At 59.6% G+C, this 54,035-nt stretch carries 64 protein-coding genes (2 of these 64 running past the window's edge); 38 read left to right on the top strand and 26 right to left on the bottom strand.

Annotated features, from left to right (window positions below; all coding sequences use genetic code 11):
• The 8 genes in view from ACR0J4_RS16510 to ACR0J4_RS16475 are tightly spaced (at most 58 nt apart) and all read left to right on the top strand, a layout consistent with a single transcriptional unit that may run on beyond the window.
• Positions 1-523 carry the 3' portion of a hypothetical protein gene (locus ACR0J4_RS16510; protein ID WP_170643512.1) on the top strand. It extends 596 nt beyond the left edge of the window, so only the last 523 of its 1,119 coding nucleotides appear in the window; its start codon lies off the left edge, out of view; its stop codon occupies positions 521-523.
• 58 nt (positions 524-581) lie between these two features.
• Positions 582-2,513, top strand: coding sequence for an ATP-binding protein (locus ACR0J4_RS16505; protein ID WP_170643513.1), 1,932 nt, complete (start codon positions 582-584; stop codon positions 2,511-2,513).
• Positions 2,513-2,803 carry a hypothetical protein gene (locus tag ACR0J4_RS16500; protein WP_170643514.1) on the top strand — a complete coding sequence of 97 codons (291 nt, stop codon included), beginning with the start codon at positions 2,513-2,515 and terminating at the stop codon, positions 2,801-2,803. The genes ACR0J4_RS16505 and ACR0J4_RS16500 overlap by 1 nt, the downstream gene beginning before the upstream one ends.
• 17 nt (positions 2,804-2,820) lie before the next feature.
• Positions 2,821-2,949, top strand: coding sequence for a hypothetical protein (locus tag ACR0J4_RS16495; protein ID WP_480668741.1), 129 nt, complete (start codon positions 2,821-2,823; stop codon positions 2,947-2,949).
• A complete protein-coding gene (locus ACR0J4_RS16490) occupies positions 2,949-3,701 on the top strand; it encodes a hypothetical protein (protein ID WP_170643515.1) in 753 nt (250 codons plus the stop codon). The genes ACR0J4_RS16495 and ACR0J4_RS16490 overlap by 1 nt, the downstream gene beginning before the upstream one ends.
• On the top strand, positions 3,698-5,035 hold the full coding sequence (locus ACR0J4_RS16485) for a DUF6638 family protein (RefSeq protein WP_170643516.1): 1,338 nt from the start codon (positions 3,698-3,700) through the stop codon (positions 5,033-5,035). The genes ACR0J4_RS16490 and ACR0J4_RS16485 overlap by 4 nt, the downstream gene beginning before the upstream one ends.
• Before the next feature lies 1 nt (position 5,036).
• Positions 5,037-5,303 (top strand): hypothetical protein, encoded by a 267-nt coding sequence (locus ACR0J4_RS16480; protein WP_170379920.1) that lies wholly within the window; start codon positions 5,037-5,039, stop codon positions 5,301-5,303.
• A 10-nt stretch (positions 5,304-5,313) separates the two neighbouring features.
• The gene (locus tag ACR0J4_RS16475; protein WP_170479828.1) at positions 5,314-5,958 is read left to right on the top strand and encodes a DUF1523 family protein; all 645 of its coding nucleotides are present in this window, start codon (positions 5,314-5,316) and stop codon (positions 5,956-5,958) included.
• 24 nt (positions 5,959-5,982) lie between these two features.
• On the opposite strand, the gene ACR0J4_RS16470 is transcribed toward ACR0J4_RS16475, so the two are convergent.
• The 6 genes from ACR0J4_RS16470 to ACR0J4_RS16445 all read right to left on the bottom strand — a co-directional run bounded on the left by ACR0J4_RS16470 (position 5,983) and on the right by ACR0J4_RS16445 (position 13,214).
• Positions 5,983-7,077, bottom strand: a complete 1,095-nt coding sequence (locus ACR0J4_RS16470) for a flagellar basal body P-ring protein FlgI (protein WP_170643517.1) — start codon at positions 7,075-7,077, stop codon at positions 5,983-5,985.
• On the bottom strand, positions 7,074-8,081 hold the full coding sequence (locus tag ACR0J4_RS16465) for a flagellin (RefSeq protein ID WP_170643518.1): 1,008 nt from the start codon (positions 8,079-8,081) through the stop codon (positions 7,074-7,076). Before ACR0J4_RS16465 ends, ACR0J4_RS16470 begins: the two co-directional genes overlap by 4 nt.
• Positions 8,082-8,083: 2 nt before the next feature.
• Complete coding sequence (gene flgK, locus ACR0J4_RS16460) at positions 8,084-9,535, bottom strand: flagellar hook-associated protein FlgK (RefSeq protein ID WP_170643519.1); 1,452 nt, start codon at positions 9,533-9,535, stop codon at positions 8,084-8,086.
• 27 nt (positions 9,536-9,562) lie between these two features.
• Positions 9,563-10,858 carry a flagellar hook-basal body complex protein gene (locus ACR0J4_RS16455; RefSeq protein ID WP_170643520.1) on the bottom strand — a complete coding sequence of 432 codons (1,296 nt, stop codon included), beginning with the start codon at positions 10,856-10,858 and terminating at the stop codon, positions 9,563-9,565.
• A 91-nt stretch (positions 10,859-10,949) separates the two neighbouring features.
• On the bottom strand, positions 10,950-11,789 hold the full coding sequence (locus tag ACR0J4_RS16450) for a flagellar motor protein MotB (RefSeq protein ID WP_170643521.1): 840 nt from the start codon (positions 11,787-11,789) through the stop codon (positions 10,950-10,952).
• Positions 11,790-11,876: 87 nt separating this feature from the next.
• Positions 11,877-13,214 (bottom strand): FliI/YscN family ATPase, encoded by a 1,338-nt coding sequence (locus tag ACR0J4_RS16445; RefSeq protein WP_170643522.1) that lies wholly within the window; start codon positions 13,212-13,214, stop codon positions 11,877-11,879.
• A gap of 87 nt (positions 13,215-13,301) precedes the next feature.
• Between ACR0J4_RS16445 and ACR0J4_RS16440 the strand changes: the two genes are divergently transcribed.
• From ACR0J4_RS16440 to ACR0J4_RS16400, 9 genes are read left to right on the top strand one after another with little or no spacing between them, the layout of a single operon-like run.
• On the top strand, positions 13,302-13,691 hold the full coding sequence (locus tag ACR0J4_RS16440) for a FlgB family protein (RefSeq protein WP_170643523.1): 390 nt from the start codon (positions 13,302-13,304) through the stop codon (positions 13,689-13,691).
• 12 nt (positions 13,692-13,703) lie between these two features.
• Entirely contained in the window at positions 13,704-14,090 is a 387-nt protein-coding gene (gene flgC / locus ACR0J4_RS16435) for a flagellar basal body rod protein FlgC (RefSeq protein ID WP_170479807.1), read from the top strand.
• Positions 14,091-14,102: 12 nt separating this feature from the next.
• Positions 14,103-14,393: a flagellar hook-basal body complex protein FliE gene (gene fliE / locus ACR0J4_RS16430; protein WP_170463000.1), complete on the top strand. Its 291-nt coding sequence runs from the start codon at positions 14,103-14,105 to the stop codon at positions 14,391-14,393.
• A 3-nt stretch (positions 14,394-14,396) separates the two neighbouring features.
• Positions 14,397-14,669 carry a flagellar biosynthetic protein FliQ gene (locus ACR0J4_RS16425; RefSeq protein WP_170550381.1) on the top strand — a complete coding sequence of 91 codons (273 nt, stop codon included), beginning with the start codon at positions 14,397-14,399 and terminating at the stop codon, positions 14,667-14,669.
• Positions 14,669-15,379, top strand: coding sequence for a flagellar hook-basal body complex protein (locus tag ACR0J4_RS16420; RefSeq protein WP_170550378.1), 711 nt, complete (start codon positions 14,669-14,671; stop codon positions 15,377-15,379). Before ACR0J4_RS16425 ends, ACR0J4_RS16420 begins: the two co-directional genes overlap by 1 nt.
• A gap of 15 nt (positions 15,380-15,394) precedes the next feature.
• Positions 15,395-16,180, top strand: a complete 786-nt coding sequence (gene flgG / locus ACR0J4_RS16415; RefSeq protein ID WP_170470935.1) for a flagellar basal-body rod protein FlgG — start codon at positions 15,395-15,397, stop codon at positions 16,178-16,180.
• Positions 16,180-16,596, top strand: coding sequence for a flagellar basal body P-ring formation chaperone FlgA (gene flgA / locus ACR0J4_RS16410; protein WP_170643524.1), 417 nt, complete (start codon positions 16,180-16,182; stop codon positions 16,594-16,596). Before flgG ends, flgA begins: the two co-directional genes overlap by 1 nt.
• A complete protein-coding gene (gene flgH / locus ACR0J4_RS16405) occupies positions 16,596-17,327 on the top strand; it encodes a flagellar basal body L-ring protein FlgH (RefSeq protein ID WP_170643525.1) in 732 nt (243 codons plus the stop codon). The genes flgA and flgH overlap by 1 nt, the downstream gene beginning before the upstream one ends.
• A gap of 9 nt (positions 17,328-17,336) precedes the next feature.
• Positions 17,337-17,855, top strand: coding sequence for a flagellar basal body-associated protein FliL (locus ACR0J4_RS16400; protein ID WP_170643526.1), 519 nt, complete (start codon positions 17,337-17,339; stop codon positions 17,853-17,855).
• Between the two features lie 5 nt (positions 17,856-17,860).
• Here the strand turns inward: ACR0J4_RS16400 and ACR0J4_RS16395 are convergent, their stop codons facing one another.
• From ACR0J4_RS16395 to ACR0J4_RS16360, 8 genes are all read right to left on the bottom strand, one after another.
• Positions 17,861-18,241, bottom strand: coding sequence for a hypothetical protein (locus ACR0J4_RS16395; protein WP_170379944.1), 381 nt, complete (start codon positions 18,239-18,241; stop codon positions 17,861-17,863).
• Positions 18,238-19,323 (bottom strand): flagellar type III secretion system protein FlhB, encoded by a 1,086-nt coding sequence (gene flhB / locus ACR0J4_RS16390; protein WP_170747399.1) that lies wholly within the window; start codon positions 19,321-19,323, stop codon positions 18,238-18,240. Before flhB ends, ACR0J4_RS16395 begins: the two co-directional genes overlap by 4 nt.
• Positions 19,320-20,093: a flagellar biosynthetic protein FliR gene (locus ACR0J4_RS16385; RefSeq protein ID WP_170643528.1), complete on the bottom strand. Its 774-nt coding sequence runs from the start codon at positions 20,091-20,093 to the stop codon at positions 19,320-19,322. Before ACR0J4_RS16385 ends, flhB begins: the two co-directional genes overlap by 4 nt.
• Positions 20,090-22,117 (bottom strand): flagellar biosynthesis protein FlhA, encoded by a 2,028-nt coding sequence (gene flhA, locus ACR0J4_RS16380; protein ID WP_480668743.1) that lies wholly within the window; start codon positions 22,115-22,117, stop codon positions 20,090-20,092. Before flhA ends, ACR0J4_RS16385 begins: the two co-directional genes overlap by 4 nt.
• Positions 22,118-22,186: 69 nt before the next feature.
• Positions 22,187-22,885, bottom strand: a complete 699-nt coding sequence (locus tag ACR0J4_RS16375) for a lytic transglycosylase domain-containing protein (RefSeq protein WP_480668740.1) — start codon at positions 22,883-22,885, stop codon at positions 22,187-22,189.
• 73 nt (positions 22,886-22,958) lie between these two features.
• Positions 22,959-23,387, bottom strand: a complete 429-nt coding sequence (locus ACR0J4_RS16370) for an Lrp/AsnC family transcriptional regulator (RefSeq protein ID WP_170463010.1) — start codon at positions 23,385-23,387, stop codon at positions 22,959-22,961.
• A gap of 49 nt (positions 23,388-23,436) precedes the next feature.
• The gene (locus ACR0J4_RS16365) at positions 23,437-24,651 is read right to left on the bottom strand and encodes an MFS transporter (RefSeq protein ID WP_170550351.1); all 1,215 of its coding nucleotides are present in this window, start codon (positions 24,649-24,651) and stop codon (positions 23,437-23,439) included.
• 3 nt (positions 24,652-24,654) lie between these two features.
• Positions 24,655-24,909, bottom strand: coding sequence for a metal-sensing transcriptional repressor (locus tag ACR0J4_RS16360; RefSeq protein WP_170470955.1), 255 nt, complete (start codon positions 24,907-24,909; stop codon positions 24,655-24,657).
• Positions 24,910-25,042: 133 nt separating this feature from the next.
• Between ACR0J4_RS16360 and ACR0J4_RS16355 the strand changes: the two genes are divergently transcribed.
• The 7 genes from ACR0J4_RS16355 (at position 25,043) to ACR0J4_RS16325 (ending at position 29,821) form a co-directional block, all read left to right on the top strand.
• Positions 25,043-25,657 (top strand): ribonuclease D, encoded by a 615-nt coding sequence (locus ACR0J4_RS16355; RefSeq protein WP_170643529.1) that lies wholly within the window; start codon positions 25,043-25,045, stop codon positions 25,655-25,657.
• Positions 25,654-26,616, top strand: a complete 963-nt coding sequence (locus ACR0J4_RS16350) for a KpsF/GutQ family sugar-phosphate isomerase (RefSeq protein WP_170747398.1) — start codon at positions 25,654-25,656, stop codon at positions 26,614-26,616. The genes ACR0J4_RS16355 and ACR0J4_RS16350 overlap by 4 nt, the downstream gene beginning before the upstream one ends.
• Before the next feature lie 11 nt (positions 26,617-26,627).
• Positions 26,628-27,227 (top strand): LPS export ABC transporter periplasmic protein LptC, encoded by a 600-nt coding sequence (gene lptC, locus ACR0J4_RS16345; protein WP_170470960.1) that lies wholly within the window; start codon positions 26,628-26,630, stop codon positions 27,225-27,227.
• Between the two features lie 33 nt (positions 27,228-27,260).
• A complete protein-coding gene (locus ACR0J4_RS16340) occupies positions 27,261-27,725 on the top strand; it encodes an LptA/OstA family protein (RefSeq protein WP_170643531.1) in 465 nt (154 codons plus the stop codon).
• The gene (gene lptB, locus ACR0J4_RS16335) at positions 27,725-28,483 is read left to right on the top strand and encodes an LPS export ABC transporter ATP-binding protein (RefSeq protein WP_170641871.1); all 759 of its coding nucleotides are present in this window, start codon (positions 27,725-27,727) and stop codon (positions 28,481-28,483) included. Before ACR0J4_RS16340 ends, lptB begins: the two co-directional genes overlap by 1 nt.
• Positions 28,484-28,735: 252 nt before the next feature.
• Entirely contained in the window at positions 28,736-29,299 is a 564-nt protein-coding gene (gene hpf / locus ACR0J4_RS16330) for a ribosome hibernation-promoting factor, HPF/YfiA family (protein WP_170379957.1), read from the top strand.
• A 57-nt stretch (positions 29,300-29,356) separates the two neighbouring features.
• Positions 29,357-29,821: a PTS sugar transporter subunit IIA gene (locus ACR0J4_RS16325; protein ID WP_170550318.1), complete on the top strand. Its 465-nt coding sequence runs from the start codon at positions 29,357-29,359 to the stop codon at positions 29,819-29,821.
• A 69-nt stretch (positions 29,822-29,890) separates the two neighbouring features.
• On the opposite strand, the gene dalA is transcribed toward ACR0J4_RS16325, so the two are convergent.
• Entirely contained in the window at positions 29,891-30,406 is a 516-nt protein-coding gene (gene dalA / locus ACR0J4_RS16320) for a divisome-associated lipoprotein DalA (protein ID WP_170550315.1), read from the bottom strand.
• Positions 30,407-30,575: 169 nt separating this feature from the next.
• On the opposite strand from dalA, the gene ACR0J4_RS16315 reads away from it, so the two are divergent.
• Complete coding sequence (locus tag ACR0J4_RS16315; protein ID WP_170470964.1) at positions 30,576-31,175, top strand: L,D-transpeptidase; 600 nt, start codon at positions 30,576-30,578, stop codon at positions 31,173-31,175.
• Positions 31,176-31,315: 140 nt separating this feature from the next.
• The gene (locus tag ACR0J4_RS16310; protein WP_170379961.1) at positions 31,316-31,498 is read left to right on the top strand and encodes a hypothetical protein; all 183 of its coding nucleotides are present in this window, start codon (positions 31,316-31,318) and stop codon (positions 31,496-31,498) included.
• Positions 31,499-31,573: 75 nt separating this feature from the next.
• Here the strand turns inward: ACR0J4_RS16310 and hemH are convergent, their stop codons facing one another.
• The gene (hemH, locus tag ACR0J4_RS16305; RefSeq protein ID WP_170379962.1) at positions 31,574-32,623 is read right to left on the bottom strand and encodes a ferrochelatase; all 1,050 of its coding nucleotides are present in this window, start codon (positions 32,621-32,623) and stop codon (positions 31,574-31,576) included.
• A 56-nt stretch (positions 32,624-32,679) separates the two neighbouring features.
• Entirely contained in the window at positions 32,680-33,510 is an 831-nt protein-coding gene (locus ACR0J4_RS16300) for a methyltransferase domain-containing protein (RefSeq protein WP_170643532.1), read from the bottom strand.
• On the opposite strand from ACR0J4_RS16300, the gene ACR0J4_RS16295 reads away from it, so the two are divergent.
• The 4 genes from ACR0J4_RS16295 to ACR0J4_RS16280 are packed head-to-tail and all read left to right on the top strand — an operon-like array spanning position 33,491 to position 35,836.
• Positions 33,491-34,255: a double zinc ribbon domain-containing protein gene (locus ACR0J4_RS16295; RefSeq protein WP_480668739.1), complete on the top strand. Its 765-nt coding sequence runs from the start codon at positions 33,491-33,493 to the stop codon at positions 34,253-34,255. The genes ACR0J4_RS16300 and ACR0J4_RS16295 overlap by 20 nt on opposite strands.
• 38 nt (positions 34,256-34,293) lie before the next feature.
• Positions 34,294-34,551, top strand: coding sequence for a glutaredoxin 3 (gene grxC / locus ACR0J4_RS16290; RefSeq protein ID WP_170379965.1), 258 nt, complete (start codon positions 34,294-34,296; stop codon positions 34,549-34,551).
• Positions 34,551-35,381 (top strand): carbon-nitrogen hydrolase family protein, encoded by an 831-nt coding sequence (locus ACR0J4_RS16285; RefSeq protein WP_170643534.1) that lies wholly within the window; start codon positions 34,551-34,553, stop codon positions 35,379-35,381. The genes grxC and ACR0J4_RS16285 overlap by 1 nt, the downstream gene beginning before the upstream one ends.
• Positions 35,382-35,395: 14 nt before the next feature.
• Entirely contained in the window at positions 35,396-35,836 is a 441-nt protein-coding gene (locus ACR0J4_RS16280) for a MarR family winged helix-turn-helix transcriptional regulator (protein WP_170379967.1), read from the top strand.
• Between the two features lie 396 nt (positions 35,837-36,232).
• Here the strand turns inward: ACR0J4_RS16280 and ubiG are convergent, their stop codons facing one another.
• The gene (ubiG, locus tag ACR0J4_RS16275) at positions 36,233-36,979 is read right to left on the bottom strand and encodes a bifunctional 2-polyprenyl-6-hydroxyphenol methylase/3-demethylubiquinol 3-O-methyltransferase UbiG (protein WP_170643535.1); all 747 of its coding nucleotides are present in this window, start codon (positions 36,977-36,979) and stop codon (positions 36,233-36,235) included.
• 49 nt (positions 36,980-37,028) lie between these two features.
• Here ubiG and pip point away from each other — a divergent pair, with 49 nt between their 5' ends.
• The 7 genes from pip (at position 37,029) to ACR0J4_RS16240 (ending at position 45,337) form a co-directional block, all read left to right on the top strand.
• Positions 37,029-38,006 (top strand): prolyl aminopeptidase, encoded by a 978-nt coding sequence (gene pip, locus ACR0J4_RS16270; RefSeq protein WP_170550297.1) that lies wholly within the window; start codon positions 37,029-37,031, stop codon positions 38,004-38,006.
• Complete coding sequence (locus ACR0J4_RS16265; protein WP_170643536.1) at positions 38,003-38,821, top strand: ABC transporter substrate-binding protein; 819 nt, start codon at positions 38,003-38,005, stop codon at positions 38,819-38,821. Before pip ends, ACR0J4_RS16265 begins: the two co-directional genes overlap by 4 nt.
• 160 nt (positions 38,822-38,981) lie before the next feature.
• Positions 38,982-39,572 (top strand): ribosome maturation factor RimP, encoded by a 591-nt coding sequence (rimP, locus tag ACR0J4_RS16260; protein ID WP_170379971.1) that lies wholly within the window; start codon positions 38,982-38,984, stop codon positions 39,570-39,572.
• On the top strand, positions 39,572-41,182 hold the full coding sequence (gene nusA, locus ACR0J4_RS16255) for a transcription termination factor NusA (RefSeq protein WP_170463030.1): 1,611 nt from the start codon (positions 39,572-39,574) through the stop codon (positions 41,180-41,182). Before rimP ends, nusA begins: the two co-directional genes overlap by 1 nt.
• A gap of 23 nt (positions 41,183-41,205) precedes the next feature.
• On the top strand, positions 41,206-41,829 hold the full coding sequence (locus ACR0J4_RS16250; protein ID WP_170643626.1) for an RNA-binding protein: 624 nt from the start codon (positions 41,206-41,208) through the stop codon (positions 41,827-41,829).
• A gap of 8 nt (positions 41,830-41,837) precedes the next feature.
• Positions 41,838-44,312, top strand: a complete 2,475-nt coding sequence (gene infB / locus ACR0J4_RS16245) for a translation initiation factor IF-2 (RefSeq protein ID WP_170643537.1) — start codon at positions 41,838-41,840, stop codon at positions 44,310-44,312.
• Positions 44,313-44,572: 260 nt separating this feature from the next.
• The gene (locus ACR0J4_RS16240; protein WP_170643538.1) at positions 44,573-45,337 is read left to right on the top strand and encodes a caspase family protein; all 765 of its coding nucleotides are present in this window, start codon (positions 44,573-44,575) and stop codon (positions 45,335-45,337) included.
• A 37-nt stretch (positions 45,338-45,374) separates the two neighbouring features.
• On the opposite strand, the gene ACR0J4_RS16235 is transcribed toward ACR0J4_RS16240, so the two are convergent.
• From ACR0J4_RS16235 to ACR0J4_RS16210, 6 genes are all read right to left on the bottom strand, one after another.
• Positions 45,375-46,205: an alpha/beta hydrolase gene (locus tag ACR0J4_RS16235; protein ID WP_170643539.1), complete on the bottom strand. Its 831-nt coding sequence runs from the start codon at positions 46,203-46,205 to the stop codon at positions 45,375-45,377.
• Positions 46,205-47,080 carry a tryptophan 2,3-dioxygenase gene (locus ACR0J4_RS16230; protein WP_170643540.1) on the bottom strand — a complete coding sequence of 292 codons (876 nt, stop codon included), beginning with the start codon at positions 47,078-47,080 and terminating at the stop codon, positions 46,205-46,207. Before ACR0J4_RS16230 ends, ACR0J4_RS16235 begins: the two co-directional genes overlap by 1 nt.
• Before the next feature lie 64 nt (positions 47,081-47,144).
• Positions 47,145-48,173, bottom strand: coding sequence for an L-threonine 3-dehydrogenase (tdh, locus tag ACR0J4_RS16225; RefSeq protein ID WP_170643627.1), 1,029 nt, complete (start codon positions 48,171-48,173; stop codon positions 47,145-47,147).
• Positions 48,174-48,192: 19 nt separating this feature from the next.
• Positions 48,193-49,143: a cysteine synthase family protein gene (locus ACR0J4_RS16220; RefSeq protein ID WP_170643541.1), complete on the bottom strand. Its 951-nt coding sequence runs from the start codon at positions 49,141-49,143 to the stop codon at positions 48,193-48,195.
• On the bottom strand, positions 49,140-50,327 hold the full coding sequence (locus tag ACR0J4_RS16215) for a glycine C-acetyltransferase (RefSeq protein WP_170643542.1): 1,188 nt from the start codon (positions 50,325-50,327) through the stop codon (positions 49,140-49,142). The genes ACR0J4_RS16220 and ACR0J4_RS16215 overlap by 4 nt, the downstream gene beginning before the upstream one ends.
• A gap of 100 nt (positions 50,328-50,427) precedes the next feature.
• Entirely contained in the window at positions 50,428-50,991 is a 564-nt protein-coding gene (locus tag ACR0J4_RS16210; RefSeq protein WP_170643543.1) for an XRE family transcriptional regulator, read from the bottom strand.
• Between the two features lie 118 nt (positions 50,992-51,109).
• Between ACR0J4_RS16210 and ACR0J4_RS16205 the strand changes: the two genes are divergently transcribed.
• On the top strand, positions 51,110-52,285 hold the full coding sequence (locus tag ACR0J4_RS16205; protein WP_170643544.1) for an acetyl-CoA C-acyltransferase family protein: 1,176 nt from the start codon (positions 51,110-51,112) through the stop codon (positions 52,283-52,285).
• Positions 52,286-52,382: 97 nt separating this feature from the next.
• Here ACR0J4_RS16205 and ubiB read toward each other — a convergent pair whose 3' ends face one another.
• Positions 52,383-53,912, bottom strand: coding sequence for a 2-polyprenylphenol 6-hydroxylase (gene ubiB, locus ACR0J4_RS16200; protein WP_170643545.1), 1,530 nt, complete (start codon positions 53,910-53,912; stop codon positions 52,383-52,385).
• Positions 53,913-54,035: the final stretch of a bifunctional demethylmenaquinone methyltransferase/2-methoxy-6-polyprenyl-1,4-benzoquinol methylase UbiE gene (gene ubiE, locus ACR0J4_RS16195; RefSeq protein ID WP_170643546.1), read on the bottom strand. 630 nt of this gene lie beyond the right edge of the window; the window shows 123 of its 753 coding nt (coding positions 631-753); the start codon falls outside the window, past its right edge; it ends in the stop codon at positions 53,913-53,915.

Below are 54,035 nucleotides of genomic sequence, written 5' to 3'. Positions count from 1 at the left end.
GTTGGAGGATAGCGGTAAGACAGCTCTGCCCAAAGACCAACGCCGCTGGCCCGAGGTGCAGGCACATCTGATGGCGCAATCCTTAGGCGGGTTGAAACTGGTGACGATTGCCAAGGGCTTCGATCAGGATTTCAACGATCTGCATCCCAAACACCTGCGCCGCATCCATGTTGGGCCGATGTATTCCTCGGCCTTTACCGAGCAGTCCGGCCCCTTGCGGCAGGTGCTTGAGGACGCGCAAGCTCCGCAAGGTCAGGACTGGGCGCTGGCCTGGACCACAGAGGAACTGGAAAGCGAAGAGGTGATAGAGGAGCGCGCCGGATGGTTCTCGACCGTCGAGCGCGAGGTCTTCGCGCTGGACCCCTTCGGCGGGCAGGGGGCCGAGACCGGGGCGACGCGCACCCAGCGTTCGATCATCCTGCCCCAGCGTCCGTTTCAGGTACTGGCCGAGCGCAACCCGCCGGGCTTTGCCGATGTGCGCAAATTCGTAGTCAGCAAATCGGGGCAGGTGCTGCGCTATTAGATTTTTTTGCCTCCGGCGGAGGTATTTTTGAACAGAAGAAGAATGGGCGGTTTTTGAGATGAGTTTGACATCAGATCAGATGGAATTGCGGGAAGACGATATTCGCAAGCATTACCCGGCGGCGACGGCCTTGTTGAACGGGTTCGAACACGCGCCGCGGATTGCGAAACCGGTTGACGTGGCGGTTGAGCGGTCATCGGGGGTGTCGACGGGGCGGCGGTTTCGATCCACGACGCCCGGGCTGGTAACACGCCGCACTACGCGGGCGGATGGGGTGCATCTGGTTGAGCGGATCGAGGCGTCGGATGATGGCGACACGCTGGTCTCGCCCCCTCAGGCCACCGCGCAGCAGGCCATTCGGCGCACGATTGCTATCGCTCTGGCCGTGGCCGAGGCATATGCGGAGCAGACGCCGTTGGCCGATTTGAAGCGGGCCAATCTGGCGGGGGATTTGCCCGTTGCGCGCAAGACCGAGTTTTCGGAGTTGCTGACGGCTGAGGCACTGATCACCTCTCATGTGCTGGGCAACGCGCTGGCGTATCTGATGTCGTCCCATCTGGGCGAAACCACCGTTGATCTGGGCGAGATCGAAGAGGTTTTGACCGACAACGGCCAGCTGGCCCTGCACGGTGCCTTGTGGGAGCTGGACCAGGTGCTGACCAAACACGCCCCTGACGACGCACATCTGATCGCCGCCATTAGCGCCTATGCCGAGCAGCTGATGGACAAGGTCGCCCTGCGCGTAGGGTCCGCTGGCCATCTGGCCCCGTTCCAGAACGCGGCCTGGCATATCGAGGCCGACGACCTGACGATCCGGGGGTTTGAGCCGGCCTCGAAGGCCAAATCAACCACCCTGACCATGACGTTCAAGAAACCGAACGAGGTGGTCGGCAACCATATCGCCAAGTATCAGGCGATGAAGTTGGCCAAGATGCTGATGGCCTACGACTTCGACCGCCGCCTGAACCCCTTCGCCGAACTCGGCGGGTTCATCTTTACCTTTATGGGCGACGGCAAACCGGGCACCGGCAAGACCACCCTGATCCAGATGATGGCCGGGCTGATCAACGACTACTGCCAGAACGCGGGCTATCCGTTCCGCTATCAGAACCTGAGCACAGACAATATCGACAGCTATCAGGGCAAATCCGGCCAGAACGCCAAGGCGTTCATCAACACGATCATCGACCCCTCGGTCATCGGATTTGGCACCATTGACGATATCGACCAGCTGGCGGGTAAACGCGGCGACCGGCAGTCGTCGGCCGGGCAGCTGGAAATCACCGCCGTGCTGATGGAGAGTTTTGCCGGCGCCAACACCGTTGTGCGCGGCAATTGTACGTTCGGTATGTTCTCCAATTACCCCGAGAATGTGGACGACGCCCTGCGCCAGCGGGCGGGCGCCCGGTTCCTGGTGGACGGGCCGCAGACGCGCGAAGACTACATCGACATCCTGCACCTGCTAATGGGCCGCAACCATGACATCCCGCTAGGCGAACACGAAGCCTATGCCGCGCAGGAGATCAAGAAGGCCGTTGCCGCCAGTTTCGAAAGCCACTCCCGCCCGCATGAGGACGCCTTGATGCAGGTCTATGACCGGGTCTCGGGCGAGATCGGCCAGATGGACACGATCGCCAAGCTCGGCACCTATCTCAAGGCGATCCAGCAAGCGGATGAGCGCTTCACCGGCCGCGCGATCAAGAACATCACCGACGCGGTTAAGGTCCGCGCGATGGACTTCGAACTGCCCGATGAGTGGATGGAAAACCCCGATCTGTTCCTGTTCCGTGACTACGACACCAAGAAGGCCATGATCGAGGACCTGCGCCAGCCGATCACGGTCGAGATGGTGATGCAGGAAATCAACCGCTACGCCGACAGCGAATTCCGCTATGCCGACAAGAGCGACGAGGTCGCCATCGAGAACGCGGTGCGTGAGATGGGCCGGATGGAAGAGGCCAAGCGACGGTTTCTGGAGGGGAAGGGATAATGCTCGTCTACGCGATTTCCGGTTTTGCGCTTGTATTGGGCCTGATCCTGCCTCTGCGTTGGGGCGTGGTTGGATTTCTGGCCGCTGTAGCGGTGCTGTTCTTGACCCAGTTCGGTGTCAACGCGAGCAGCGGGTTCGAGGGCACCTCATGGGAAGAGTCCCTGATCCTGTTTGAGGGCAGCGTGGTGTCGTACCTCGGGTTCAACTTGCAGATCACAGGGCGGGCGTTCGCATTGCCCTTGTTGGTGCTGGCGGTTGTGGTTGTTTGGCGTTTCAAGAGGGTGGGATGAAACAGGTGTCACGCAAGATGAAAACCCAACTCGACGATGAGTTCCGCCATCCCGACAAGAGCGACGAAGTCGCCATCGAGAACGCCGTGCGTGAGATGGGTCGGATGGAAGAGGCCGAGCAGTGGTGTTTCGAGGGGAAGGGCTAATGGTGGGAAAACCACTTTGGGCTGCAGGTCCTGCCGAATTGCTACAACACGGAATACTGTTGGTATCAGAGCAGTCTGACGCCAAACGCCGTATTGCGATGATTCTGATAGATAACGCCGCCGAACTGATTATGCAGACCTATCTAACTTTGCCGAGGCGGGTAACAGGATTAGATTTAACACGCAAAGAGCGTGACGAGTTTTGTAAGAATTTTCCAAGCCTTCTGGATGGCATTGAGCAGCATGCGCAAGACAGAATACTCGGCTTAAACCTTGGTGAATTCGAATGGTTCCATAGGCTTCGCAACGAACTCTACCATCAAGGGAATGGGTTAACAGTAGAGCGCCGCAATCTGGAGGTTTATGCAGAGCTTTGTGAAAAGCTTTTCGAGGCGCTATTCGGTGTAGGATTGGATTTAGATGTACCCAGCGATTCCAGTACAAGGCTTATAGGAGAATTTTTCGAAGCTTGGATGAATATTGAGCGAACTCTTGCACAATGGGCTCCGAATGGTGCGCGTCGCACTGCTATCGCCAACATTGAAGCTTTGGGACAAGAAGGCGAGTTGTCAGCCGATGTGCTACTGACCTTTCTTCAAGTTCAGCAAATCCGGAACCAACTTGTCCACGGCGAGGCTGAAGCTGAAGAAATGTTGCGTGATGCGAACATGTCGAAAATCCGTTTGGTGGAAGCAGCAGTCCAAGAAATGGGTGATCGACAACAGCGTAATTGGCGACGAGGCCAATCATGATCCGCCTCATCGAAAAAGGCCTGATGTTCGGCAACCTCGTCCACATCTCCAGCCCGGCTCTGGTCGAGCGGTATAACCGCGCGTTGCTGCATCTGGCAGGCAAGACCACAGCGCTTACGGATTTCCATGTTGATATCTCGGGCTATTCGCCGGAGGTGGGGATTGAACTGGACGACCCGCTCTACCTCAACCCCAATGGGGTCAACCGGCAGTTCATCCTGCTGACGACCGAGCAGAAACGCGCGCCTTTGCTGAACGTCAAATTCTCGACCTCGCGCGATATTCTGCGTGAGTTTATCGAGATGAACGAGGCGCAGCTGTTCGCTCTGACCGCCACAGATGCGGTGGCCGGAGAGCTGGTGAACTCGGTCTTCAAACTCACCACGCCCAATGATCTGCTGAACCTGCGCAAGATCGAGATTGAGGCCGACACAGCAGGCGGCACCCTGCGCAAGGCCGAGCAACTGGCGAGCATGGTCGAACAGTTCAAAACCGCCGAAGATGCCTGGTTCGATGATGTGCTGATCGCCAAGATGATCGAAACGGCGAAAGAAACCGGCGACGTCACCCGCAACCCGGTCCACCTCCGCCACACGGCATTTGAACAGCGTAATTTCTGGACGGCGCATTTCGGCGGGCTGTACCTGTTCCCAGACATGGATCACCCGGCGGCGATTTGCGTGGGCGAAAAGCCTGATGATCTGAAAATCAAATATACGTTTGACCCGTCTCAACGGAACCAGATTGCTAAATTCCTCGACTATAACGATCTGGTGGAACCCATCGTGAAGGCGCGCGGCGTGGATGCGGCGGCGATCCTTCAGCAAAAGATGGATTTCCTGACCGTTGCCGCCGCCGCAGATGCTGATGTTGATCTGATGGGGCTGGATCGCCGCGATATGAGGCGTTTGGCGCGAAACCACTCGGATCGCTTGCCCGAGGCATATCACGGTCTCGCCCAACTCTTGCGCTGGGCGACGGATGGGGGGCCTTGGCCGCGGATCACCTCGGACCATCCGGCGTATTTCTACACGTTGCGCGCCGCGGATACGCCGTACCGCGATTTGGTGAATATGTTGCTGTCCGAACTGGCTCCGCTTGATCCTCGCCAGATGTTCATTTGTCACAAAGAGCTGTTCTACAAAACCTATGCCACGTGGCCCGAGGCCAAAAAGGCCTATGTTGCCGAGTTTCTGGCCCGCGAGTATCAAGTGGATAAATCCGGTGCCCGTGCGGCTCTGTTCGGTCATGAACCGGACATGAGCGGAGAAGATCGTGTCAGCGATACAATCATCGAGCGGGTCGGACCTTGGGGTGCAGTCGGGAGGAGTTGATATGTTCGGAGCGATGCGCCTGTTTCTGGTCCTGCTGGTTCTGCAGACAATTGCTTACTTCGCGCTGTCGCTTTATTCGCGCGGCGTCCGCCGCCGCAAGCTTGAGACGTGGTGGGACGAGAAGGGCAAACAGGGAAATAAAGAGGCCTTTGTGGAACGCGGGCTGCACGTCTACGACAATTCGTTCCGGCGCAAACTGATCCTGGCGGTGTATATTGTCCCTTGGGTGGCAATCGGCGCATTGATCTACATCGTGAATTATATGTGAGGGTTACGGCATGGCCTATGTGAAATGGGCGTTTATCATCATCTTCTGGGGCACCGTCGCTGTGATCCTGCAATATTCGCTGCCGCAACATGATGTCGTGCGCATCGTCAACACCTATGAAGAACGGCAAGACCTGAACGACTGGACACGTATTTTCTGGTCCGAGCCCGAAGATCAGTCCGCCAGCCTGTCGAACCGCGACGTGCAGTTTATCCAGGCCGTCCGTGCTAACGGGAAGCCCATCGTCTATCGGAATGAGGATACCGGCTGGGGCTGGCCGTTCTATTTCAAGTTCGACACCGCCAATCTGTACACCGAGGCCAATGACGCGATCTCGGACAAGAACAACCCCGACTGGGTTGTTGTAACACATTATGGCTGGCGCAATGAGTTTATGTCGATCTTTCCCAACGCCGTCTTTATCAAACCGGTCGAGGGCCCGGATGTGCGGATCATCCCGTGGTTCAACATTGTCTTCCTTACGGTCTTTGCTGCCATTGTCTGGGCGCTTTGGGTGCGCTGGCGCCGGTTCCGTCAGGCGCGGATCGACCCGATGCTCGAGTCGATGGAAGATGGGATCTATGCCGCAGGCGACGCCATAGATGAACGGCGCAGTCGGTTCCGCCGTTGGCTGGATAGTTGGAAATCAAAATAGAGGCCCGGCCCGTGAAGGGGGCCTCTATCGTACGATGAATTCGGCATGCAGGGCGCCCGCGGCTTTGATCGTTTTCAAAATGTCGATCATGTCGCGCGGCGAAACCCCCAGGGCATTCAGCCCTGCCACGACCTCAGAAAGGGTGGTGGCTTCTGGGATTTCGGCCAGACCGGTGCCTTCCTCTTCTTCGATGCCGGCGAAGGTTCTAGGCACCACGACGGTCTCTCCGTCAGCGAACGGGTTGGGTTGTACGGCGATCGGAGCCTCTTCCACCGTCAAAGTCAGGTTGCCTTGGGAAACCGCGACCCGAGAGATCCGAACCTCTTGCCCCATGACAATCGTGCCCGAGCGCTGATCCACCACAACACGGGCCTTGGTTTCAGGCACAACCAGAATATTTTCGATCCGACCGATTGCGTGCGCTGTCGACACGGACTGAGTTGCCGCGATGTTCAGCTCAACAGTTCCGGAATCGCGCATAATGGCCACGGCGCGGTTGAATTCGCGGTTGATGGCCGTTTCGATCCGGCCCGCTGTTGTAAAATCAGGCTCACGCAGGGCCAGCCGCATTTGAGTCAGTGTAGACAAGTCAAAGTCGATCTCGCGCTCGACCCGCGCGCCGGATGGGATCACGCCCGAGGTCGGAACGCCCCGGACGACGGTCGCGGCCTCGCCCTCAGCCGATGCCCCGCCTGCCAGCACTGTGCCTTGGGCAACAGCGTAGATCTGCCCGTCCGCCGCGTTCAGCGGGGTCATGATCAGCGTGCCGCCCAACAGGCTACTTGAATCCCCGATGGCCGAGACTGTGACGTCGATTTGCCCTCCGACCCGTGAAAACGGGGGAAGGCTGGCTGTCACAAGGACGGCGGCGACATTCTTGGGGCGAAAATCCTCGCCATTCACGTTCACTCCTAACCGTTCGAGGATGTTGGACATGATCTCTTCGGTGAAGGGTGAATTCCGCAACCCGTCACCGGTTCCATTCAGGCCTACGACAAGGCCATAGCCGACCAGATCGTTGCCGCGCACCCCATCGAAATCAACCAGATCTTTCAGACGGATTGCGCCGGCGAACGCAAGGCTGGGCATCAGAGCCAGAAGAAAAACAAGAACCCTCATCTCAGGAAATTCACCAGTGAGAGGTTCGCATTGCGAACGGTGACGGAATAGAGGCTTTCCAATTGGAATTGCGCGGTCTGAAGCTTGGTGGCCGTTTCAAAAGGATCGGCCTCGATCAAGGCGTTGCGGGTGTATTCCAGACTGGTGCGCGCGGCGGCGTTGCGCGTTGTCGCCTGTTCGACGCGCGCTTCTGCTGCACCGACCTCGGCCCGCAAAATGACCGTGTCATCCTGCGCATTTGCCAGGGCAACACCCAACTGCTTGAATAACCCGGTGCGCTGATCGTTCGGCACCGCCAAAGCACTGTCGGCAACCAGTGCGGCAACAGCGACATCCCTGATCGCCGCCTTCAGCGCAGGGTCCGTCGCTGTGATATCGAGAGTAATGCGTTCATTCTCGGCAATCTGCATCGATGGCAGTGCGGCGTTCGACCCTTGGTAGATCACTGCGTCAAAACCTGCGGGGTCGTTGAACCAAGCCTCGGCTGCGTTGCGAATATCGGTCACGGTCACCAAGCCCGTCAACTCAGCCTCAAGCGCGGTCAGCAAGGTCTCGGCCGAGCGCAGCGGCGAGACATCTGTCGCGGTGCCCGAAAACAGGCTGCGGCCGCCAATCCGGGTGTTCAGCGCGGACATCATAGTGTCCAACTCATTTCGGGCTTGGACCGAGGCCTGCTCATGCGTCGCAGCGTGGTTTGCCGTGCCAAAGGCCAGCAAGGTTGCCGTCATCTCGCCTGTCGAGTCACTGAACACGCCGAGGCTTTGCTGCATCGCGTCCGAGAACAGCTTGGCCTCGGACGTGGCGATGCCAAACGCATCCAAACGCGTCAGGCTGCGGTCCAAATCGAGGAGATGCGAATAGTCCCCGCCCAGATGGCCTGAGACGTCCTGCACCTTACCGGTCGACATTTCATACGACAGGGTTTCAATCTGTTGCTTGATCTGGGTGGACCGGGTCTGCAAGGTCAGACCTCGGGCAAGATCACCTATGGATGTCAGCGTCATGTTTATAGCCTCAATAGAGTGTCCATCAGCTCATCCACGACCGAGATGAGACGCGCGTTGGCCGCATAGGCCTGTTCGATTTGCATCAGCTGTTGCAGTTCCTGATCGGTATCAACGCCCTGTTCTGCCTCTAGCTGTTGCATCTGCTTCTGGGCGCCGGTGGCGAATGTTTTGCGTTGTTCGGCAACATGGGCATCTGCGCCGACGCGCGACATCATCGCCTCGGCGATCTCAGAGGCGCGCATGTTTCCGGTGCCAAAGATCGCCCCGGCGACTGGGCGGGCTTCGACCAGAACGGCGCTGAAGGTCTGCAGCTGAGTCGAATCTCCAGGGTCGTTCGGGGCAGCAGCGCCGAGACCTGCGCGCAGCCTCCAGCTGTCGCCACCGGTATCCGGGTTTACGACCGCGTTGAGGCTGATGCGAGAGGCAATCCCGGTCAGCATCGTCAAATCCAGACGGTTTCCGCCGTCCGTGAACAAACCCGGATCGGTGGCCAAGGCCGTTGGATCCAACCCGGGTGTTTCAAACCGCTCCACTAAATCACGCGCAACCGTGTCGAGTTGGGTTTGCACCTCGGGCGCAAGCTGGTCGCGGATTTCAAATTGGGCCGCCAGAGCCCCGCCGCGGATCTGTGCGGTATCACCGCTGGTCCGGACCGGGTTTCCGTTCATCTCCAGCCCCGACAGCAGGCTGTTGCCAACGGTCATATGAGGTTGAATGTCGCCTGTGGTGGTGAAGGAAAACTCAGCCGCTTTGCCTTCAAGCAGGATCAGCCCGCCATCGGAGTAGAGAGAAACACGGTCATTGTCGCGCGGGACGACATTGACCGGAATCAGATCATTGACTTGGTCGATCAGAACCTGCCGCTGATCCAGAAAGGCATTGATGTCACCGCCCGAGTTTCGGATCGCGGGGATTCTGGCGTTCAGATCCTCGATATCCTTGAGGGTCTGGTTCAGGCTTGCAATCTGCGACCCGATCGTCCGGTCCGCGTCCGAGCGCAACTGGCGCAATCCTTCGGATGCCCGATTCAGACTGGCGGCCAGGTCGCTGCCACTGCGGGCCACTTGATCCAACCGCTCGACCGAGTCAGGCAGACTGGCGGCGGTGATCAGGCTGCTTTCGAACTCGGCCAGACGATTGGAGAGCGATGCCGCGTCCTCCGGCTTGCCCACGACTCTTTCAAGCTGAGTGTGAAAGTCGGCCACAGCAGATTGGTGCGACAGATCGGCGTCGGTGGCGCGGCGATTGGCCGTCAGAACCGGGTCCTGATGCCGAATGATGCCTGCGGTGCGGACGCCATTGCCTGAAATCAGGCTGGTGGTCAGCTCCAATGAGCGTTTCGCGTAGCCGGACGTCAGGGCGTTGGCGATGTTTCCGGAAACGACCGACGCACCCCGGCTGGTGGCGGTCAGGCCGGTCATGGCGTTGTTCAAAGCTGTCGACAGGTTCATCCGACGGGTCCTTTCCGAGTGTCAAAGTCAGCGTTTGATATTGGTGGTTTCCTGCAGCATCTCATCGACGGTCTGGATCACCTTGGCGCTTGAGGAATAGGCGCGCTGGGTCTTGATCATCGAGGTCAGCTCGGTCGCGACATCCGTGGTGGATTCCTCGCGCGCGAAGGATACGAGGTCACCCGTGGGGCCTTCACCCGCATTCCACAGGAAGAACGTGCCGCTCTCACGCGACGGTGCATAGGTTTGGCTATCCAGCGCGGTCAGGCCGTTGGGGTTTGGGACGTCTGCTAGAGGGATCTGGAACATGCGGTGGCTGACACCGGTGTCGTAGAAGGCGTAGACATATCCGTTTTCATCGACCTGAACGCTGGTCATCGTTCCCACCGCTGACCCGTCGCGCGTGATCGAGACGGGGGCGAAGGTGTCCGACAATTGCGTGATCCCATCCGCGTCGCCGATCTGGCCGATATTGATCTCCATCGGGCCGCCCGCGACGTTCACAACCACGCTTCCGGTTACCGGATCATACGCGCCACCTGTTACCGGAGTGACCGTGGCAAGCGTACCGCCTGCGGTCCGGCTGTCAGTGAAGGTCAGAGTGTATTCGCCGATCACCGTCCCGCCCGACGCTGAATCGCGCATGATCATGGTCCATTCATTGCTCGACCCTGTTGCCGGGACGGTTGGCACCAGCTCGATATCGACGCTTTCGGATTTGCCAAGGTTGTCGAAATATTCAACAGACAGGGGCTGTGTATCACCTGGCGCGCCCGCATCTGTAGCGGTCGCAGGTAGGTTCATGCGCAGGTTCATCTGTGTTGTTGGGGCACCGGACAGCTGGTTCACACTCAGCTGAATGGGCTCAAGCGCCGCGGGCGTATCCCGTGGCACAGCAGGGATCGAGCCATCCGGGTTCGCGCGCCATCCCAGAAGCACCAGACCCGATTCGGTGACCAGATAGCCCTGATCATTTGTGCGAAATGATCCGGTGGTGGTCAGCAGCATCTCATTCGAGCCACCCGCAATCTGCGAGCTTGGCCGCACCGGCAGCATGCCCCGCCCGCGCACGGCCAAATCGGTCGAGTTGTTCGTAGTGACCAGCGAGCCGCGTTGATCAATCAGCCGCTGACTTGTGGTGCGCACACCACCAGCGGAATAGCTGCCCCCCTGGCCCGAGGTGACCATGGAATGAAAATCCGTCTCCACCCGCTTGTAGCCGTAGGTTGAGGAGTTGGCGATGTTGTCTGAAATCGTAGCCAGCCTGTTGGCATTGGCCTTCAACGCCGCCACACCGGCATTCAGCGAAGAGGAAATGGTCATTGGCACGCCCTTCTGTTGCGTCAATCGTTGATGCAACAGGTAACGCGCTGGGCCTTAACAGCGCGCTAACAGGTAAAATGCCACCTATCCTTTAGCGATTTCGCAAAAAGATCACCTCGATCCGGTTGTTGCGCACGGCCATGGGATTACTGTTTGACATCTCTCGGTCCGCGTGCCCGGTCACCCGGTCAAGCCTGTGTTCTGAAAAGCCTTTATCCTCAAGAAGCTGCCGGACAATCTGCGCGCGCGCGGTGGACAGATCCCAGGCCGGGTTGTCGGCCAGAACCACCGGAGACGCGCTGACATGCCCTTCGACGGCGACGTCATTGCGCACCAGATCCGATGATCGGGCCACCAGCAGAGCAAGCGCGCGCATCATCGTGGTGGGCTTGTCTGTTCCCGATTCGAACAGAGGCTGATCCTCGGTGTCGAATAGTTCGACCACCAACCCTTCGTCGGTGACACGTGTGACGATGTGCTTTAGCACCTTGTCCGACACCATACTCTCGCCCGTGCGCCCCAAAAGCTGCGCCTCGAGCGTTGAAAAATCCTCGGTCGTTCCTTTGCCTGCGCCGTCGGCATCCACCCCGGTGGAGCCGCGCGCCTTTCGGGCATCGGTCGGGAAACGGGCGCTTGCACCCGATCCGTCCATCACCATCGTTTTCTCGGAAAACATGTTGTTGCCGCCAAAGGCCCCATCACCCCCACCCGAGACCGGGTTCACCGGAATCGTTGGCGAGAAGTAATCCGCCAGCCCTTTGCGTTGTTTTTCGGTCGTTGCATTCAGCAGCCACATCAACATGAAGAAGGCCATCATGGCCGTGACGAAGTCCGCATATGCGACCTTCCACGCGCCACCGTGATGGCCATCGCCACCTGATACACGCTTCTTCTTGATGATGATTGGCGCCGCATTGGTTTGCGCACCCATCTCCACCACCTTTTTATCACCCAGTTACAGGCGTAGCAGTGCAGGTCTTAAGGGCGGCTTAACACTTAAAATGCTTCAGATTTCGCCTCATCGCGGCAAACCCGCAGATGCCCTGCGCAGGATCAGAGACAACCGGTTGAAGCTGTTCTCAATACCCTCCGGATCGGTTTTGCCAAAGAAGCTGTCCAGTTCATCATGAACACGCACGGCCTGATCCAGTAACGGGTCCGAACCCTCGGCATAGAGACCGGCCCGGATCATCACCTCGGATTGCTCGTAGCTGCCCACAAGTTTGCGGGTTTCCGAGATCATCTGGTTCTGCGCCTCGGTCGCGGCGGCAGGCAGGCTGCGCGACACCGATCGGCTGAGGTCAATCGCGGGGAATCGCCCGCGCTCGGCGATGTCGCGGCTCAGGACGATATGGCCGTCCAGAACCCCGCGCAGGATATCCGCAACGGGTTCGTCCATATCGGAGCCAGCGACCAGAACGCTGAAAACAGCGGTGATGTCGCCCTGCGCCTGTGTGCCCGGACCCGCGCGCTCACACAGATTGGCGATCAAAGGGGTCACTGACGGAGGGAACCCGCGCAGCGAGGGGGATTCCCCCATCGCCACGGCAATTTCACGATGCGCCTCGGCAAAACGCGTAACCGAATCGGCCAGGAACAACACGTTGAGGCCCTGATCGCGCAGATACTCGGCCACCGACATCGCCGACCACGCGCATCGACGACGGGCCAGAGCGGACTGATCCGAGGTCGCCGCCACCACAATAGCGCGTTTCATCGCCTCGGGCCCCAGCGCATGGGCCACGAATTCATTCACTTCGCGCCCGCGTTCCCCGACCAGAGCCACCACAACCGCATCCGCCTGCATCGACCGGGCCAGAGTCGCCAGCAGCGTCGATTTCCCGACGCCCGAACCAGCGAAAAGGCCAACGCGCTGGCCCTGCACGATCGGCAGCATGGTGTTAAGCACTGCCAGGCCCGTTGCCATCCGTTCACCCAGAGGTTTGCGCTCAACGGCGGGCGGAAGAGGTTGCACAATGTCCCGCGCCTGCGCCCCTGGCAACAGCGGTTTTCCGTCCAGCGCGCGGCCAAACGGGTCAATGACCCGACCCAACCAATGCATCCCCGGCGCAAACTCGGGCGAGGCCTTCAGGCTCACCCGGTCGCCAAGGCTGACGCCATCGGGCGCGGAGCCGGGAATCATGTGGATATGCTCGGCCCCCACATGCAGAACTTCGCCCTCAAGATCGGGGCCCGCGCGGCGGTGGAGCGTCAACAGGTCACCGATTCGCGCATGTTCTGTCAGGCCGCTGACCTCGATCACCCCATGCGCCACGCCGGACACAAGGCCCACATGGCGCACCGCGGACAGCCTGTCGAATTCGTATTTCAGAAGCATCGGATCGAGATCGGACATTGTGGGTTCTCCAACTGGGTTCTGAAAACGGTTTCTAAAGGAATCGGGGTTAAGCCTTGATTGAAATTGATCGAGGGAGAAGCCCCGATGTTCTACGACCTGAACGTCTTTAAGACAGCGTACGCAATGGCAACCCACGCCGGACAACGGCAGGCCGTCATTGCGCGCAACATGGCCAACGCTGATACGCCGGGCTACCAGCCCCGCGATATCGAGGCCTTCAAAACCGCATTCGAAAACACCTCGGCCAAGACCGAAATGACCGCCACCCGGCAAGGTCATCTGAACGGCAGCAGCCCAGCCGGGCAAAGCTGGGCCGAGTTTGAGGCTGAGCCGAACGGCGACCCCAATGGCAATGGCGTGTCGCTGGAAGGTGAGATGCTGAAGGCGATTGAGGTCAAGCGCCAGCATGACCGCGCATTAGCGATCTATCACTCGTCCATTGGCATTCTGCGCACCAGTCTGGGCCGTGGGTAAGGAGCGTTTGATATGAGCGATTTTTCCCACTCCCTATCCGCCTCGGCCAGTGCTTTGCGCGCACAGGCGGCCCGTTTGCGGCACGTGTCCGAGAATATCTCGAACGCGGATACGCCCGGATACCGGCGTAAAACCGTCCCTTTTGAGACCGTCCAGCAGGATGGCAAGGCGATGGTGCAGGCGGGCCGCGTGCAATTGGATCGCCGCGACCTGTCGCGCATTCACGACCCGAGCCACCCGCTCGCGGATGAAAGCGGGCACTACCTCGGCTCGAATGTCGATCTGATGATCGAGATCGCCGACGCGCGTGAGGCGCAGCGCAGCTATGAGGCCAACCTCAAGATGTTCGATCAGACGCGGCAGATGTCGTCGTCCCTTATGGAATTGCTTAGAAAATAAAGGAGAGCCAGAATGGATATCCGTTCCCTGACCGCCGCACAGAACTACACGGTGGCCCGCCCTGCAACGCAGGCCAATCCTGACCATGAAGGCATGGCGCAAGGCCTGCGTTCAACGTTTCAGGACTTTGCCACAACCCTCAAGCAAAGCGAGCAGATGTCGCAGGCCGCGATGACCGGGCAAGCGGATCCGCATGCGCTGGTGCAGGCTCTGGCTCAGACTGAACTTGCGGTCGAAACGGCCGTGATCGTTCGCAACAAGGTGGTCGAGGCCTATCAGGAAATCCTGAGAATGCCGGTCTGAGCCATGCTGAACGAAGGTCTTTTCTACGACATCGTCCGCCAGGCGCTTTGGGTCGCGGTGATCACCTCGGTCCCGATCCTAACGGTGGCGCTGATCTCGGGCCTGATCGTGGGCCTGTTTCAGGCCCTCACCTCGGTGCAGGAGATGACGCTGACCTTCGTGCCCAAACTGATCGCCATCGTTGTCGTGTTCTGGATTTCGATGGGGTTCATGACCCAGACACTTGTCACGTTTTTCACGGGAACCCTGGTTCCGCTGATCGCAGGAGGTCGCTGATGGATACCGCCTATGTCACCTTGTCCCGCCAATCCGGGCTGATGAATGAAATGCGGCTGGTGGCGAATAACATCGCCAATGCCAACACCACCGGCTATCGCGCGCAGGGGCTGGTGTTCTCGGAGTTCGTCCGTGACATGCCGGGTAATCCGTCCCTGTCCATGAGCCGGGCCGAGGCGCGCAATACCTCCCACCAGCAAGGGGTCCTGACCGAAACCGGAGGGCAGTTCGACTTTGCCATCGAAGGCGACGGCTTCTTCATGGTGGAAACACCCGAAGGCAACCGTCTGACTCGCGCAGGTAGCTTCTCACCCAATGCCGAGGGCGACTTGGTCGCCCAGGACGGCGCGCGGGTGTTGGACAGCAATGGCTCGCCGGTTTTCATCCCGCCGGATGCGGCCTCGATTGATGTGGGCAGCGATGGGACGCTCAGTGTCGAGGGGCAATTGCTGGGTCAGATCGGGGTCTACCGCGTCGAAGACCTTAAGGATCTGGTGCGCGAGGGCAATACGCGGTTCAGCACGGCCGGCAATATTGACCCCATTGATGAGCCGGTTGTCCTGCACCGTTTTCTCGAAGGTTCGAATGTCAACGCCATCGCTCAGGTGACCCGGTTGATCGAAATCCAGCGCGCCTACGAACTGGGGCAGAGCTTCCTCGAAACCGAACATGAACGGGTACGCGGCGCGCTCAAGGCGCTGATGCGCTAAGAAAGGAGACATCCCATGCGGGCATTGAAAATCGCGGCGACGGGTATGACCGCGCAGCAAATGCGGGTCGAGACGATCTCGAACAACCTCGCGAATATGAACACCACCGGATACAACGCGCGCCGGGCTGAGTTCGCGGATCTGCACTACCAACAGATGGCGCGGGCCGGGGCGGTCAATGCGTCCGATGGGACGGTGCTACCAACGGGTATTCAGTTGGGTCTGGGCGTTCGCCCGGCCGCTGTGACAGTGCAGCTGGCACAAGGGGCCGTGTCGGCCACGGGCAATGATCTGGACGTGGCCATTGAAGGGCGCGGCTATCTTGAGGTGACGCTGCCCAACGGTCAGGCCGCCTTTACGCGCGATGGTAGTCTGAAACGCTCGGCCGAAGGGCTGATCGTGACATCGGACGGGTTCGCCGTCTCACCCGAGATCACAATCCCAGATGACGCTCGGTCCATTTCGATCAACGCGTCGGGTGAGGTCTATGCCTATTTCGACGATGCCCCCGAAGGCCAACGATTGGGCGAGTTCACCTTGACCAGTTTCTCAAACGCCAAGGGTCTGGAGGCCATTGGCAGCAACCTGTTCAAAGAGACCGAGGCTTCCGGCGCACCGGTACAGGGCGTACCGGGAGAGGACGGATTGGGCACGTTGCGGCAAGGGTATCTTGAGGACAGCTCGGTCGATGCTGTGCGCGAGGTGACGGAACTGATCGAGGCCCAGCGGGGCTATGAAATGAACGCCAAGGTCATCACCGCCGTCGATCAGATGATGAGCGCAACGACGCAGGTGCGCTGATGCGAGTGTTATTGCTTGGCCTGACCCTGATGGCGCCGGTTGGGGCCCTTGCCGAGATTGTGGTGCCGACCCGGACGATCCGCGCGAAAGAGATCATCTCGCATGCGGATCTTGAGACAAAGCCGCGCGACCTGCCGGGGGCTGTGACCGATCCGAATGCACTGATCGGGCAGGAGGCCCGTGTCGCGCTTTATCCTGGCCGCCCCATTCGCGCGGCGGATGTCGGTCCGCCCGCGCTTGTGGATCGCAATGATCTGGTCGTTCTGTTGTTCAGCAGCCAACCGCTGTCGATCACAACCGAAGGCCGCGCGCTGGGCCGGGGCGCGGTGGGGGACCGAATTCGCGTTATGAACCTGTCCTCGCGGACAACAGTGACGGGCCGGATACGGTCTGATGGTCAAATCGAGGTAAAATGATGTCTGGATTGTCAAAACCCCTTCTTCTTGCGGTACTTACGATTTCTGCCTGCGGGCGGTTGGATCACCTGGGCAAACCGCCCAGCTTCACCCCGACCGAAGATTCGCCGGAACAGGTGGCGATGCTGTGGCCCGGCCTGCCCTTGCATACTCAACCGCAGCGAACGGTGGATCGGTCGTCGCTTTGGAGTGGGGGGCAGCAATCGCTGCTTGGTGACCAGAGGGCCATCAAGAAAGGCGATATCCTGACCGTCGTGATTGAGCTGGACGAAGAGGCTGAGATCTCCAACAACACCAACAGGTCGCGGTCAGGATCTGAAAATCTGTCAGTGCCGAACCTATTCGGATTGCCGCAAAGGGCACAAGACAAACTGCCCGAAGGGGCTTCGTTCGATGAGGCCGTCGGGATCGAATCTGAGGCCTCAAGTTCCGGTCGCGGATCGGTGCGACGGAATGAGAAACTGACCCTGCGCGTGGCCGCGACGGTGATTGACGTGCTGCCGAACGGAGTTCTGTCGATCTCGGGCGCGCAAGAACTGCGCGTGAATTTCGAACTGCGAGAGCTGCTGGTGGCAGGCTACGTGCGCCCGCAGGACATCTCGCGCAAGAATGAGATCACCTATGACAAGATCGCCTCGGCGCGTGTGTCCTATGGTGGTCGCGGGCAGATCACGGATGTGCAACAGCCGCGCTACGGCCAGCAGATCCTCGATACCCTTTTGCCGTTCTAAGGGGCTCTTATGATCAAGAAACTGCTCCCCGTGATTTTTCTGGTCGTTGGCACGGGTGCCGGCATCGGCGCCGGGACCTTCCTTGGGTCCGGTGAAACGAAGAAAGAAGCCGAGGGGACTGAAAAGGTTGAAAAGGAAACAAAGGCAAAACCCGCCAAGTCCAAGAGCAATGACAAAGACAAGGGGAAAAAGGGTGAAGGTGGAGGCTTTGAATACCTGAAGCTCACCAAGCAATTTGTTGTGCCGATCGTGGAGGATAAGGAGATCTCAGCCCTCGTCACCATGTCCCTGAGCCTTGAGGCAAACTCGGCCATCACCGAAACCTTCTATGCGATCGAGCCAAAGCTGCGGGACGGTTTTCTGCAAGTGTTGTTCGATCACGCCAATACCGGAGGGTTCGACGGTGCTTTCACGCATTCCGACAACCTCAGCACCTTGCGAAAATCTCTGCTTGAGGTGGCGAAGAAGGATCTGGGTGACGATGTCTCCAAGGTCCTGATCATGAGTGTCAGCCGCCAGGATACCTGAGGCCGTTACGGTTTGGGCCGTGACCGCGCGCGTTTCTGTTCGGCCTTGAGGGTGTCATTCAAACGTTCAACGGCTTGTTTGCGCCCAAAGGCCTGACGCAGTTGCTGCATGGCTGCAAGTTTCTGCGCCCGGCATCGCGCCAATTCCATGTTCAATTGCCGCCGTGTCGCGGCCTCCCACCCATTCCACAAAACATCGGTTCCGGTGATCTGATACCCATCGGTCGCCGCACTGTCCTGACGGGTTTGCACGACCTGTGCGTCCAGACGCGCCAACTGAGCCTGCACACGCGCTTCGGCCTCCAACACGGGGCGCAGCTTTTGATATTCGCTTTGATAGACCGCTTCGGTGACCGATTTCAGGGCGGGCAGTTCGTGGCGTTTCATCCAATCTGTCCTTTCGCGCGCTTTCGCATGGCTTCGGCAAAACGGATCGCAGCAGCGACCGGGCGATAGTGTTCTTCGGCGATCTCCTGCCCGATCTCGACGGTCGCGTGAATAGCGCGCGCCGTTGGCGGGTCCGAATGGATGGGAACGCCCGCCTCTCCCGCAGCCGACCGGATCGCGGTGGCTACCTCGTCGACACCCTTGGCTACACAGACGGGGGCCGCCCCCGCCGCCCGGGACCATTTCAAAGCGACTGCATAGTGGGTCGGGTTCACGATCACGACGTCGGCTTTCGGCACATCGGCCATCATCGGATTGGTCGCTATCTCCTGCGCCCGCGCGCGGCGCTGTTGTTTGACATGCGGGTCGCCTTCGGCGTCCTTGGTCTCATCCTGGATTTCCTTGCGTGACATCCGGTTCTTGCGCATGTGTTCGGCATATTGCCAAACGTAGTCGACGACCCCGATCGCAAGCGCGATGGCGATTACGATGAACAGAAAGCGAAACAGCAGGTTCATCATCAGCAAGATCGAGCTGTGGGCCGGAGCTGCGCTGGCGGAAACGATCTCGGTCAGGTTGGCCTTGAGGAACAGGGCCAGACAGGTGCCGTAGATCACCAGTTTGGCAAAGCTCTTGGCGAATTCGAACAGCCCGCCCGGCCCGAACTTGTTCTTGGCGTTGTAAAGGAGCGAGATCCGCGAGAGTTTGGGTTGCAACTTGGTGGGTGCAAAAATCAATGCGCGCTGGGCGATGAGGCTCAGCAGAACCGCCGCCGTGGGAAGTGCAAACAGAAGGGCCACCGGCAAAAGTGCGCCCTTCAGCATTCCGGCGACCGGTGCTGTTGCAGGCCCTAAAGTAACAAGCTGCGCGATGTCATCCGACTGGTCGATCAGAACCACAAACAATGTGCCCATCTGATCGACTGTAAACTTTCCGACCGTCAGCAGCGCGATCAGCAACCCGGTATAGGCGGCAACGACGGACAGATCGTTGGACTTTGCAACCTCACCTTTTTCGCGCGCTTTCTGCAGCTTCTGCGGCGTCGGGTCAAAGGACTTGTCACTGTCGTCATCGGTGCTCATCGACCGGATTCCAGCGGATTTAGGGTGAATGAGAACAACGCATCCGCCCAGTCGGATAGGATCAGGGGTGCCCCGGCAAATAGCAGGAACAGCCCGGCAAAGGTGATCGCCGGGGCGCCGACAAAGGCAACCATCAGCTGCGGCATCGCCCTGTTGATGACCCCGAGGGCGAGGTTGTAGATCAATGAGGCGATCACGAACGGAGTGGCCAGCGCAAAGGCCAACCCAAAGCTGTGGGCGACTTGCCTGACGCCCCATTGTGATAAGTCAGGGGCAGAGAGGGCCCGCCCCATCGGAAACATCGCGTAGCTGTGGATCAGAAACTCGGCAATTCGGATGTGCAGCCCCATCAGCACCGCAAGGGCAAGTCCGGCCAAGGTCAGAAACATTCCCAAGGCAGGGGCCGGGTCGGCGGCCGCGCCTCCCAGAAGCTGGGACAGCGAGGTTGATTGCGCCGCAATGGACCCGGCGGTCTGCAGGGCCAGAACAAACAGGCGCAGCCCGATGCCTAGAACCATGCCGATCAGAACTTCGGTGCCGACCAGGCGCGCCATTGGCAGCAGGCCCGGATTGGATTGCGGGGAGGGCACCGCTGGCAGCACGATCAGGGTAAAGGCCACAGCGACCGCAAGCTTGACCCGGACCGGGATGCTGCGTTCGCCAAAAGCGGGCAAGAGGGTGACCAACGCGGACACCCTCAAAAAAACGGCAAAAACATGCCACAGCCCCGTGCCGAGTTGCCCCAGCAGCTCGGGCGGCAGGGCGATCATGCGGGTACGGTTCCAACCAGGGCGGGGCGTGCCTCGAGCCCGATTTCTTCGAAGGAGAGGACCGGATTGGAAACCCCGCGCGCCTGCATGATCGAGCGCAACAGGCGACGCCGGCGGGTCGAGGTCACAACGGCCGGAAACAACCCGTGATCGGCGGATTGTGCTACGCTGTCCACCACACCATCGGCCAGCTTGTTGAAGAGGTTGGGGGGCAACGCCACGTCCAGCCCGGCGGCGGGGCCGTCGATCTGGTAGCTGGCAAACGTATCTTCCCATTCGGGTGCCAGTTGGATCAATGGGATCGAGCCATCCTCACGTTTCATTTCGGCCACCAGCTGAAAGCCCAGCCGTTGGCGGACCAACTCGCAAATGCCTTCGGGCTGGGTCGTGGTCAGCCGCGCTTCGGCCACGCTTTCAAGGATCAGGGCCATGTTGCGGATCGAAACACGCTCGTCCAACAGCAGCCTTAGAACCGCGTGCAGCGTGTCGATCGGCACCTTGTCGGGGATCAACTCATCAAGCAGCTTGCGGTTTGCTTCAGCCCGGACGGGATCGCTGAGGCGAGTCATTTCCGACAACAGACGACGCAGGGATTTCAATGTCAGTAGGCGCGAGAAGTTCTGTTTTATGATCTCCAGCAAATGGGTTGCCAGAATCTCGGGCGGTGAAACGATGGTGGCGCCGTTAAGGGCGGCATCCTCTTGATCTTTTGGTAGAATCCAACGTGCGGGGGCACCGTAGACAGGCTCAGTTACGTCATTGCCGTCGGGAAGAAACTCATGCCCGTCCTGCACCAGCGCCAACACCAGATCGGGGTTCAGCACGCCGCGCGCCTGTTCGACGCCCTGCACTTTGATGACATAGGTGCCAGTGGGCAGATCGGCGCGGTCGGTCAAGCGAATCTCGGGCAGGATGAGGCCAAAGGTCGAAGCCACATAGGTCCGCATATTTGCGATGCGAGCGTCCAGCCCGGTTCCGGGGTTCAGCACCATGCTGATAAGGTCGGGCGCGAATTCCAGATGCACGTCGTCCAGATCCAGAATATCTCCGATCGCTTGCGAAACAGGGGTTTCCGTCTCGGGTGCTTGTGTCTGGGCGTGAAGTGCCTCGGCCCTCTGCTTTTGATGGACGCTGTAGGCTGCGTATCCCAACACGCCCGCGCCTAGCATGAACGGCAGGAAGGGCAGGCCGGGGACGAGGGCAAATAGAACCATCAACACAGCCACCGTGCCCAGCGCGGCCGGGTGCTTACCCAGTTGCGAGAAGATGGCGTTGTCGGTCGCGCCCTGCGTACCGCCGCGCGCCAGCAATAGCGCCGAAGCGATCGAGATGATCACCGCTGGAATTTGCGAAACCAGACCATCGCCCACGGTCAGAATGGCGTAGGTTTCAAAGGCAGATGTGACCGGCATGCCATGCACGATCACGCCCATGACCAGCCCCATCACAAGGTTCAACAGCGTGATCAGCAGCCCGGCAACCGCATCGCCTTTGACGAATTTCGACGCACCGTCGAGTGAGCCGAAAAAGGTCGTCTCCTGCTGTTCGCGTTCGCGCCGCTCTTTGGCTTGTTGGTGGTCGATGGCCCCGGCGGACATATCGCTGTCGATGGCCAGCTGTTTGCCCGGCATTCCGTCCAGAGCAAAACGCGCGCCGACCTCGGCCATCCGCGCGGCGCCTTTGGTGATCACCATGAAATTCACGATCAGCAGCACGCAGAACACCACGAGGCCCAGAAAGATACTGCCGCCCATCACGAAGTTGGCGAAGCCTTCGATGACATTACCCGCCGCATTTGGCCCGGTATGGCCCTGACCGATGATCAGTTTGGTCGATGAGACGTTCAGCGACAGCCGCAGCATCAGCGAAGCCAGCAGGATCGTCGGGAAGGATGAGAAATCCAGCGGGCGTTCGATGAAAAGGGTCAGGGTGAAAATCAAAATAGCCAGCGCGAAGGACGCGGCCAGCCCCACATCCAGTACCCAGGCAGGCATCGGCAGGATCATCATCACGATGACGGTCATCAGCGCCAGTGCCAAAAGGACGGTGGGCGAGAACAGGGATCGGGCGTTTATGGTGGGCACGCTGACCTCCTAATTGAATGCGATGAAGGCGGTGGCAGCACCCGCCGCCGGAACCAGAGACCCCAGAGACCCGCCATTGGATTCAACTGGTTGTACCGGGATCAGCGGGGCGGCTGCCCCTGTGAAAGGGTCCCGCGATGCCACATGAGTTTGGGGTGGAACGGACCCGTCCAGCTGGGCCAGAACGGTCTGGAACCGACCGCGATAGGCCTCGGCCAAAGACGGCGTGCGCGAATGATAGGCCCCGGCGGCGGCGGGCCAGGATCCAAGCTCGGCATAGAGGTCTTTGAGAAACCTTGCGGCGTAGGTGGCGTTCTCCTGCGGATCGAACATCGCGTCGATCGACCGGAAGGCCTTGCCGTGCCAGCGGTAGTTGATCTGAAAACACCCGATGTCAAAGCTGCGCTTGCCGGCTTTGAAAATCCGGAAAACATAGGTTTTTGCCTCAACCTCGGAGGTGAACCAATAGCCCTGCCCTTCGACATTGATGGTCCAGGGCCAGGGTTGCAGTCGCCCGTCATGGGTGCGCCCTGTTTCGACCCGTGAAATGGCGCGCATGACGTCCAATGGCACGCCTTCGGACAGTGCAGCGCGGCGTGCGGCCTGATCGCAGATTTCGCCTGCCCGGGCATCCGGCATGGCACGCCCGGCCTGCGTAATCAGCGCAAGCGTCAGCATACAGACAATCGAGACGAAACGATGGGGCATTCTGCCGGTCCGGGATTCGGGTCATTCCGGGCCAAGCTAGCCAGTGATCGGTTTACAGAGGGTTATCGCCCCATCATTTTCGGTCGATCCGACGCCCGAACACGACGCTGGTATTGGTGCGCAGAACGCCGGGTATTTTGGCCAGTTCATCGACCAGAATATCCAGATCCTCGATCCGGGGGGCCTCGGCGGACAGCAGCAGGTCAAACTCGCCATTGATCGACAGGCAGCGTTTCACCTCAGGATAGGCTTCAAGCCGTTTGATGATGCGGGTGGTTTCCTTTTGCTGGACCTCAAGCATCACGATAACCTGCACGCGCGGGGTATCGTCGGTGGCATGCAATTGAACGGAATAGCCCGCGATCACGCCACGCTCTTCCATGCGCTTGATCCGCTCATGCACGGTGGTTCGGGCCACGCCTAGCCTAGCCGCGATATTCGTGGTCGATTCACGGGCATTGTGCTGTAGCGCGGTGATAATGCGGCGGTCGAGCTGATCCATGGGGCCTCCAGCAGGGTCGCTTTGGTGTAGAGCAGAAGCGCCCGGAGGCTCAAGGCTTCTGCGCCGAAGGGGCTTTGTCGGATCGCGGCCAGATGATCAGTGCCGCAGCGATCCCCAAGGTGGAAGCGCAGGTTATCGTGGTCATGGCCACGGTTGCGCCGAAACGGGTCATCAGCCACCCCGATAGCGGATAGAGGACCAGCCAGCAGGCATGGGATAGGGTGAACTGGGCGGCAAATACGGCGGGTCGGTCCTCGGGCCGGGCCGAACGGGTCAAAAGGCGGCCTGAGGGGGTCAGGGTCATTGAATAGCCAAAGCCCACGCAGGCCCAGAAGGCCGTGAGCAGCGGTAGGGAGAGTGCTCCGGATGTCATTGCAGCTCCGGCCATGGCCAGTACGCCAAATGTCGCCCCGGTCAGCATGACCCGGCGGTCCTTGAACCGATCCAGCAGAGAGGGAAGCACGAAGGCCGCGATCATCGAGCCGCCGCCGAATCCGGCCAGGGCTATGGCCACGGCGCTTTCGGACAGACCCAGATCCGCGCGCGCAAGGACCACAGTATTGACGATCACCATTGAGCTGAGCGCGGCTGCAGACCAGCTGAGTGCCAGAAGGCCGCGCAAACGTGTTGTCGATAGATAGATGCGGATGCCGCGCGTTGTCCGGTCGTATATTCCGCGTCGCTCTGCGGGTTTGGGCGAGGGCAGAACTACGGAGACCACCAGCAGCGCCGAGGCAATAAACCCAGCTCCGGTCCCCCAAAACAGCGTATCAAAGCTGACAAAGACCAGTAATGCAGCCGCCAGCATTGGGCTGAGCAGGCTTTCCAGATCATAGGCAAGGCGAGACAAGGACAGCGCGCGCGTGTAGTCCTGTTCATCTGTAAGGACGTCGGGAATCGTGGCCTGAAACGCGGGGGTGAACCCTGCCGAGGCCGATTGCAGGACGAAAATCAGCACATAGACCTGCCAGACCTCGGAAACGAAAGGCAGGCACAGGGCGACCGCGGCCCGGATCAGATCCAGCACCACCAGCATCCTGCGCCGGTCGAGCTGTTCTGCAAACGCCGCCGCCAGCGGGGCAATCCCCACATAGGCGACCATCTTGATGGTCAGTGCCGTGCCCAAAACCATCCCCGCAGCCTCGCCTGCGAGATCATAGGCCAGAAGGCCCAATGCGATCGTCGCCAGCCCGGTCCCCGTCAACGCAACGACCTGAGCTGCCAGAAGGTGGCGATAGGTGCGGTTATGCAGGACACTGAGCATTGGTCAGAGGTACTTTGTAATGGTTTTGAAATCTTCGATGGCCGATCCGTCCTCGGATGTCAGGCAATGGTCGATATGATCGTGGATCAGAATCCGTTTGGCATTGGTGATTGCTTTTTCGACGGCGAACAGTTGCTGGGCAACGTCGGAGCAAGGCGCGTGATCTTCGAGCATGGCAATGACTTTCGCCAGATGCCCATGCGCCCGTTTCAGGCGGGCGGTGATTTGCGGGTGCGATTCATGTGTGTGATTGGTCATGATATATCCATATCCCCCCCATGGGGATAATATCAAGCCCATCCAGCGACAGAATGCCCGGCTACAGGCTCAGCGTTGAGTTTGCCGGATAAACCGCCTATCTCGGGGTCGAGACCGCACAAAGGAAACCTCTGTGGCAAACCACCTGTATAAAAACGACCTGCCTGACGGGCTGGACCTTGGGCCGATCGTGGCCATTGACTGTGAAACCATGGGGCTGAATCCGCATCGGGATCGCTTGTGCGTGATCCAGATGTCCGGCGGCGACGGAAACAGCCATATCGTTCAGGTTAAAAAGAGGCAGACAGAGGCTCCGAACCTCTGCGCCATGCTGGAAGACCCCGACGTGCTGAAACTGTTCCATTTCGGGCGTTTCGACATCGCCGCGATGCACCACGCCTTTGGGGCATTGGCTGCACCGGTCTATTGCACCAAGATCGCCAGCCGCCTTGTGCGCACCTATACCGACCGCCACGGGCTGAAAAACCTGTGTCAGGAGTTGATCGGCGTCGATATCTCGAAGCAACAGCAGATGAGCGATTGGGGGGCCGAGACCCTGTCTGAGGCCCAGTTGGAATATGCGGCTTCGGACGTGTTATACCTGCACCGCTTGCGGGATGAGCTGAACAAACGGCTGGCCCGGGAAGGCCGGACCGAGATGGCGCAGGCCTGTTTTGACTTCCTGCCGATGCGTGCGAAACTCGACCTCGCAGGCTGGCCCGAAACTGATATTTTTGCGCACTCATGACCGATACCGAAGCATTCCTGAAAACCGCCCGTCAGGTTGTCACTGATGAGGCCCGCGCACTGGACGCGCTGGCCGAAAGCCTGAACGAGGATTTTGCCGAAGCGGTGCAGCTGATTCTGCAAGCCACCGGTCGCATCATCATCAGCGGCATCGGCAAGTCGGGCCATATCGGCCACAAGATCGCGGCCACATTGGCTTCGACCGGCACGCCGGCCTATTTCGTCCATCCCGCCGAGGCGAGCCATGGTGATCTGGGCATGGTATCCAAGGATGATGTGGTTTTGGCGATCTCGAATTCCGGCGAGGCACCGGAACTGGTCAACCTGCTGGCCTTTACGCGCCGCTTCGGCATTCCGCTGATCGGCCTGTCCAGCAAGCCGGAAAGCACGCTGATGAAACAGGCTGACGTGCATCTGCTGATCCCGTCCATGGGTGAGGCCTGTGGGTTCGGCATGGTGCCCTCGATCTCGACCACGCTGACGCTGGCCATGGGCGATGCGCTGGCGATCGCGCTGATGAAGCACCGTGATTTCAAGCCCGAGGACTTCCGCGCCTTCCACCCAGGCGGCAAACTCGGCGCGCAGCTGTCCACGGTCCGCGACCTCATGCATGCTGATCTGCCCGTGGTGCGGTCAGGTACCTCCATGAGCGAGGCGCTGCTGGTGATGAGCCAGAAGAGCTTTGGCGTGGTGGGTGTGACAGATGATGCGGATCGCCTTTTGGGCATCGTCACAGATGGCGACTTGCGCCGCAACATGGACGGGCTGTTGAACAAGACCACGGATGAGGTCATGACCCGCGATCCTCTGACCATCGCGCCCAACGCCATGGCGGAAGAGGCAGTGGGCATCATGAATGACCGCAAGATCACATCGCTGTTCGTAGTTGATCCCGACGCGGATGGGCAGGCGCAGGGTCTGCTGCATATCCACGACTGCCTGCGCGTCGGTCTGGGTTAGGGAGTGAAACTGTGGACCGCTATTCCCGCATGGTTCAGTTCCTCAAGGTGCTGCTGCCTCTGACGGCGATTGTCTTGCTGTCCACCGTTTTCCTTCTGTCGCGCAGCATCGAGACTGATGTCTCGGTGCCCTTCTCGCAGGAGGATATCGAAGATCGCCTGGCTGGGCAGGTTATTACGCAACCCAACTACCGCGGCACTACCAAAAAAGGCGAAGAGGTCCAGATTGAGTCGACCAGGGTGACCCAAGGGTCCGAGGGCGAAGAGCCGACGGCATCGCAGTTTCGCGGGCGGTTCGGGATGCTGAATGGCGGTGAGATTAAACTTGATTCCAACTCTGGCCTGATCCGGCCCGACAAGGGGACAGCGACCTTTGTTGGCGATGTGGTGATTACCACCTCGGACGGCATTCAGGTCACGACCGATCTGCTGAATACATCGCTGGAAGAAATACGTGGCGACACTCCCGGTCAGGTCGATGGCACCGGCGTCATCGGCACATTCTCTGCCGGTCGTATGCAATTTGGCACTGAAAAAAAGGACGGACCGGTCCATATTCTTTTTACAGACGGCGTGAAGTTGGTATATGAGCCAACAAAAGCAGAAAGATAACCTGTGATCTATTTTCGATTTCTCTTTGTTTGCATGGCTCTGTTGATGGGCCCGGTTTCTGCCATCGCACAGGAAGCGCAGGTTGCATTCGGTTCGGTCAAGGCCGACCCCAGCCTGCCGGTCGAGGTGACCTCGGAATCGCTAAACGTCAATCAGGAGGATGGATCGGCCGAGTTTCTCGGCAATGTGATCGTGATTCAGGGGGAAATGCGCCTGTCGGCTGAGCGGGTTCTGGTGATCTACAGTCAGGATCGCTCATCCATCGAACGGATGGAAGCGACCGAGAATGTCGTTTTGGTCAGCCCTCCGGATGCCGCCGAAGGGGATCAGGCGGAATATACCATCGACACCGGCGTGATAGTGATGAAAGGCAATGTGCTGCTGACGCAAGGTCCCAGCACGATCAGCGGCGACCAGATGGTTGCGAACCTGACCTCGGGCACTGCAACGATGACAGGCCGCGTCAAAACCATCCTTCAGCAGGGTGGCGGAAACTGATGGCTGCCCCAACCTTGTCTGTCGCAGAAGGAAGTGCAGGTCTGCGCATCGAAAAATTGCGCAAATCCTACCGCAAAAAAACCGTGATCCGGGATGTGTCCATGACGCTCGACCGGTCCGAGGTTGTCGCGCTGCTGGGTCCGAACGGGTCAGGCAAGACGACGACCTTTTACTCGGTCGCCGGGCTGGTCTTTCCCGAAGCAGGGAAAGTCACGATAGACGGACAGAATGTCACGACGCTGCCGATGTATCGGCGCGCGCGTCTTGGGATCGGCTATTTGCCGCAGGAGATGTCGATTTTCCGCGGCATGAGCGTCGAGGACAATATCGCCTCGGTTCTGGATATAACCGTCAAGCACGTCCATCGCCGGAAAGAGCGGTTGGAGGAGCTGCTGTCGGACTTCTCGATTGAACACCTGCGCCGCGCACCTGCGCTTGCCCTTTCGGGGGGTGAACGCCGCCGGGTCGAGATCGCGCGCTGTCTGGCCGCCGATCCGAAATATCTGCTGCTTGATGAACCCTTTGCGGGCGTCGACCCGATCAGTGTGGGCGACATCCGGCATCTGGTGGCAGATCTGAAGAAGCGCGGGATCGGCGTGTTGATCACCGATCACAACGTGCGCGAAACGCTCGAGATCGTGGATCGTGCCTATATCCTGCATGACGGGCAGGTCCTGATGTCAGGTACACCTGACGAAGTGGTTGAGAACGAAAACGTGCGCCGGGTTTATCTGGGTGAAAACTTCCGTATTTCATAGGGTTGGGCGATTCTTCGCCGGACGCTTCGCGGAAATCGCGTATATACACCTCTGTTTTGATTGACTCTTCCGCCGCCTCTTGTCTCAATTGGGGTATGGCATTTATTCGGTTCCAGTCTGGATCTCGATACCCCTTCACTGAAGGGCTGGGACGGCAGCAACCGATCAAAATGTCGATATCCCCCACCCGATAAAAACAAGCATGTTGCGTGACGCAACGTCAGAATGGGTGTGAATTGTGAAGGAGATCACATGCGTTACCAAATCAGCGGAAAACAGATCGACATCGGTGCGGCCCTGCAGACCCACGTGCAGACCGAACTGGGCGAAGTTGTTGGCAAATACGCCCAGCGCCCGACCGACGCCAATGTCGTCTTTTCCCGTTCGGCGCATGAATATGTATGCGAAACTACAGTACATTTATCCACCGGCCTGACCGCTCAGGCCAAGGCCCACGCAACCGAGATCTATGCAGCGTTCGAGGCATGCTGTGACAAGATGGAAACACAGTTGCGCCGTTACAAGCGCCGCCTGAAGGACCATCACAAGGATCGTTCTGAGCCTGTTGAACTCTTTGGGGCGTCCTCTTATATCCTCGCCTCTGACGAATCGAACACGGCAGATGAACCAGAATCGCTACAGCCCATGATTGTGGCTGAGATGGAAACAAAGATCCCATCGCTCAGCGTTGGTGAGGCCGTAATGCAAATGGAACTTGCCGGAGCGCCGGTGTTAGTGTTCCGGAATGAGAACAAGGATGGGTTGAATGTCGTGTATCGCCGCGATGACGGCAATATCGGCTGGATTGATCCTTAAACAGGCAAGTTGAGAGAGATTGGCCCTCGCACGCTAGGGCCGCTATGGAGCATGATCATGGAGCTTTCGAGCATTCTCAAGCCCGAAGCAGTACGTGTGTTATCTGCCGCGTCTAGCAAGAAGCGGCTGTTTCAGGAAATCGGCGACGTCGCTGCCGGTGCTTTGGACCTGGATACCCAGGTCGTCGTGGATTGTCTTCTGGAGCGCGAAAGCCTCGGCCCCACGGGTGTGGGTCATGGCGTGGCATTGCCACATGCGCGGCTGGGCGGGATCGAGTCGGTCTCGGGCGTTTTTGTGATGCTTGAAAAGCCGATCGACTTTAGCGCGGTTGACCGCCAGCCAGTGGATATCGCCTTTGCGCTGTTTGCCCCCGAAGAGGCGGGTGTGGATCACCTCAAGGCTTTGGCGCTGGTGTCGCGCACCCTGCGTGACAGCGCTGTGTGCTCCAAGCTGCGGGCGAACCCCGATCCGGTCAAACTATACGCGATCCTGACCGAAGCGCAGTCCATGCAAGCCGCTTAAAGCCTTGTGAAATAGCAAAAAAGCCCGCGAAAACCGCGGGCTTTTTTTGTTTTTGGAAGGGGCGGGTTGTTAGCCGCCGGTTCCCATTTCCAGCGTCCACCAGATCTTACCGCCGTTTTCCTGATGCCAAGCAAAGCCCATCTGCGTGGCCTTTGGGTCCAGGATCACGGAACGGGGGCCGGGTTCCTGCATCCAGGCGGCCAGTGTCTCGGTTTCCGTCTCATAGGTTTCCGAGATCGCCTCGCCCAAGAATGTCCCGAAATAGCCCACGCGTGCCGCTCGGTCGATCGGGGAAGAGCCATCCGATCCGAAGTGCCAGGGGCGATTCTGCCGGGCCATATCCTTGGAATGCGTCGCCGCCGCCGCGTTCAACTGAGAGTTCAGTTGCACGGACTGCAAGCCCTGCGCCTGCCGCAGTGCATTCACCGAATCGAGCATTCGGAACTGCAGCTTCTCGGGGTTGCCACGGATTTTGTAAACTGAGGGCAAGGGGCGACCGTCGGCACCCAGCGCCGTGGTCCCCGTGTCGGTACATGCCGCTAAGGCGACAAGGCAAATCAACAGAAAAGAAAAGATACGCGTCATGATCGACCTGATTATTGTGTCGCTAACGGGCATAACGCGCTAGGCTGTCTTGAGCAAACGCACAATGACCATACCCCGCATGATTCTGCCGGTTTGGTTTGCGACTGAAGCATTCTGGCAATAAAATGGGCCAGATTTTACATTTCGCCATAACGAAGGACCTTTTGTCATGGTTAAAAAGCACATTCCTCTTTCGACCCGCCGGGGGTTTCTGGCCGGAGCCTCGTCTCTGCTGGCCGCGCCTGCGATCGCGCAGTACATCCCGGGCGACCCGCTGCGACCTGCACCTGAACCCGAAGCGCCGGTCCGGCGTAATGTCTCAGGATTCCGCGCTCAGGACTGGCGGCCTTATTTCTCGAACACCAGAAACGGGGCCATTCTGGTCGATACCACTTCACGAGCGCTGCATTATTGGTCAAATGATCAATCTGTATACAAACTTTACCCCTCTTCGGTTCCTTTGACCGAGGAGATGACCCGTCGCGGGCGCACCAGCGTCATTCGCAAGGTTGAGGGGCCAAGCTGGTCTCCGACGCCGTCGATGAAGAGACGAAACCCCGAATGGCCCGATTACATCCCGCCCGGCCCCGATAACCCATTGGGGACACACGCTTTGTATCTGGGGTGGAAGTATTACCGCATCCACGGCACCCATGACACGCGCAAGATTGGGCGAAAATCCTCGAATGGCTGCATCGGCTTGTTCAACGAAGACATTGCCGAGCTGTTCTCAATGGCGAAGGTCGGCACGCAAGTGTTGCTAATTTGACGACATTTTCGCTCACCGACTCGATTAATCGGCAAGTTGCAATTGCATTCCAACCGCTTTGCTGATTAGAAAAATATCACGAGGTAAGTCTTAGATGTGCGGTTCCGCGGACTGGAGCCGTGCAGATTCTGGAGGTTAATATGAAAAAACTCGTTCTCGCCGCTGCACTGACCGCTGCTGCTTCGACCGCTTATGCCGGTAACCTGGAAGAGCCGGTTGTTGAGGCACCTGTTGTTGTTGAAGAAACCCAGGGCACATCGCAGGGCATCATCCTGCCGCTGATCCTGCTGGTTGTAGTTGCCGCAGCTGTTGCAGCAAGCTAATTCGACGAGCAATATCCAGAGAAAAGGCGGTGGAGCTTTCCACCGCCTTTTTTCATGTCCAGTTGTCGGGGTTGGTTAGTCCAGCCAGCCGTTCAGATTGTCTTCGATGATCTTGCCCAAAGCGGCGATATGCGAATCATCGTCATTGAGGCACGGGATATAGGTGAAGTGTTCACCGCCAGCCTCTTCAAAGCTTTCCTTGATCTCTTCGTTGATCTCTTCCAGCGTCTCGATGCAATCGGCCGAGAAGGCCGGCGCAATCACGGCGATGTTCTTTTTGCCTTGCTTCGCCAGATCGGCCACGTGGTCGACTGTATAGGGCTTCAACCATTCCTCAGGGCCAAAGCGCGATTGAAAGGTTGAAACCAGCTGATCATCCGACCAGCCGAGCCGCTCTTTCAGCAATCGTGAGGTCTTGACGCATTGGCAGTGATAGGGATCGCCCTGTTGCAGATAGCGTTCAGGCATCCCGTGGTAGGAACAGACCAGTACATCCGGTTTGGTCTCCATCTTGGCATAGGCGCGTTCGACAGATTGGGCCAATGCCTCGATATAGGTGGGTTCGTCGTAATAGGCGGGCACCGTGCGGCTGGCAGGTTGCCATGGTTCCTCCATCAGGCAGCGGAAGAACTGGTCGTTGGCGGTGGCCGTCGTGGCACCGGCATAGTGTGGGTAGAGCGGGAAGAATAGGATACGGTCGCAGCCCTCTGCCACCATATTCCGGACCTTGGATTTGGTCGACGGATTGCCGTAGCGCATGCAGAAATCGACCATCACCTGATCGCCATAGCGAGCCTGCATCGCATCGCGCAGCTTGGCGGTCTGGTCCTTGGTGATCGTCATCAGCGGGCTTTCACCCTTGTCGTGATTCCAGATCGACTTGTAAGCCTCACCCGAGCTAAAGGGGCGCTTGGTCAGGATGATCGCCTGCAGAATCGGCTGCCATTTCCACGCCGGGTAGTCGATAACTCGGCGGTCCGAGAGGAACTCGTTCAAATAGCGGCGCATTGGCCAATAGCTGTAGTGATCGGGCGTGCCCAAATTGGCCAGCAGGATGCCCACGCGCCCCATTTTAACCTTGGGGTGGTCGGCTGGTGCATGCACGGGGCGTGTGGCGTCAAACATTTGGGTCTTCCTGCATTTTCTAGGTCTGGCCTGAGATAAGGGGAAATGTCCGGTCGTCAATCGGACAGTTTGCCCTCGCTGGTACCAAGGGCTTCGGCAAGGCGCATCCGGGCGGATCCGGGGCGCAGCGGTTTGGGTTGGCTGTCGTCGGGCGACCAGCCGGTCAGGCAGATCAGCTCGAACGTGGCGGGCAGGCGGCCTTGAGGTGTCGCGAAATGTTCTGCGTAGATACTCTGCGCGCGTTCGAACACCTTGCGGCGGGTCGGGGATTTCAATCGGTTGGTCAGCACGTTGGTCTCGGCCATCGCGCGCAGGTCCTGCATCAGATGGGTCAGGTCTCGATATTCCGCCGTCATAGGCACCGCATCCGCCACCGGCAGCGCCAGCCCCGCGCGTTGCAGCAGAGCTCCTAGATCCCGCAGCTCTCCCATCGGAGCGATTCGGGGGCTGAGGCCACCGGTCACCTCAATCTCGGCCTGCCCAAGGGCGGCGCGCAGCTGATGCAGGGTCTCTCCGCCCAGACAGACGGTCAATAGCAGCCCATCCGGGCGTAAGGCGCGGTGACATTGGATCAGTTGGCCGACCGGGTCATTGGCCCAATGCAGGGCCATGGCGTGAACCACCAGATCATGCGTGCCAGGCGTAAGCTCCAGCGTTTCTTCATCCGCCACGAGCGTCGCGCCGGGCATTGCCTCCTGCCAGATATGCGCAAAAGGGGTCACAATCGCAGGCGCCGTAAAGGTTCTGTTAACCATGCTTAGCCGATCCTGCACCTCGTCTACAGCGGCGCGGTGCAGGAATAGGGCCTCATCCCTAACCCGCGCGCGGCGGTGGCGCTGGGTGGCGCGGTCAAACAGAGAAGGTGCATTGGACGCAGGCATTTTCATACCCCGCAGGTATCGCATTTGGCCCCGAGTTCAAACAGCGTTGCGCCTCATCTATCCCCCGCGATGCATGAGCTGCGGAGAGCTGACCGAATCCGACTTTGGCCTTTGTGCCACATGTTGGCGGGACACGCCGTTCATCGGCGGAACGGTCTGCGACAGTTGCGGCATGCCCGTCCCCGGAGAAAGGGACGGCTTTCGGATCGACTGTGACGATTGCCGAAAAACACCTCGCCCGTGGAAGGACGCGCGCGCAGCGTTGCTCTACAAGGGGCAGGCCAAGTCCCTGATCCTGGCGTTTAAACATGGCGACCGCCCCGAGCTGGCCAAACCCGCCGCGCGCTGGATGGCGCAGGCGGGCCGAGAGGTCCTGAGGCCCGACATGCTGATCGCTCCGGTTCCGCTGCACTGGTCTCGCCTGGTGAAACGGCGGTACAACCAATCGGCGCTTCTGGCACAGCATCTGGGACGGGAGATAGGGTTGCAGGTCTGCCCCGACCTTTTGGTGCGAACGGCACGCACACCGGTTCTGGATGGCAAAACAGCCGCCCAACGGGCTGAGGCACTGGATGGGGTCATCGCGCCGCATCCCAAACGGCATCAGCACATCAAAGGGCGCGATGTCCTGTTGGTGGATGACGTGATGACTTCGGGTGCCACGCTGGCAGCCTGTACGCGGGCATGCCTTGCCGCCGGGGCAAATCATATTTTCGTGTTGGTGCTGGCGCGCGTTGCCAAGGATACCTAATTCGCACAAGATCGTGTGAAACCCGAAGGGACGGATTTATGAAACCTGTTGAAATCTACACATCGCCTCTGTGCGGCTTCTGCCACGCGGCCAAGCGCCTGCTGAAGCAAAAGGGGGTCGAGTTCAAGGAAATCGACGTATTGATGCATCCCAAGCGCAAGCCCGAGATGATCAAACGTGCCGGCGGCAAACGCACCGTGCCTCAGATCTTCATCGGCCCCGATCACGTGGGCGGCTGTGATGACCTCTATGAGCTCGACCGTCAGGGCAAGCTGGACCGTCTTCTGGCGGCGTGATGAAGACTGCTCTGCTGCAAATCACTTCTTCGGACGATCCGGTTGCGAATCTGCAAATGGTACGCGCCATGGTGGCCGAGGCCGTTGAGCAGGGCGCGCAGTTCATCCTGACCCCCGAGGTCACGAATTGCGTGTCCAACAGCACCACCCGGCAGCGCGAGGTGTTGCAGCATGAGGAAGACGACACCACTCTGGCCGGTCTGCGGGCGCAGGCCGCTGAGCTAAGCGTTTGGCTGCTGATCGGATCATTGGGGATCAAGACCCATGATGCGGATGGCCGCTTTGCCAACCGGTGCTTCATGATCGACCCCAAAGGGCAGATTGTAGCACGCTATGACAAAATCCACATGTTCGATGTGCAAGTGACCGAGACCGAAACCTTCCGCGAATCGGCCAATTACCGCCCCGGTGACAAGGCCGTGATCGCCGAAACAGGTTTCGGTAAGGTCGGCCTGACCATCTGCTATGACATCCGCTTTCCGTACTTGCATGCCGCTCTGGCGCAGGCCGGAGCTCGGATTTTGACCATTCCGGCGGCGTTTTCGCCTGTCACAGGGGCCGCGCATTGGGAATCGCTGCTGCGCGCCCGCGCGATTGAGACCGGCTGCTGGGTTTTGGCCCCTGCGCAAACCGGCACGCATCCCAAAACGCGGGGCAAAACCCGCCGCACACACGGTCACAGCATGGTCGTAGCCCCTTGGGGAGAGGTTCTGATCGACGCAGGGACCGATCCGGGCATTCACTTTTTCGAATTGAATGATAGTTCTGTGTCCGAGGCGCGCCGCCGCGTGCCCTCATTGACCCATGTGAGGGCTTTCGACGGCCCCTGAACCAGAACCGGACCATGACAGACGACACCAATGCCCTTGCGGTCACGCTTTTCAGCGAGATCCTGACCGCCGACCAGCTATTGCGCAACCGGCTGAGCCGGGTGCTGCCCAAGGGCATGGAAATCTCGCATTTCTCGGTACTGAACCATCTGGCCTATGCCGGAGGAGAACGGACGCCCGCGCAACTCGCCAGCACCTTCCATGTGACCCGAGGCGCGATGACCAACACTTTGGCCAAGCTGGAATGGGCCGGATACATCCACATCCGCCCCGACTGGGACGACGCCCGCCGCAAGATGGTCGCGATCAGCCCCGCTGGCCGCCGCGCGCGCGATCAGGCGATTTCCTCGATTGCTCCGCTGATCAACCGCGTGGTTGGAGAGCTGGGGTTGGAGCGCGTCCGCAGCACTCTGCCCGTATTGAGGGATTTGCGGTTGCAGTTGGAGGGGGAGTAGCGGTGAGAAATGCTACTCTGCACCAGTGATGGATTCTTGAGGGCGCGAGAGGACCTTGCTCAAGTCTGCAGGTTCATATCTTTCGCGAATGGGGCAACCTTTAACTCTCAGAAGAGAATATACGCCAAAATTCCGTCATAGGAATTCGCACGCTAGGCATATAACCATCGACAATGGTTTCAACAGCATGATGACAATAGGCGCCTATACCAGCCCGGTTGTCGGAATCGGAGTTCCGGCGTTCTCTTTGATCGCAAGCATGAACACGCCAATGGCAATGAGCGCAAAAATATGCACGCTAAGCCCAACACGCTTCCTACAAGCGGATTTCGATCATAGAGCGGAAGGAACCACCCAATTGTCCACTTGCTGATCGTTCTTATATTTTTGCTGAATCTACCCCGGCTTCACACTCGCCGTCACATAATTCACGCTCAAGTCGCGGTCCGAGATCGACCAGCTCCAGAGGATCGGGTTGAAGACGAAACCTTTGCGGTCCACCGGCTCAAGCCCGGCTTGGTGCAGCAGGTCGAACAGCTCATCGGGGGTGATGAACTTGTTCCACTCATGTGTGCCGCGCGGCAGCCAGCGCATGACGACCTCGGCTCCGAAGATGGCCATCGCATAGGACTTCGGGTTGCGGTTGATGGTCGAACATACCTGTAACCCGCCGGGTTTCAGCAATTGTTGCGTGGCGGTCAGGTAGCTAAGCGGGTCGGCTACATGTTCAACCACTTCCATGTTCAGCACCACGTCGAACTGCTCGCCTGCGGCGGCCATGTCCTCGGCGGTGGTGTGGCGATAATCGATCTCAAGCCCCGATTGCTCGGCATGGATGCGGGCGACGGGCAGGTTGCCCGCAGCAGCGTCGGCCCCCACGACCTCGGCCCCAAGGCGGGCCATGGGTTCGCTCAGCAGCCCTCCACCGCAGCCGATATCCAGAAGGCGCAGGCCTTCGAACGGTTTCGCAGCCTTCAGATCACGGTCAAATTCCCCGGCTATCTGCTGCGTGATATAGTCCAGACGGCACGGATTCAGCATGTGCAGAGGTTTGAATTTCCCATGCGGGTCCCACCATTCCGCTGCCATCGCCTCGAATTTAGCGATCTCGGATGGGTCGACCGTGTTCGGATGCGCTTGCATTCCTGTCTCCGTATGCTCTTTTAAGTCTTAAGGACTATATAGGGCCATAATGGACAAGTACCCGGACCAAAAGCGCGCAGTGCAATATCTCTACCCGCCGATCGATCCATTTGATCAGCGGTTGGTCAGTGTGGGCGATGGGCACCAGATTTATATGGAGCAAAGTGGCAATCCCGACGGGGTGCCGGTGGTTGTGCTGCATGGGGGGCCGGGCGGTGGCTGCAGCCCTGCGATGCGGCGGTACTTTGATCCACGTGTCTTCCGGGTGATTCTGTTTGATCAGCGCGGATGCGGGAAATCGCGGCCTCATGCTTCGGTCGAAGACAACACGACGTGGCATCTGGTTGAGGACATCGAGCGGCTGCGGTCGCTGTTGGATATTGACGAATGGACCGTGTTTGGCGGTAGCTGGGGCGCGACTCTGGCGTTGATCTATGCGCAGGCGCATCCGGATCGCGTCAGCCGTCTAGTCCTGCGCGGGGTTTTTCTTGCGACGCAGGCCGAGCTGGATTGGTTCTACGGCGGCGGCGCGGGCAAGTTCTGGCCCGAGCAGTGGGCAAAATTCACCGCCCTGCTGTCCGAGGAAGAGCTGTCGGACACGATTGCGGCCTACAACAAACGCCTATTCTCGGGCGACCGGGCGACCGAAGTCCTATATGGGCGCGCTTGGTCGGCGTGGGAGAACGCCCTGGCGTCGATCCATTCCAACGGATCGACCGGTGAAAGCCCCGGTGAATATGCGCGGGCCTTTGCGCGGCTCGAGAATCACTATTTCACCAACAGTGCCTTTCTACAGAAGGACGGGCAGATTCTGGATCAGATGGTTCGCATCGCGCATATCCCCGGACATATCGTGCAGGGGCGCTATGACATGATCTGCCCGCCTCAGGCGGCTTGGTCTTTGGCCGAGCGTTGGCCTAATGTAGAACTGAAGATGGTTCGCCATGCAGGCCACGCCCTGTCGGAACCCGGAATAAGTGCTGAGCTGGTCCGCATCATGGACCGTGTGGCCGAGGGGGCCGCATGACCCGGATGGACCGTCGTGCCCTGTTTGCCTCGGGTGCCGCCGCTGCGTTGCTGGCAGCCACGGGGGCGTCGCTGGCCGATACTCCGAAGAAAGGTGGCGCGCTGCGGCTGGCAGTTCCGCGCGATGGCAGTTTGGACCAGCTGGCCCGTGGGGCCGTGTTCGATACCCTGAGCGAGATCGCACCGGATGGCACATTGCGTGGGGAGTTGGCGACAGGGTGGCAGACCGAAGACAATGCGCGTGTCTGGCGGTTTGATCTGCGCCAAGACGTCTCGTTCCACGATGGAACGGCGCTGCACGCCGATGATGTTGTGGCCGTGCTGGCTGAACTTGGGCAGGCCGAGGTCCTAGCAGCTGATATCGTGCGGCTGGAACTGGCCGAGGCCAATCCCGGACTTCCCTTCCTGCTGGCCGACAGCCGGTTTGTCGTAACCCGCGATGGGCAAGCGGTGACGCCTCTGCACGCGGCAAACGGGACCGGATGCTACCGGGTCGAGCGGGCCGAGGATGGGCGTCATTTCCTGGGCCGCAAAGTTGCCGGCCATTACAAGGACGGTCAGGCCGGTTGGGCCGATACAGTGGAAATCATCGTGATCCCTGATGCGCGCGTCCGCGCCGAAGCCTTGCGTGACGAATATGTGGACATTGCCGCCCTGCCCGAATGGGGCGAACTTAAATCCCAACGGGGGCTGCGCTACTACCCTAGCGAATCGGATATGGCGCTGGCCGTGGCGGCTCAGGTCGGGATGCCGAGGCAGATCGGCAAAGCGACGCTGGATGATGGCCGTATCGCCGAACGGTGGTGGTTGGCGTAATTCCGATCACGAATTGCGCCGGGGGTTGCAGACTCGGGAACTCCTGCGTATATGCAGTTGCAACAGCGGCGCGTTGGACTTCTGGTCCAAGGCTCCACCGGAAAATTCGACGGGCCGCGCGCCCGTTTTTTTGTGCCCGATCGATAGGGTAGAGAACCTGATGACAAACGACCTGATAGCCAAAGCGGCCATTGACCGACGACTTGCCGAGATCATCACCCCCGTGATTGAGGATCTGGGGTATGAACTCGTCCGCGTCCGTTTGATGAGCGGCAAGCAAACCACGCTGCAGATCATGGCCGACAAGCCCGATGGCGGTATCGAAGTGGATGACTGCGCCGAGATTTCCAACGCAGTCAGCGCCACGCTGGATGTCGAGGACCCGATCCTTGACGCCTATACACTGGAGGTCTCCAGCCCCGGTATCGACCGCCCTCTGACCCGTCTCAAGGACTTTGAAAATTTCGAAGGCTATGAGGCGAAGATCGAAACCGCGGAACTGATCGACGGTCGCCGTCGCTTTAAGGGTGAGTTGGCCGGGATCGAAGGGGATGAGGTTCTGATCAACATCCCCGAGGGGTCTGAGACGATCACCATCGGTCTGCAATTCGACTGGCTGAGCGACGCCAAGCTGGTCCTGACCGATGACCTGATCAAGGAAATGCTGCGCCAGCGCAAAGACGCCGGCGCCCTGAACGAAAACGCTTTCGACGAGATTGAGACCGAAGGGTCCGAAGAGGAGACGAACTGATGGCAATCACCTCAGCCAACCAGCTGGAGCTGCTGCAGACCGCCGAGGCCGTGGCCCGCGAAAAGATGATCGACCCCGGTCTGGTTGTCGAAGCGATGGAGGAATCGCTCGCCCGTGCCGCCAAGAGCCGTTACGGCGCGGAAATGGACATTCGTGTTTCCATCGACCGCAAGACCGGAAAGGCGACTTTCACCCGCGTCCGCACCGTGGTCGAGGAAGAGGAACTGGAAAACTACCAGGCCGAGATGACCGTCGAGCAGGCGCGTCAGTACATGGAATCGCCTGAGGTTGGCGATGTCTTCGTGGAAGAAGTGCCGCCAGTTGAGATGGGCCGTATTGCTGCTCAGTCCGCCAAGCAGGTGATTCTGCAGAAGGTTCGCGAAGCCGAGCGTGACCGTCAGTACGAAGAATTTAAGGATCGCGCAGGCACCATCATCAACGGTGCGGTCAAGCGCGAAGAATTTGGCAACGTCATCGTCGATCTGGGCGGTGCCGAGGCTGTTCTGCGCCGCAATGACAAGATTGGCCGCGAAAGCTATCGCCCGAATGACCGTGTGCGTGCATACATCAAAGAAGTTCGCCGCGAGGTTCGTGGCCACCAGATTTTCCTGTCGCGCACCGCGCCGGAATTCATGGCCGAGCTGTTCAAAATGGAAGTGCCGGAAATCTATGACGGCATCATTGAGGTCAAGGCAGTGGCCCGTGACCCCGGCTCGCGCGCCAAGATTGCTGTGATCTCGTATGACGGCTCGATCGACCCCGTCGGTGCCTGCGTTGGTATGCGTGGTAGCCGCGTGCAGGCCGTTGTGAACGAGCTGCAGGGCGAAAAGATCGACATCATTCCGTGGAACGAAGATCAGCCGACCTTCCTGGTGAACGCGCTGCAGCCCGCCGAGGTCTCCAAGGTTGTTCTGGACGAAGAAGCCGGCAAGATCGAAGTGGTTGTCCCTGAAGAGCAGCTTTCGCTCGCAATCGGTCGCCGTGGTCAGAATGTGCGTCTGGCCAGCCAGCTGACCAACCTGGACATCGACATCATGACCGAAGCCGAGGAATCGGCGCGTCGTCAGAAAGAATTCGAAGCCCGCACCCAGCTGTTCATGGACAGCCTGGATCTGGACGAGTTCTTTGCGCAGCTGCTGGTTTCCGAAGGCTTCACCAACCTCGAAGAGGTTGCCTATGTTGAGCTGGACGAACTGCTGGTCATCGACGGCGTCGACGAAGGCACCGCGCAGGAACTGCAGGCCCGTGCCCGCGATTTCCTTGAGGCTCAGGCCAAAGCCGCGTTGGATGCCGCGCGCGCTCTGGGCGCCGAGGACAGCCTTATTGAATTCGAAGGCCTGACACCCCAGATGGTAGAAGCGCTGGCCAAGGATGATGTGAAGACTCTGGAAGACTTCGCAACTTGTGCCGACTGGGAACTGGCCGGTGGCTGGACCACTGTCGATGGTGAGCGTATCAAGGATGACGGTGTGCTTGAGCCGTTCGGCGTAACGCTGGAAGAGGCGCAGGATCTGGTCATGACTGCTCGGATCATGTTGGGCTGGGTTGATCCTGCCGAGCTGGAGCAGGCAGAAGAAGACGTCGAAGCCGAAGAGGAGGCTGAGGCCTGATCTCAGGGCCTCGGGTGGCTGAGATGGGTCGCGGTGGCGTCCATAAGGATCGGTCCGAGGGACCTGAGCGCAAGTGCATCGCCACGGGCGAGGTTCAGCCCAAATACGGGCTGATCCGCTTTGTGACGGGGCCGGATGGGCAGGTCTATCCCGATGTCGCGGCGAAATTGCCGGGGCGTGGGGTCTATGTGGCGGCAGATCGCGCAGCCTTGGACAGGGCGGTCAGCAAAAAGCTGTTCTCGCGCGGGTTCAAGGCGCAGGTCTCGGCCCAAGCGGACCTGGCCGATGAGGTCGAAAAACAAGTCGCGCGTCGTGTGGTTGAGCTTCTCAGCCTGGCGCGTAAGTCCGGCGATGCGGTCGCCGGATACGAGAAGGTCAAGACGTGGCTGGACCGGGAAGAGGCTCAGGTACTGATTCAGGCCAGCGATGGATCGGGGCGCGGTAAGTCGAAACTCAGCACACCGCACTTCGGAAAATACATCGGATGGCTCACGGCGGACGAGTTAGGGGCGGCATTTGGGCGCCAAACCGTGATTCATGCGGCGCTGGCCTCTGGCGGACTCGCCAAACGTGTTGTAGAGGAAGCGCAGCGCCTGCGTGGCTTGCGCGAAACGGATGACGGCGGCAGGGGCCGCGCGGAAGGGTAAGAAGCTTTATGAGCGATAATGACGGCAAAAAGACATTGGGTCTTCGTGGCGGGGCGCGCCCCGGAAATGTGAAACAGAGTTTCAGCCACGGACGCACCAAGAATGTCGTGGTGGAAACCAAACGCAAACGCGTGGTGGTCCCCAAGCCGGGTGCCGGAAAGCCGGGTAGCGGAGCAACGCCCTCGGGTGATCCGTCGCGCCGTCCTGCCGGGATCTCCGACGCGGAAATGGCCCGCCGGATGAAGGCATTGCAAGCCGCCAAAGCGCGCGAGGTCGAAGAGGCCGCCGCCCGTGAGGCAGCCGAAAAGGCGCGTGAAGAAGAACGCGCCCGGCGCCGTGCGGAACAAGAGGCCAAGGAACGCGAACAGCGTGAGGCCGAAGAGAAAGCCCGTGCCAAGGCCGAAGAGGAAGAGCGTAAGCGCCAAGAGGCGGAAGAAGCTGCCAAACGCGCGGCTGCCGCCCCGGCCCCGGAAGAGCCCAAAGCGGCCCGTAGCCCGGCCAGCAAGCCTGCGCCTGCGGCTGCTCCGCGCAAACAGGATCGTGAGCGTGAACAGCGTGGTCGTGGCAAAGGCCGTGACGACAACCGCCGTTCGGGCAAGCTGACACTGGGTCAGGCCACCGGTGGCGAAGGTAACCGCCAACGCTCGATGGCAGCGATGAAGCGCAAGCAGGAGCGTGCGCGTCAGAAAGCTATGGGCGGTTCGGTCGAACGCGAAAAGGTCATTCGTGACGTTCAGCTGCCCGAGGCCATCATGGTCTCTGAGCTCGCCAACCGTATGGCCGAACGTGTGGCTGATGTTGTTAAGTCGCTGATGCAGATGGGCATGATGGTTACTCAGAACCAGACCATCGACGCTGACACTGCGGAACTGATCATCGAAGAGTTTGGCCACAAGGTCACTCGTGTCTCCGATTCGGATGTTGAAGACGTCATCAAAGAGGTCGAAGACAGCGAAGACGATCTGCAGCCGCGTCCGCCGGTCATCACCATCATGGGTCACGTTGACCACGGTAAGACTTCGCTGCTGGATGCAATCCGCGACGCGCGCGTTGTGGCAGGTGAGGCCGGTGGCATCACCCAGCACATCGGCGCCTATCAGGTGAAAACCGATGGCGGCACCACGCTGACCTTCCTGGATACCCCGGGCCACGCGGCGTTTACCTCGATGCGTTCGCGCGGTGCTCAGGTCACGGATATCGTGGTTCTGGTTGTTGCGGCTGACGACGCCGTGATGCCGCAGACCATCGAGGCGATCAACCACGCCAAAGCGGCCGGAGTGCCGATGATCGTGGCGATCAACAAGGTCGACAAGCCCGATGCAAACCCGGACAAGGTGCGGACCGATCTGCTGCAGCATGAAGTAATCGTCGAGAAAATGTCGGGTGATGTTCAGGACGTCGAAGTCTCCGCCATCACCGGTCAGGGTCTGGACGAACTGCTGGAAGCCATCGCACTGCAGGCCGAAATTCTGGAACTGAAAGCCAACCCCGACCGCGCCGCCCAAGGTGCCGTGATCGAGGCGCAGCTGGATGTGGGCCGCGGCCCCGTCGCCACAGTTCTGGTTCAGAATGGCACGCTGCGTCAGGGCGATATCTTCGTTGTGGGTGAGCAATACGGTAAGGTGCGTGCGCTGATCAACGACAAGGGTGACCGCGTCAAGGAAGCTGGCCCCTCGGTTCCGGTCGAGGTTCTGGGTCTCAACGGTACGCCCGAAGCCGGTGACGTTCTGAACGTGACCGAGACCGAAGCGCAAGCCCGTGAGATTGCTGCCTATCGCGAGCAAGCCGCCAAGGACAAACGCGCCGCCGCCGGTGCCGCGACCACCCTTGAGCAGCTGATGCAGAAAGCCAAGGAAGACGAAAACGTCACCGAGCTGCCGATTCTGATGAAGGCGGACGTACAAGGTTCGGCCGAAGCCATCGTTCAGGCGATGGAGAAGATCGGCAACGACGAAGTGCGCGTGCGCGTTCTGCACTCGGGCGTGGGTGCGATCACCGAGACGGATGTCGGTCTGGCAGAAGCCTCCGGCGCACCGATCTTCGGGTTCAACGTCCGTGCCAACGCATCGGCGCGGAACACCGCGAACCAGAAGGGTGTCGAGATTCGCTATTATTCGGTGATCTATGACCTCGTGGATGATGTGAAAGCGGCCGCATCCGGCCTGCTAAGCGCCGAGATCCGCGAGAAGTTCATCGGTTACGCCGAGATCCGCGAAGTCTTCAAGGTCACTGGCGTCGGCAAGGTCGCTGGCTGTCTGGTCACCGAAGGCGTTGCCCGCCGCTCCGCAGGTGTCCGTCTGCTGCGCGACAACGTGGTGATCCACGAAGGCACGCTGAAGACGCTGAAGCGCTTCAAGGACGAAGTGGCCGAGGTTCAGTCGGGTCAGGAATGCGGTATGGCGTTCGAGAACTACGACGATATCCGCGCAGGCGACGTGATCGAAATCTTCGAGCGCGAAGAAGTCACCCGCACGCTGGACTGATCCGGTTCTGCAAGTAAGTTTGAAAACAGCGGCTCGACTTGGGCCGCTGTTTTTTTTGGTAAATCGCGATCTACGTCTATTTTTTGGTGCAACGTGTTCCTCGTTACATTCAAGCTATGCAGGGGGCTGTAACAAGTTCGTATGTGGACTTTCGAGGCCCGGTCTTGATTTACTGTTGGTCGTCATTGAACGGACCCGCAGCACTCAAGGACTAAAGGAAGAGACCTGCTTCTCTCGTTCGACAGGATTTGGAGATAGATTTGACGCGTATTTTTACAGCACTCTGCTTTGTCATCACCCTGATCGCCGGACCCGCATTGGCGCATGAACGGTTTGCCCTCGTGATCGGGAATGCTGGGTACACAACTGTCCCGGCGCTGGACAACCCTGTGAACGACGCGCGCTTGATGAGCGAAGAGCTGCGCGGCGCGGGATTTACGGTCACGACTCTGACGGATGCAAGCCGCGCTGAGATGGAGCAGGAGGTCGAAGCCTTTGCCAGTACCGTGCGCGCCGCGGGGTCCGAGGCTTTGGCGGTGTTCTATTTTGCCGGGCACGGCGTGCGCAGTGATGATTTCAACTACCTGCTTCCACTGGGCGTGAACATTCAGTCCGAGGCTGATATTGCGGATCAGGCTGTCCCGGCCGAGTGGGTTCTGGATCGCATTCACACACCCCAGGCCGTGAGTGTCATGATTCTGGACGCGTGCCGCGACAATCCTTTTGGTGGTGAAACGGACGGTGCACTTGATGTCGGCGACGGGCTTGCGCGTATGACAGCCCGCACCAACAACCTGATCGCTTATGCCACCGGACCCGGCGACGTCGCACTGGACGGGACTGGGACTAACAGCCCTTACACAGCAGCCATTGCGCGCGCGATCGGGACCCGAGGTTTAACTCTTGAGCAGATGTTTGATCAGGTGCGCACGGAAGTGATTGGCGAAACGGACGGAGTGCAATCCCCTTGGGCCCGGTCATCCCTGAACATACGAATTGGCATCAAGGACCCGAGTTTGAATTGACAGGTGCCAGCCCCGTGCATCGCGAAGACTAGGACGTTCACTGCTGCTTTGAAGCTGTGAACGTCCCCGGATGCATGATGATGTCGAAATGCTGCATCCCTTTTTTCAGATCGAAGCTGACAGAATGCCCGGCCTTTCGCAGGTGTTCGGCGTAGTCGCGGCTTTGGCGGATGAATTCCGGTGTGTCCCTCTCGGCCACAGTGACGTGGTAGCGGGGTCCGGGTCGGGGTACGTGGCGTATGGGGGACAGGTCGTTGACCTCAACCGGTGTCAGTTGCAGCGGATCGTTGACCGAGGTCAGGCTGATCGGTTCCAGATCGTAGACGCCGCTGATCAGGATCACGTCGCGCAACCTCAAGCCGGCGCGGGCCAGAGCGTTTGCAGACTGCGCCATAACCATGCTGGCCAATTGCGCACCGGCGCTGTGCCCTGACAAGGTGATCCGGGTCGGATCAAACCCCAGGGACTCAGCCTGCGACGCCAGCCAGAGTAGCGCATCACGGCACTCATCGATCATGTCCGCGATGCGGGCATCTGGGGCCAGGGTGTAGTTCAACGTTGCAAAAGCATGGCCCGCTTCAATCAGCGCTGGCGCCATCATGGCGGACTCGCGCTGGCTAAGGGCCTGCCAATAGCCGCCATGGATAAACACATGCAGCGGCGCGCCTGCCTCGGCCGCCGGGAAATAATCCAGAACCTGTGCGGGGCCTGCATCATAGGACAGATTTTCCTGAACCGTCAGACTGGCCCTCGCATGCGCACTGAGGGCGCTATAGCTGGCAATGTAAGGCGTCAGATCACCACCGATCATTGATCTCGGCGAATATTCCTGTTCCAATTCAGCCTGTGAAAACCCGCGATACAGCATCAGTCCCCCGCATAGATCAGTTGTGTGCGCATATCATACAAATCGTGGAAGAAGCGCAATTCCAATGCTTTGCGTAAGAAGCCGACGCCGCTGGAGCCTCCTGTTCCCGGCTGCATCCCGATGACACGTTCAACGGCGGTCGCGTGATCGAACCGCCACCGTTGGAACAGGCATTCTACATCCATCAGCTTCTCTGCCAGCGCATAAAGCTCCCAGTGTTTTTCGGTCTCGCGAAAGACCTGAACCCAGATTTTCACTACCCGAGGATCGCCGGAGTAGGGCTGCGCATAGTCCCGTTCCAGTAAGTCCTGTGGCACGTCAAAACCCTGACGGGCCAGCATGTGCAGCACCTCGTCATAGAGCGACGGCTTTGTAAGGGCTGCATTCAGCATCTCCATGACTTCGGGATCATGGGCGTGAACCTTCAGGGTCGAGGGGTCCTTGTTGCCCAGAATGAACTCGATCTGGCGGTAGCCATAGCTTTGGAACCCGGAGGAACTGCCCAAAGCGTTGCGGAAGGTCATGTAGTCGGCGGGCGTCATGGTCAGCAGAGTTTCCCAGGCCGCGATCAACTGATGTTGGATGGCTTTGATGCGGTCGAGGTTTTTCATCGCCGGACCAAACGCGTCCTGCTGCAGGAAGCGGCGCACCTCGACCAGTTGATGGTGCATCAGTTTCAGCCACAGCTCGCTGACCTGATGGATGATGATGAACAACATCTCGTCGGGCTGGGCGGGGTCCTGAAACGTCTTCTGCAGGTTCAGCAGGGTCTTGAGTTGCAGAAAATCGCCATAGCTTTTGCGATGGGTTTCCGTGAAATCGGTGACCAGAGAGTCTTCGATCCCGCGTTCCAGATACCTGTCAGTGTCGCTCATTTGCTCCTCCAAACGCCTGAGGTTCCCCGATGTGTAAGGGGTCAGCCCGCGCAGCGCCAGAGGGTCAGGTCCAGTCCAGCACCACCTTGCCGGATTGGCCGGATTTCATGGCGGTAAACCCTTCGGCAAAATCGTCGACTTTCATCTGATGGGTGATCACGCGGCTGACATCCAGACCGTTTTGCAGCATGGCGATCATCTTGTACCAGGTCTCGAACATCTCACGCCCGTAGACGCCCTTGATGGTGATGGCCTTGAACACGATGCGGGACCAATCGACAGGGGATTTGCCGGGCGGAATACCCAGCAGAGCGATCTTGCCGCCCATCACCAGCGCCTCGACCATCTGGTCCAGCGCGATTTGTGAGCCGGACATTTCCAGCCCCACATCAAAGCCTTCCTTCAATCCCAACTCGGCGATGACATCCTGCAGGTCCTCTTTGGAGACATCGACTGCGCGGACTGTTGGCACAACATGTTCGGCCAGTTTCAGGCGGTCGGGGTTGATGTCGGTGATGACCACGTTGCGGGCGCCTGCGTGGCGAGCGACGGCAGCGGCCATGATGCCAATCGGTCCAGCGCCCGTTATCAGCACATCCTCGCCCAGCAGATCAAAGCTGAGCGCGGTGTGAACGGCATTTCCCAGCGGGTCGAGAATGGCTCCGATTTCGTCTGGCACGTCGTCGGGCAGGGGGACGACATTGAAGGCTGGCAGTTTCAGGTATTGCGCAAACGCGCCTTGTTCGTTGACGCCAATTCCGCGCGTGCCGGGATCGAGGTGGAACTTGCCGGCGCGGCTCTGACGGCTGTCTGTTCCGATCAGGTGCCCCTCGCCCGAGCAGCGCTGCCCGATCTCAAGCCCGGTTACATTGCGGCCGATCTCAACGATCTCACCGGCGAATTCATGGCCGGTGATCATCGGAACGGGCACGGTTGCCGCCGCCCAATCATCCCAGTTCCAGATATGAATGTCGGTCCCGCAGATGCCGGTCTTGTTGATCCGGATCAGCACCTCATCCGAGCCGATCTCGGGCACCGGGGCTTGGATCATCCACAGGCCTTCCTTGGGTTCGGATTTTTCCAGTGCTTTCATTGTGTTGGGACGCATTGCACTACTCCCATAAATCGGTGGACAGGTATTTCAGGCCACTGTCGCAAATGACGATCGCGACGCAGCCGCCACGCTCCGGGCCGCGCAGCAGCTCGATCGCACCAGCAAGGTTCGCACCGGCTGAGTATCCGGCAAAGATCCCTTCGCTGCGTGCGAGCAGCCGGGCGCAATCTCGGGCCGCATTGCCTGATACCGAAAGGTGCCCGGCGAGAGGGGCGCCGTTCATATGGGCCAGGTCAGCCATGGCATAGCCGCCACCCTGTATCGGGTGATCGGGCGTGTCGACGGCCTCACCGGCCAAGGCCCGTGCACCTTCGGGTTCGATGGCATAGCACCGCACGCCATGCGGGGCGAAAAACGCAGCAGCTCCGGCCAGGGTGCCACCTGATCCGGCAAAGTCGCAGAAGGCCGTGACAGCGCCAGCCGATTGGTCCCAGATTTCCGGCCCGGTGCCTGTTGTATGTGCTTTGGGGTTGCCGGAGTGGCCAAACTGATCCGCGCGAAACGCGCCGCGTTCTGCTGTGATTTTCTGCGCCGCCTCATCGACCAGCGCCAGATCAGCGCCCGAAACCTCTCCGGGTTTGCTGCCCGGGGCCTGAGGCACGATGAGCACCTCGGCCCCCAGCGCCCGCATCATACGCACGCGCTCGACCGAGTTCCCGGCGCTCATCACCGCGACAAAGGGATGGCCCATGACTCCGCAGACAATCGCCAGACCGGTTCCCATATTGCCCGAGGTCAGCTCGACCACAGTTTGGCCCGGCGCAAGCGTTCCGTCGGCGCGGGCCATTTCGATGATGGATTTCGCCGCGCGGTCCTTTTTCGAGAAACCGGGCAACAGATAATCCAGCTTGGCCAGAATGCGACCGTCCAGCTGAAGCTGCTGGCAGATTCGCGACAGGTCCACCAAAGGGGTATTGCCGATGGCGTCGATGACAGAGGCAAGGGTCATTTGATGACCCCAAGCTCTTTGCCGACTTTCTCAAAAGCGGCAAGCGCCTGGTGAAGCTCCTGCCGCGTCAGTGCGGCGTTCATCTGGGTTCTGATCCGGGCCTGCCCGCGCGGGACCACAGGGAAGAAGAAGCCCGATACATAGACACCTTCATCAAACAACCGAGCCGCCATGTCCTGCGCCAATGTCGCATCGCCCAGCATGACGGGAATGATCGGGTGTTCACCGGGCAAAAGGTCAAAACCCAGCTCCTCCAGCCCCGCCCGCCAGTATTTGGCGTTTCCGAACAGCTGCGCGCGCAGCACGTCGCCTTGTTGGACCAGACGGATAGCCTCAATCCCGGCGGCGACGATGGAGGGCGGCAGCGAGTTCGAGAACAGATAGGGCCGCGCCCGCTGCCGTAGCAGGTCGATCACTGGCTGCGGCCCGGCGATGTAACCGCCGATTGCCCCTCCAAGTGCCTTTCCCAGGGTTCCCGTCAGGATGTCGACATCGACACCGAAATGATCAGGTGTGCCCGCGCCGTTCGGTCCCATAAACCCGGTGGCGTGGCAATCATCGACCATGACTATGGCGTCGTATTTATCGGCCAGCTCACGGATTTTCGGCAGGTTGGCGAGGTAACCATCCATTGAAAACACGCCATCAGTCGCGATCATGATATGCCGCGCCCCATCCTCGCGCGCCTGTTTAAGCCAGGCCTCAAGGTCGTTCATGTCGTTGTTCAGATAGCGATAGCGCTTGGCCTTGCACAACCGTACCCCGTCGATGATCGAGGCGTGGTTCAGACTGTCCGAGATGATTGCGTCCTCGGGGCCGAGAAGGGGTTCGAACAGCCCCCCGTTCGCGTCGAAACAGGCGGCGAACAGGATCGAGTCATCCTTGTTCAGGAACTCGGCCAGCTTCTGTTCCAGCTCGCGGTGAATGTCTTGCGTGCCGCAGATAAACCGGACCGAGGCCATGCCGAACCCTTTGGAGCCCATTGCATCTGTGGCGGCGTCGATCAACGCGGGATGATCGGCCAGACCCAGATAGTTGTTGGCGCACAGGTTGATGACCTGCTTGTCGCCCACGGTGATTTCGCCGCCCTGAGGCGATGTAATCATGCGTTCGCGTTTATACAGACCTTCGGATTCGATCTGCGCGAGGGTGTCCGTGATATGGGACAGGAATGCATCTGCCATGGCGACCTCCGTTCATCTGAGTCGGATGTCTAACATAACGGATACAATTCCCAAATAGGAGAATTACACTATACGGGAAAAATTTCCGTGAAGGCGGAACTTAGGCGTTTTTGACGATCAGAAAGACCCGCGCGGGGCCTTTCGAAGCAATGGAATGGGTCACATCAGCTGCATATCGGGCGGTGTCGCCCTGTTGCATCTCAGATATCGCAGTGCCCGAGGTGACGCGCACCGCGCCTTCCAGAACCGTCAACTGTTCACGTGTGCCGCGGGCATGCGGCTGGCTGTTCAGTGTGCCGTCGTGGTCAAAGCGGATGTCGTAGACCTCATTCCCTCCGGCCTCTTCCGGGGGCGACAGGATACGGATGCGGCAGTTCTGTCCCATATTGTCGATGCTGGGCACCTCGGCCTGGCGCAGAACCTCGATCTGGTCCGAGGTTTTGGTCTCTTCCAGCAGCCCTGCGAAATCCACCTGCAAGGCCCGTGTCAGGTTCCACAGGGTTGAGATGGTCGGGCTGCTTTCGCCCCGTTCGATCTGACTGACCATTGATCGAGATACGCCGCTGAGATTGGCAACAGCTTCCAGCGAAAGGCCCTTGGCGCGACGCGCCTCTTTCAGGCGGGCGGGCAGAAGGGTCAGGATATCGTCTGTGTCTTCCGTCATGACGGAATCTGATGCGCTTTTCACGGTGGGTTGTCAATTCTGCTTGTGACGGTACGTCGTATAGGACAACGCGCCAACTGGGCGTAATAGTGCCGCCAAATCCAAGAGGAGAAGAGACATGAAAGATATCGTCATTCTGGATGGGGCCCGTACGGCTGTTGGAACGTTTGGGGGCGCTCTGGCCTCGACCGCACCGATTGATCTGGCGACCGTTGTGACCGAAGCCGCAATGGAGAAGTCGGGCGTCGAAGGCGGCCAGATTGGCAATGTTGTTTTTGGCCATGTGATCAACACCGAACCGCGCGACATGTATCTGTCGCGTGCGGCGGCCAAACAGGCAGGTATCCCGGTCGAGACTCCCGCGATGAACGTGAACCGTCTGTGTGGATCGGGGGCGCAGGCGATTGTATCGGCGGTACAATCGCTGATGCTGGGTGATGCCGAATTTGCTGTGGCTGGTGGGGCTGAGAGCATGTCGCGCAGCCCCTACATCCTGCAGCAGGCGCGCTGGGGTGCCAAGATGGGCGATATCAAGTCGCTCGACATGATGCTGGGCGCGTTGAACTGCCCCTTTGGCACCGGTCATATGGGTGTGACGGCTGAGAACGTCGCCGATGAGCATCAGGTCACACGCGAGCAGATGGATGAGTTTGCTCTAACCAGCCAGACCCGTGCCGCAGCGGCCATTGAGGCAGGATTATTCCAGAGCCAGATCGCGCCGGTTCAGGTCAAGGTTAAGCGCGACATGGTTGATTTCATGGTCGATGAGCATCCCAAGGCGACCTCGATTGAGGCGCTGGCGGGTCTACGTCCAGCGTTCAAGAAAGATGGCCGCGTCACGGCGGGTAACGCCTCAGGCATCAATGACGGTGCGGCGGCGATGGTTCTTGCCACGGCAGACGCGGCCGAGAAGGCTGGTCTGAAGCCGAAAGCGCGTATTCTGGGTTACGGCCACGCCGGTGTCCGCCCCGAGGTGATGGGCATCGGTCCGGTGCCTGCTGTGCAAAACCTGCTCGCCAAGACCGGCCTGACGGTGGAAGACTTCGACGTGATCGAAAGCAACGAAGCCTTTGCTTCGCAGGCTCTGGCCGTGAATAAAGAGCTGGGTCTAGATGCCGCCAAGGTAAACCCGAACGGTGGTGCGATTGCGTTGGGTCACCCGGTGGGTGCGACTGGTGCGATCATCACGCTGAAGGCTTTGTATGAGTTGGAACGGACTGGAGGCTCCAAAGGTCTGATCACCATGTGTATCGGCGGTGGTCAGGGTATTGCGATTGCCATAGAGCGGCTCTGACCTCGAGTTGGGCAGGGGGGCTGTCTGCCCCCCATCGCGCCTTAAGCGCAATTCCCCCCGAGGATATTTTCAGCCAGATGAAGCAGGCGGCTGGCGCCTAGCTGAGCGCTGTTAGTAGCAAAACCAAAGCAGCGCCTGCCACGGCTCCGAGCGTTGCGGGAAGGGCTTTGGACCACAGGCGGGAGTTGGTCTGATCGTCTTTTTGCGTTTGCGCGATCAGGGCGTCTTCCACCAGCGCGGGCAGACGTGGGCCGAACCGAGCCAGAACCAACGCGGTTTTGCCAAAGTCGCGGAGCGCCGCGCGGGGGCCGATGGATTTCTTGATGTAATTCTCGACGACCGGACGCGCGACCTCCCATATATTGATATGCGGATCGAGTGATCGAGCGACGCCTTCGACGACAACCATGGTGCGCTGTAGCAGGATCAGCTCGGTTCGGGTTTCCATGCCAAAGCGTTCGGTGACTTCGAACAGGTAATTCAGCAAGCGGCCCATCGAGATATGGGTGGCGTCCATGCCGAAGATGGGTTCTCCTACCGCGCGCAGCGCGCGGGCGAATTCGTCTACGTCTTGATTGGCGGGGACATATCCGGCCTCGAAATGCACCTCGGCCACGCGTTTGTAATCGCGGCGGATGAAGCCGAAAAGGATCTCGGCATAGACTCGGCGGGTGTATTCGTCGATATGGCCCATGATGCCGTAATCATAGGCGATGATATCGCTGTTGGCGGCGACCTTCAGGTTGCCCTGGTGCATGTCGGCGTGGAAGTAGCCATCGCGCAGGGCGTGCAGCAGGAACAAGCGCAGGACACGCTCGCCCAGATCGCGGCGGTTATGGCCCGCGGCGTCCAGAGCGTCGTTGTCGCCAAGCGGGATGCCATCCGCCCAGCTGAGCGTCATCACCCGGCGCGCGGACAGAGACCACACGACCGGAGGCAACCAGAACCCGGCATCATCCTTGGTGTTGGCGGCGTATTCCGAGGCTGCCGAGCTTTCCAGACGCAAGTCCAGCTCACCCCGTACCACGCCATCGAAGTGTTCGATCACTTCCATTGGACGGAGGCGGCGCGCGCCAGGGGCGCAGAGCTGTACCATGCGGGCGGCGAAATAGAACGCGTCGACATCCTTGCGGAAGGCGCGTTCGATGCCCGGACGCAAGACTTTGACGGCGACGTCTTCGCCTGTGGTCGCCAGCTTGGCCTTGTGAACCTGAGCGATCGAGGCCGCAGCGATCGGTTCGCTGAATTCGCTGAACATGTCCGAGATCGGTTGCCCCAGCTCTTTCTCGACCTCAGTCATGGCCTCGGCCTTCGGGAAAGGCGGCAGCTTGTCCTGCAATACGCGCAGTTGCTCGGCCAGTTCGTTGCCAACCACGTCGGGTCGGGTCGACAGGACCTGTCCGAATTTGATGTACGCCGGACCCAGCGCCGTCAGGGCGCGTGTGGCAGGGGGCATCTCGGGGTCGCCCTTGTACCCAAGCCATTGAAAAGGTTTGCCAAGCGCGTGGGCGACAAAGCGGACCGCGCGGGGGGCTTCGAACGCGTCCAGCACGACACCCATGGCGCCCGTGCGCTCTAGCGTGGCGCCTGTGCGGATCAGGCGTATGATGTTGTGAGGGCCACGCATTTAGATTTTCCAGCCGGAATGCAACGCGGCGATTCCCATGCTCAGGTTGCGGTATTTGGCGTTTTCGAAACCGGCGCTGCGGACCATACCTAGGAATGTCTCCTGATCGGGGAACTTGCGGAT

Source organism: Ruegeria sp. B10 (genome assembly GCF_056539825.1).
Note: the sequence above shows the minus strand (reverse complement) of the source record. Positions and strands in the feature narration are given on the sequence as shown.

What these genes read in the sequence shown, in the direction of transcription:
- ACR0J4_RS16505 (WP_170643513.1), top strand. Translation starts at nt 582, where the DNA reads ATGAGTTTGACATCAGATCAGATGGAATTGCGGGAAGACGATATTCGC.
- ACR0J4_RS16500 (WP_170643514.1), top strand. Translation starts at nt 2,513, where the DNA reads ATGCTCGTCTACGCGATTTCCGGTTTTGCGCTTGTATTGGGCCTGATC.
- ACR0J4_RS16495 (WP_480668741.1), top strand. Translation starts at nt 2,821, where the DNA reads ATGAAAACCCAACTCGACGATGAGTTCCGCCATCCCGACAAGAGCGAC.
- ACR0J4_RS16490 (WP_170643515.1), top strand. Translation starts at nt 2,949, where the DNA reads ATGGTGGGAAAACCACTTTGGGCTGCAGGTCCTGCCGAATTGCTACAA.
- ACR0J4_RS16485 (WP_170643516.1), top strand. Translation starts at nt 3,698, where the DNA reads ATGATCCGCCTCATCGAAAAAGGCCTGATGTTCGGCAACCTCGTCCAC.
- ACR0J4_RS16480 (WP_170379920.1), top strand. Translation starts at nt 5,037, where the DNA reads ATGTTCGGAGCGATGCGCCTGTTTCTGGTCCTGCTGGTTCTGCAGACA.
- ACR0J4_RS16475 (WP_170479828.1), top strand. Translation starts at nt 5,314, where the DNA reads ATGGCCTATGTGAAATGGGCGTTTATCATCATCTTCTGGGGCACCGTC.
- ACR0J4_RS16470 (WP_170643517.1), bottom strand. Translation starts at nt 7,077, where the DNA reads ATGAGGGTTCTTGTTTTTCTTCTGGCTCTGATGCCCAGCCTTGCGTTC.
- ACR0J4_RS16465 (WP_170643518.1), bottom strand. Translation starts at nt 8,081, where the DNA reads ATGACGCTGACATCCATAGGTGATCTTGCCCGAGGTCTGACCTTGCAG.
- flgK (WP_170643519.1), bottom strand. Translation starts at nt 9,535, where the DNA reads ATGAACCTGTCGACAGCTTTGAACAACGCCATGACCGGCCTGACCGCC.
- ACR0J4_RS16455 (WP_170643520.1), bottom strand. Translation starts at nt 10,858, where the DNA reads ATGACCATTTCCTCTTCGCTGAATGCCGGTGTGGCGGCGTTGAAGGCC.
- ACR0J4_RS16450 (WP_170643521.1), bottom strand. Translation starts at nt 11,789, where the DNA reads ATGGGTGCGCAAACCAATGCGGCGCCAATCATCATCAAGAAGAAGCGT.
- ACR0J4_RS16445 (WP_170643522.1), bottom strand. Translation starts at nt 13,214, where the DNA reads ATGTCCGATCTCGATCCGATGCTTCTGAAATACGAATTCGACAGGCTG.
- ACR0J4_RS16440 (WP_170643523.1), top strand. Translation starts at nt 13,302, where the DNA reads ATGTTCTACGACCTGAACGTCTTTAAGACAGCGTACGCAATGGCAACC.
- flgC (WP_170479807.1), top strand. Translation starts at nt 13,704, where the DNA reads ATGAGCGATTTTTCCCACTCCCTATCCGCCTCGGCCAGTGCTTTGCGC.
- fliE (WP_170463000.1), top strand. Translation starts at nt 14,103, where the DNA reads ATGGATATCCGTTCCCTGACCGCCGCACAGAACTACACGGTGGCCCGC.
- ACR0J4_RS16425 (WP_170550381.1), top strand. Translation starts at nt 14,397, where the DNA reads ATGCTGAACGAAGGTCTTTTCTACGACATCGTCCGCCAGGCGCTTTGG.
- ACR0J4_RS16420 (WP_170550378.1), top strand. Translation starts at nt 14,669, where the DNA reads ATGGATACCGCCTATGTCACCTTGTCCCGCCAATCCGGGCTGATGAAT.
- flgG (WP_170470935.1), top strand. Translation starts at nt 15,395, where the DNA reads ATGCGGGCATTGAAAATCGCGGCGACGGGTATGACCGCGCAGCAAATG.
- flgA (WP_170643524.1), top strand. Translation starts at nt 16,180, where the DNA reads ATGCGAGTGTTATTGCTTGGCCTGACCCTGATGGCGCCGGTTGGGGCC.
- flgH (WP_170643525.1), top strand. Translation starts at nt 16,596, where the DNA reads ATGTCTGGATTGTCAAAACCCCTTCTTCTTGCGGTACTTACGATTTCT.
- ACR0J4_RS16400 (WP_170643526.1), top strand. Translation starts at nt 17,337, where the DNA reads ATGATCAAGAAACTGCTCCCCGTGATTTTTCTGGTCGTTGGCACGGGT.
- ACR0J4_RS16395 (WP_170379944.1), bottom strand. Translation starts at nt 18,241, where the DNA reads ATGAAACGCCACGAACTGCCCGCCCTGAAATCGGTCACCGAAGCGGTC.
- flhB (WP_170747399.1), bottom strand. Translation starts at nt 19,323, where the DNA reads ATGAGCACCGATGACGACAGTGACAAGTCCTTTGACCCGACGCCGCAG.
- ACR0J4_RS16385 (WP_170643528.1), bottom strand. Translation starts at nt 20,093, where the DNA reads ATGATCGCCCTGCCGCCCGAGCTGCTGGGGCAACTCGGCACGGGGCTG.
- flhA (WP_480668743.1), bottom strand. Translation starts at nt 22,117, where the DNA reads ATGACCGTCATCGTGATGATGATCCTGCCGATGCCTGCCTGGGTACTG.
- ACR0J4_RS16375 (WP_480668740.1), bottom strand. Translation starts at nt 22,885, where the DNA reads ATGCCCCATCGTTTCGTCTCGATTGTCTGTATGCTGACGCTTGCGCTG.
- ACR0J4_RS16370 (WP_170463010.1), bottom strand. Translation starts at nt 23,387, where the DNA reads ATGGATCAGCTCGACCGCCGCATTATCACCGCGCTACAGCACAATGCC.
- ACR0J4_RS16365 (WP_170550351.1), bottom strand. Translation starts at nt 24,651, where the DNA reads ATGCTCAGTGTCCTGCATAACCGCACCTATCGCCACCTTCTGGCAGCT.
- ACR0J4_RS16360 (WP_170470955.1), bottom strand. Translation starts at nt 24,909, where the DNA reads ATGACCAATCACACACATGAATCGCACCCGCAAATCACCGCCCGCCTG.
- ACR0J4_RS16350 (WP_170747398.1), top strand. Translation starts at nt 25,654, where the DNA reads ATGACCGATACCGAAGCATTCCTGAAAACCGCCCGTCAGGTTGTCACT.
- ACR0J4_RS16340 (WP_170643531.1), top strand. Translation starts at nt 27,261, where the DNA reads ATGGCTCTGTTGATGGGCCCGGTTTCTGCCATCGCACAGGAAGCGCAG.
- lptB (WP_170641871.1), top strand. Translation starts at nt 27,725, where the DNA reads ATGGCTGCCCCAACCTTGTCTGTCGCAGAAGGAAGTGCAGGTCTGCGC.
- hpf (WP_170379957.1), top strand. Translation starts at nt 28,736, where the DNA reads ATGCGTTACCAAATCAGCGGAAAACAGATCGACATCGGTGCGGCCCTG.
- ACR0J4_RS16325 (WP_170550318.1), top strand. Translation starts at nt 29,357, where the DNA reads ATGGAGCTTTCGAGCATTCTCAAGCCCGAAGCAGTACGTGTGTTATCT.
- dalA (WP_170550315.1), bottom strand. Translation starts at nt 30,406, where the DNA reads ATGACGCGTATCTTTTCTTTTCTGTTGATTTGCCTTGTCGCCTTAGCG.
- ACR0J4_RS16315 (WP_170470964.1), top strand. Translation starts at nt 30,576, where the DNA reads ATGGTTAAAAAGCACATTCCTCTTTCGACCCGCCGGGGGTTTCTGGCC.
- ACR0J4_RS16310 (WP_170379961.1), top strand. Translation starts at nt 31,316, where the DNA reads ATGAAAAAACTCGTTCTCGCCGCTGCACTGACCGCTGCTGCTTCGACC.
- hemH (WP_170379962.1), bottom strand. Translation starts at nt 32,623, where the DNA reads ATGTTTGACGCCACACGCCCCGTGCATGCACCAGCCGACCACCCCAAG.
- ACR0J4_RS16300 (WP_170643532.1), bottom strand. Translation starts at nt 33,510, where the DNA reads ATGAAAATGCCTGCGTCCAATGCACCTTCTCTGTTTGACCGCGCCACC.
- grxC (WP_170379965.1), top strand. Translation starts at nt 34,294, where the DNA reads ATGAAACCTGTTGAAATCTACACATCGCCTCTGTGCGGCTTCTGCCAC.
- ACR0J4_RS16285 (WP_170643534.1), top strand. Translation starts at nt 34,551, where the DNA reads ATGAAGACTGCTCTGCTGCAAATCACTTCTTCGGACGATCCGGTTGCG.
- ACR0J4_RS16280 (WP_170379967.1), top strand. Translation starts at nt 35,396, where the DNA reads ATGACAGACGACACCAATGCCCTTGCGGTCACGCTTTTCAGCGAGATC.
- ubiG (WP_170643535.1), bottom strand. Translation starts at nt 36,979, where the DNA reads ATGCAAGCGCATCCGAACACGGTCGACCCATCCGAGATCGCTAAATTC.
- pip (WP_170550297.1), top strand. Translation starts at nt 37,029, where the DNA reads ATGGACAAGTACCCGGACCAAAAGCGCGCAGTGCAATATCTCTACCCG.
- ACR0J4_RS16265 (WP_170643536.1), top strand. Translation starts at nt 38,003, where the DNA reads ATGACCCGGATGGACCGTCGTGCCCTGTTTGCCTCGGGTGCCGCCGCT.
- rimP (WP_170379971.1), top strand. Translation starts at nt 38,982, where the DNA reads ATGACAAACGACCTGATAGCCAAAGCGGCCATTGACCGACGACTTGCC.
- nusA (WP_170463030.1), top strand. Translation starts at nt 39,572, where the DNA reads ATGGCAATCACCTCAGCCAACCAGCTGGAGCTGCTGCAGACCGCCGAG.
- ACR0J4_RS16250 (WP_170643626.1), top strand. Translation starts at nt 41,206, where the DNA reads ATGGGTCGCGGTGGCGTCCATAAGGATCGGTCCGAGGGACCTGAGCGC.
- infB (WP_170643537.1), top strand. Translation starts at nt 41,838, where the DNA reads ATGAGCGATAATGACGGCAAAAAGACATTGGGTCTTCGTGGCGGGGCG.
- ACR0J4_RS16235 (WP_170643539.1), bottom strand. Translation starts at nt 46,205, where the DNA reads ATGCTGTATCGCGGGTTTTCACAGGCTGAATTGGAACAGGAATATTCG.
- ACR0J4_RS16230 (WP_170643540.1), bottom strand. Translation starts at nt 47,080, where the DNA reads ATGAGCGACACTGACAGGTATCTGGAACGCGGGATCGAAGACTCTCTG.
- tdh (WP_170643627.1), bottom strand. Translation starts at nt 48,173, where the DNA reads ATGAAAGCACTGGAAAAATCCGAACCCAAGGAAGGCCTGTGGATGATC.
- ACR0J4_RS16220 (WP_170643541.1), bottom strand. Translation starts at nt 49,143, where the DNA reads ATGACCCTTGCCTCTGTCATCGACGCCATCGGCAATACCCCTTTGGTG.
- ACR0J4_RS16215 (WP_170643542.1), bottom strand. Translation starts at nt 50,327, where the DNA reads ATGGCAGATGCATTCCTGTCCCATATCACGGACACCCTCGCGCAGATC.
- ACR0J4_RS16210 (WP_170643543.1), bottom strand. Translation starts at nt 50,991, where the DNA reads ATGACGGAAGACACAGACGATATCCTGACCCTTCTGCCCGCCCGCCTG.
- ACR0J4_RS16205 (WP_170643544.1), top strand. Translation starts at nt 51,110, where the DNA reads ATGAAAGATATCGTCATTCTGGATGGGGCCCGTACGGCTGTTGGAACG.
- ubiB (WP_170643545.1), bottom strand. Translation starts at nt 53,912, where the DNA reads ATGCGTGGCCCTCACAACATCATACGCCTGATCCGCACAGGCGCCACG.